This is a genomic window from Pseudomonas sp. 8 R 14 (assembly GCF_900005955.1).
Lineage (GTDB): Bacteria > Pseudomonadota > Gammaproteobacteria > Pseudomonadales > Pseudomonadaceae > Aquipseudomonas > Aquipseudomonas marginalis.
This window is the reverse complement of record NZ_CVTH01000077.1, coordinates 225,347-281,390: the sequence shown is the minus strand read 5'-3', so window position 1 is coordinate 281,390 and position 56,044 is coordinate 225,347. Positions and strand designations below refer to the sequence as shown.

Genomic DNA, 56,044 nt, shown 5'->3' with positions numbered 1-56,044 from the left:
GTCGAAGCGCGACAAATCCAGCTGCTGGGACTGACGGGCGATCGGCAGGAACGACTGGTCGTTGCCGCGAGTGACCACATACATCAGCGGCGTTTTCTCACGGCGCAGTTCATCCAGCTTGGCGAAATGCACGTGGCCTTCGCCGTCGGTGTGGCCGCTGCTCACGGGCAGACCGTTGCGGCCAATGATGTCGACCTGGGCGTCGGACACCGGCGAACCGTTGCCGATGGATTGCACATACACGTCATGGCTGCCATCGCTGGAGCGCTTGGCGATGATGCCGAGGTCGGTGACCACGATAAAGCGCAGGTCAGAGGTGGTGCTGCGCGAATAGTCGAACGTGCGCTCGGCCGGCTCATCCTGAGGGCTGAGCTTGAGCACGAAAATGCCGCGACGGCCTCCGTTGGCGGTGAGGTAGTGGCTCAGATCGACGTTGTCATAGACGGTTTTCGCCGGGTCCGAGGACGACAGCGCAATATCCAGGGACTGGCGTTCAACCATGCGGTCGAAGTACTCGTTGCCGAAATTGGGCCGGGCAAAGCTGCCGCTGCTCTGGTCCACCAGGTGCTGCAATTGGTTGGGCAGCAAGCGCGCGATTTCCACATGGGCGCCAGGTACACCACGGGCCATGAAACCCAGGCGTTTTTCGCCATTGAGGCTGAGCAACGCGCCGTCGGAGAGGAACTGCAAGGTGCGCGGATAAGCCGGCATGCTGATCAGCGAGGCCGTAGGGTTTTTCGCCAGGTAGCCACCGATGGCTTCCAGGTTGGCGGGCACGCGCACATACAGCGCACGGCCGGCCGGGGCCTTGAACTTGAAGGCATGCAGGGTATTCAGTGGTTCGACGCTGGGCACGTGGGTCAGCGTGACCTTGGTACTGCGGGCCAGCAGGGCGTCGTCGATGTCGTTGCTGTTATAGGGACGGGTGTCGTCCTGGGCCTTTTCCGGCAACAGCCAGGCCTGGACCTTACCGGCAATGGTCTCATCGGCCACGGCACTGGAGCTGCTGAACATCAACACCGGCTCAGGCTCGCCGCGTTCGTTATCCACAAAGCTCACTTCGGCGCCGGTAAAGGTCAGGCGATAGCGGCCGGGCACGGTGACTTCCGCCACCAGCGGCGCGGTGCTGGCGTTGCCGCCGTCGCGGGCCTTGATGCCTTCATCCAGCTTGGCGCTGACCGGCGTGCTTTCCAGCGGTGTGGCCAGGGCGGCGGAGCGCACGTAGGCGTTCAGCCTGGTCTCGTCGAAGCTGATGTCCGGGCGGTTGGGCAACTGGGCGTCGCGGTAGGCCAGGCCTTTGCCGAGGGTGACCGAAACGCGCTTGCGCAGGCTGTCTTCATCGACCGGGTGGGAAAAATGGAAGGTCGCCACCAGTTGTTTCATCGTCGGGTTCGACGGGTCTTGATACAACTCGTTGTGTGTCAGGGTGGCGCGGAACGGCTGGGTGGAGAACTGGCTGCTGTACTGACTGAGCAGTACGCCATCGGCCAGCAAACCTTTCCTGGCCAGATCAAGGGTGTAACCCGCTTCGATAGGCCAGTCTTTCTCCGGCACGAACAGCAGCGTGCGGTCATCGGACCAACGCCAGCTCCCGGCCACATTGGGTTTGAGGGTGATGCCTTCGGTGACCGGCTTGCCAATGGCGGCCAGCGGGGCCACCGATTCGGCAAAACGCACTTGCAAGTTATCCACAACCGGCGGTTGCTGGGTGTAGTCCGTCAGGTTGGGTTTGTGCAGCGAATAGCCCACGGTATGGGGCTGCGGCAGGTTGGAGTACCAGTGCCAGCCGTAGAAGCCAGCGGCCGCCAGCAGCACCAGGCCCAATACGCCGGCACCGGCCTGGCGCGGATAAGCGCGGGCTTTGTTACCCAGGTTCGCCAGGCCACGGCCGATGGCGCGCAGCCACAGCGGCGGATGCCATTGGCCGAAAACGGCCCCCACCACAGTCAGAAACACACCGACAACACGACGGCTGATGGCTTTGAGCGAATCGAACATGGTGAGCATCCCTGGCTAAGTGCGGCGTATCTTACACGCGTCTTTGATACAAAAGATGACACCGATACGCCGCACGGCGGGGATGTTTACCGAGTCAGCTGCGCACGAATGCCAACAGCAGCGCGTAATCATTGGCGTCGGCAGCGCGAAGCGCCTGGATGTAGCGTTGGCGAACTTCGTTCACGATCACCAGGTTACCGCGCCCCCAGGAGAAGGGAGCAAGACCACATTGCCTCAGCAGGCAATCGGTCATGAGGCGAGCATGTCTACCGTTGCCATTGGGGAAAGCGTGTAGCCACACAAGTCGATGATGAAAGCGCACGGCAATCTCTTCTGGCGGGAATATGTTGTGCTCCAGCCAGTAAGCCACGTTGTCGAGCAATTGACGCAAGTTGACGGCAATCTGTGTCCAGTCACAGCCAATGTTTTTATCTGATTTTCGGAAAGTACCGGCCCACTTCCAAGTGTCGTCGAACATTTTCACGTGGAGTTCGCGGCAGAAATGATCATTCAGCACATCCAGCTTTTTTTGCCGAGCTACCCAACGCGAGGCTTTGAGGATGTTTTGCGCCTCCCATTCATCCAATTCGCCTTGGGTGGCGATGTGTCTCGGTTTCAGCCCAGCGACTTCGTCCGGATCGAGCGGGGTTTGACCTGGTTTAAGTTCCAGTTCTATTGCCATAGGCGTGTCCATGGACCGTCGAGCAATTCTTTGCGACGTTCATCAATCTGACGTTCGATGAAGGCATCAGAAGGACGTTGATCTTCGAGGCTCATGGAATGTGCGACGCCTAGGATTTCTTGCTTGGCCATGAGTTCAGCTCGGTCTCGGATGACTTCATGCAGGGGCTTTTTGGGGACCAGGCCGTACACGAGTTCACAGTCCAGTGCTGCTGCTAGCTTTCTCAGCTGTGCAAGCGATATCCGATCTTCAGCTTCGGAACGCTCGGACTTGGTCAACGTCACTGAAGACACGCCCGCCATTTCGGCCTGGGCTCTTAATGAGCGACCCAACGATTCTCTGATAGACCGCAACCATCCGCCTGGCGGAACGGGTGCGCCTTTAACGGTGTTAAAGGGTTCAATAGCGCGTTCTACTTGAGAAAGGCGCAGCTTGTAGAGGTTGGAAGTACCCATGGTGAAAGACCTTTGTAAGCCTATAGGCTATCAATATTGAAATAAATATTAGCCTATAGGCATACAGTAAGCACAAAAAATAAGCCTATAAGCTAACAAAATACAGGATTCTGTTTGCCTATAGGCTTACAAAGCAATTCCATTTGTTAGCTTTCAGAAGTTCAGGTCCACCAGTAGCGCACGAGGTGGAAGAAAATCGGCGCCGCAAAACACACCGAATCCAGCCGATCCAGCATCCCGCCGTGGCCTTCGATCATATGCCCCCAATCCTTCACCCCCCGGTCGCGCTTGATCGCCGACATGACGATGCCGCCAGCGAAGCCGAGCAGGTTGATCAGCAAGGCGATCAGGAACGACTGCCACGGGTTGAACGGCGTGGTCCACCACAGCGCCGCACCGATCAGGGATGACAGCAAAATCCCGCCGACAAAGCCTTCCACTGTTTTGGATGGCGACAGGTTGGGCGCGATCTTGTGTTTGCCGAACAGCTTGCCGCACACGTACTGCAGCACGTCCGAGAGTTGCACCACGATCACCAGGTAGGCGATCAGCAGCAGGTTGCGGCCTTCGTAGCCGGGGATGTCGAGGGTCAGCAGGGCGGGCACGAACGACACGCAGAACACTGCGATCATCAGCCCCCATTGCACTTTGGAGGCGCGTTCGAGGAAGTGCGTGGTGTCGCCGCCCAGGGAGGCGAGGATCGGCAGCAGCAGGAACACGTACACCGGGATAAAGATCGAGAACAACCCGTACCAGTCCGAGTAGATCAGCAGGTATTGCAACGGCAATGCCAGGTAGAACGCGGCCACCAGGGCCGGGTAGTCGCTGCGCCGGGTCGGCGTGAGGGTGAGGAATTCGCGCAGGGCGTAGAACGACACCGCGTAGAACAGCAGGATCACCGCACCGGTACCGAGCCAGAAGGCGATACCGATGACCACCACCATCACCCACCAAGCGTTGATGCGGGCGTTGAGGTTGTCGATCACGGCATTGGGGGTGCCACGGGTGCGCAGTTTGAGGATCAGGCCGATCAGCGAGGCGAGCACCAGTATCGCGCCGATGCCGCCGAATAACATCAGGGTTTGGCTATCCATCTCAGGAATGCTCCGGGGCGAGGGCGAGCAGGGCGTCGCGGGTTCGGGCAAGGAACGCGGCTTTGTCTTCGCCTTCTTCCAATTGCAAGGGAGCGCCGAAGCTGGTGGTGCACAGCAAAGGCAACGGCAGCACGCGGCCCTTGGGCATGACCCGGTTGAGGTTGGCGATCCACACCGGGATCAATTCGGCCTGTGGGTAACTTTTGGCCAGATGGTAGATGCCGCTTTTGAACGGCAGCAAGCCGTCCTCCAGGTTGCGCGTGCCCTCGGGAAAGATGATCAGCGAGTCGCCGCCTTCCAGCGCCGCGAGCATGGGCTGCAGGGGGTTATCCACAGGGTCCTTGCGCTCGCGGTCGATCAGCACGCCATTGAACACGCGGTTGATGATGTAGCGTCGCAGGGCGCTTTTATTCCAGTAATCGCTGCCGGCCACCGGGCGCGTGAATTTGCGCAGGTTCTGCGGCAGCGAGGCCCACAGCAGTACGAAGTCGCCGTGGCTGCTGTGGTTGGCGAAATAGATACGTTGCACCGGCACTGGCGCGCAACCCAGCCACAGGCTGCGGGCGCCGGTGACGGTGCGGGCCATGGAGGTAATCAGCGTGGCGACCACGGGTTCGAACATGGGGATTCCTTATGCGGCGAAAGGCAGCCAGGGGCTGGCGAGGATCACGGCGAGGGTCAGCAGCGCTTGCGCGCCCAGCAGCCAGGCTTGTTTGCGCAGCAATTTGAGGGCGCCGCGACGGCGCTCGTCCCAGGGCCGGTCGGCCCGCTTGGGCGATTGCAGGCCAAGGGTTTGCAGGGCTTGATCGAGGTCCGCCGTGCGCTCTATGTCGCGGGCCAGCAGGGCGAACAGGTCGGCATCAAAGGCCACCCGCAGCGCCCAGTACTTTTGCAGCAGCCCCAGGATAATCATCCACAGGCTGAGCAGCAGGCAGATGCTTGAAACACTCGCCATCAGCAACTGGGCCAGGCCGAATAACACCCCGGCCACGGTCAGGCCTGTGGATAACTGATCCAGTGAACGGCCACGGCGCAGCAGGCTGGCGACCACCTGGAGTTCCATATCAGCGGGCATGGGGCAAACCCTCCAATGCTTGACGATGAGCAGGATGCAGGACCACATGGGCCCGCGCTGTACGAATAATAGCCAGCGCCTGGTCCACCGTGGCAGCGCGCCCACTGTGCAGCAGCCAGGCGGCGACGGCGGTGGCACTGCGCGAATAGCCGAGGGCGCAGCACACCAGCACCGGGCCGCTTGCACGCAGGCGCTCGATGGCCTCGGCGGCTTGCTGGCAGTCGGCGGGTGTCGGGGCGATCAGGTCCAGCACCGGGATGCTTTGATACGCGCGGCCCTGTGGATTAATCGGCAATTCGGCACAGAGGTCGACGATGGCGCTGAATGAATTCTGCTCTTTCGCACTGGGAATCCGACCAAGCCACACGTTATCCACAATCAGGTCCGGCTGTGGATGTTTGCGTGTCCACAGGCGCGAATTTATCCACGCACCGGCCAGGTAGGGGGCATACAGCCAGCGCGCCGCGGGTGTGAGCCGGCCATCGCTGCGTTTCTGAAAGCCCGACGCGCCGAGCACCAGGTAATTCGCCTTGATCAAGCCCAGGGACACCGCCGGCCAGAGCAGCCATAACCAGCCGCCGCCCAGGGAAAACGCCAGAATCGCCAGTGCCAAGGCTCCCAGGCCGTAGCGCAGGCCCACGCGCCAGCGCTTCGAATCCCGGGTCAGCCGTGCATTCAGCAAGGGGCTGGGGTGTTCCACCGGCCACAGCCACACGCATATCCAGCCGGCGAGGGCGCCTGTGGGTAAGTCGATAAAGTGATGTTGATAAGTGGTCAGCACCGAAATACCGATCAAGGCGAACCAGCCATGCACCAGCCAGCGCCATAACCCTTGGGTGTGGCGCTGATACATGACCCACAGGATCACCAGCAGCGCGATATGCAGCGAGGGCGCCTGGTTGAACGGTTTGTCGAAACCCGCCAGCACGGCAAACAGCCAGCCGAACACACCATCCAGCTCCGGCCGCTCGAAGGTGAAGCGCAGCGGCCAGATCAGGAAGCAACTCACGGCGATGACCTGCGCGCTCAGCAGGCGCAGCGCGTGTTGCTTCAGCTCATGGCGGCTGTTGGGCAGCAGCAGGGAGAAACCGTAAAGCAGGTCGATGGACCAATAGGGCACGATGGTCCAGGCCCAGAACGGCATATGGGTTTCCCAGCCGAACACCAGGGTGCCGACATCGCTGCGCTGGCTGGTGACCCAGGTGGCGAAGCCGTAGGTGCTGAAAAACAGCGGCGCCAACAGCAGCAGCCACAGCACCGCTGGTTTCAATAGACCGGGTTCGCGCATGGTCAGATCTTCTGGGCCAGGGACACGGTAAAGATGCCCCACTCATCCACACGTTGGGTGATCTTGCGAAAGCCCGCGGCTTCTACCAGTTGGTCCATTTCCGCCTGGCTGCGACGGCGCATCACCCAGGCCTGGCCCTGGCGATGGCTGGTCAGTGCGCGGGCGATCAGTTCCAGTTGCGGGTGCCATGGCTGGCCGGTGTAGACCAGGTAACCGCCGGGCTCCACGGCTTCGGCCAGGCCGGCCAACGAACCGCCGACCATGGCGTTATCGGCAAACAATTCATACAGCCCGGACACCACCGCCAGCGTCGGCTTGGGTTGCAGTGCCGCCAAATCCAAGCGGTCAAACGCATCGCCTTTGACGAACTGCGCGACGTCTCCCAGGCCCTTCTCACGAATCAGCGCGCCACCGTCGCGCACGTTGATGTCGCTGTAGTCGCGCAGCAGGATCGATTCCGGCAGCGGCGACACGCCCTGCAAGGCTTCAAGAATGTAGCGCCCGTGGCCGGCGGCGATGTCGACGATGCGCACTTCGCGCTGTTCATCCCTCAGCTTGGCCATGGCCAGGCGCAGCAGTTCCTCGACGTTCAGCTTGCGCTGGCGAATACCGCGCCAGCCGATGGAGTTGAGGTAGTTGGTGTCGATCATGCGGCCCAGCCTGCCTTTGCCGGTGGGCGTGTTGCGGTACACGTAGTCCAGGGTGCTGCCGGAGTCGAAGCCGGTGTCGAAGCCCAGCTTGACGCCGTCCGACAGGTTCTTGCCCAGGCCCATGCTGGCGCGGGTCAGGCGCCAGTACAGGTCGCGCAGGGAATTGCGCGGCAAGGGCGCAGCGAGGGATTCGGATTCGGCGCAGGTGGCGCCCAGTTTGTCGGCGTCCAGCAGGGACGCACGGTCCAGCGGGTGTGCGAAGTTCTGCAGGATAAAGCGCCTGGCGCTGCTCACGGCCACCGCGCGGTCACGCTCGCCGAGGGTGTCGTGGAAAAAACCGGGGAGGATATGCAGTTCTTTTTTCAGGCTGCCAAGGCGGTCGAAAAATTGCTGCTGGGGTTTGCGGTGCACCACAAAATCGGCGCCCGAGACCAGCAGTTGGGTCGGCACCTGGATCGCCTGGGCATCGGCGACAACCCGGTCGGCGGCTTCGTACAGGCCCAGCAGCACGTTCACCGAGATGGCCTTGGTGATCAACGGGTCGCTGTCGTAGGACGCCACGCGCTCCGGGTCATGGCTGAGGAACTTGGCCTTGACGTAGCTGTTGACGAAGAAGTTGCCGCGAAACCTGCGCATGAGCGCCAGGCCCGGCCGGGCAAAGGGCACGTACAGCTTGACCTTGAACGCCGGGGACGCCAGCACCAGGGCGCGGATTTTCGGCGCGTAGTCATGCACCCAGGTGGCTGCGATCACCGCGCCGACACTTTGGGCAATCACGGCACAGTCTTCTTCCTCGATGCCATAGGTGGCGCCGATATGGTCGCGGAAGGTCTGCACATCACGGGCGCTGGTGGCGAAGCTCGGGCTGTCGCCGCGTTCGCCGGGCGATTGGCCGTGACCGCGGGAGTCCCAGGTGAAGAAGTCGAACTGCGGCAAGTCCAGTTCATCCACCAGGTGCGCGATACGCCCCGAGTGCTCATGGCCGCGATGGAACAGCAGGATCGCCTTGCGCGGCTCGCCGTCCGCCGGCGCGCTGGCCGGCCAATGACGGTAGAAAAGCTCGACGCCGTCATGGGTACTGAAGGTGTGCTCTTGCTGTTCGCGCATTGCAAAATCCTTATGCAGAAGGGGAGATAGGTTGTTCTTCTTTCAAGCCCTGGCGCACCCGGTTGACCAGGGTGTAGGCGAGCAGGGCGGCGACCAGCCACATCACCGTGTCGATCCAACCGGCGCCGAGCCAGCCCAGCGCCACACCAGTGGCCAGCACGCCGAGGACAAACGCGCGGTCACTCTTGCCCATCGGCCCGTCATAGCGCCGTGACGCGCCGACCATCGGCCCCAGCACCCCGGCGTATTCGCTGAACACCGCCAGCAGCGCTACCAGCAGCACCGGCACCAGGCTCACGCCGGGGATCAGCGCGAAGGGCAGGATCAGCGCACTGTCGGCAATCACGTCGCACAATTCATTGAGGTAGGCACCCAGGCGCGACTGCTGGCCGAACTCCCGGGCGAGCATGCCGTCGATGGCGTTGAGGGCCATGCGCAGGATCATCCACAGCGGGATCAGCGCAAACAGCCACAGGTGTTGGGCGAAGCTGGCGATCAACAGGCCGACCAGCAGAGAAATAACCCCGGCCAGCACGGTGATCTGGTTGGCCGTGGTGCCATTGTCATAGAGGCGCTGCACGAGTGGGCGCAGCAGGTTCTGAAACCGCGGTTTGAGCTGATAGATCGAAATCATGGGGGTGACGCTTCCTTGTCCGAGAGCCCGCGAAAAACTGTCTGGAGTGTGCCGATTATTCATGGCCTATACCAGTGATGGCGCGTGTTTATGGGGGTTTAGTCACGATCTGGAAAGCACTGAGGGACAAATGTGGGAGGGGGCTTGCCCCGATGGCGGTCTACCTGTTGATGCATATGCCGGCTGACCCACAGCCATCGGGAACAAGCCCCCTTCCACAGGAGATTTTTGCCATGTTCAAAAACCCTGTTTAACGAACAAAAATTTCACGCCACGTGTTATATCGTAACGAATTGTGTACAAGCGGGCGTGAGTGGATGCAAGTGGATCTAGAGGCGGACGGCGCTTCGGTTGAAGGCCTGCCGCGTTTTCAGCAAGGGCTGTTCCATGCCCGCCGATTGCGGCAAGCCGGTATCAGCCTGACAGTACTGGCCGTAGTCGGTTGGGTGCTGGCGTTGTTTGTCGCGCTGTTTGCACCGTTGTCGATCTGGCCGGTGGTGTTGATCAACTGCGCATCGGCCCTGCTGGTGCTGGTGGCAGGGCTGCAGTCGGCGTGGTGGGTGGCCGATTGGCGGGCCCAGGGGCTGGAGGCGCCGGCGGCCGAATTACCTGTTGAAGAAACGGGCCGCTACGCACGCCTTGTGGAGCGCTTTGGCCGGCAGATCGGCGCCCCTGTCTTGTGGCTGGGCGGCTGGTCGCTGCTGGCGCTGGTCAGCATCATCGAATTCTGGAACCTGGGCCTGCCCTCGGCGCCTGTCGGCCAAGCGGCCAGCGTGGGGGCTGCGTTGGCCTTGGCCCTGGCGTTTGGCTTGTTGGTGTTCGAACGGCGCCTGGCTCAGGAAACCACGGCCCAGTGGCCGGAAGCCGCGCAACTGGCGCAGTTGAGTCGGGTGGCGATTATCTGCCTGGTGGTCAGTGCCATTTGCCTGCTGTTTGCCGGGGCCGAGTCGGTCTGGCCGTTGCGCCTGGCGGTGCTGGTGGGGCTGTTGCCGGCGCTGGTGGCGGTGGAGTTTCTATTAAGAGGCCTGCTGTCGCTGTTCAGCCCGCGCCAGCCGCGCCTTGAACCACGCCTGATGGCGCAGAGTTTCATCGCCGGGTTGCTGCGCTGGCCGCCACAACCGCTGCTGGCGTTGCAGCACGAATTACACAACCGTTTCGGCATCGACCTGCGCCAGATCTGGGCGTTTACCTACATGCGCCGCGCGTTTTTGCCGGTGTTGCTGGTGGTGCTGGCGGTCGGCTGGGCGCTGACCGGTGTGCATGAAGTGCCCCTGCAAGGCCGTGGGATTTATGAGCGCTTTGGCAAACCCGTCAAGGTGTTCGGCCCTGGCCTGCATGCCGGGTTGCCGTGGCCTTTGGGCCGTGTGTTAAGCATCGAGAACGGCGTGGTGCATGAGTTGGCCACCAGCGTCAGCGAGGCCGCCGCACCGGAGTTGGCGCCTGCCGAAGGCCCGGCACCGCTGGTTGCCAATCGGCTGTGGGATGCCAGCCATGTGAATGACAAATCCCAGGTGATCGCCAGCAGCAGCGGCGACAAGCAGAGCTTCCAGATCGTCAATATGGATGTGCGCTTCGTTTACCGCATCGGCCTCACCGACCAGGCCGCACTCGCCGCCACCTATAACAGCGCGGATGTGCCGACCCTGATCCGCAGCACCGCCAGCCGCATCCTGGTACACGATTTTGCCTCGCGTACCCTCGACGAATTGCTCGGCGAACAACGCACGCGCCTGGCCGACGAAATCGGCCGCGCCGTGCAGGCGGATTTGCAGACACTCGACAGCGGTGTGGAAATCCTCGCCACTGTCGTGGAAGCCATCCACCCACCGGCCGGCGCCGCCAATGCCTACCACGGCGTGCAAGCCGCGCAGATCGGCGCCCAGGCCCTGATCTCCCGCGAGCGCGGCGCCGCCAGCGAACACACCAACCAGGCCTTGCTGCAAGCCAGCACCGCCCGCGACCAGGCCTTGGCCACCGCCCGCGAAGTGAATGCCGGTGCCCAAGCGGCCGACCTGCGCTTTACCGCCGAACAAAAGGCCTACGCCGCGGCCGGTCGGGCCTTTGTGCTGGAACAGTACCTGGGCCAACTCAGCCTGGGTCTGGCCCACGCCAAGCTGCTTATTCTGGATCACCGCCTGGGCGCCGATGGCGCGCCGACGATTGATCTGCGTTCTTTTACTTTGCCGGCCGACCCTTCGCTGCCGCGTAAAGCCGTTCAATAAGGAGTCTGTCTGTTGAGCGCTCATTCTCACGATCATGGTCACCACCACGGCCACCATCACCATCATCACGGTGATGAACAGGCGGCGGGTCCTTTCCCTTGGCGGCGTATGGCCTGGGCGGTGTTGCTGGTGCTGTTCGCGGTGGCGGCGGCGAGCCTGGTGCAGGTGCGCTCCGGCGAGGCCACGGTGATTACCCGCTTCGGCAACCCGTCGCGGGTGTTGCTGGAACCGGGCCTGGGCTGGCGTTGGCCGGCGCCGTTCGAGGCGGCGATCCCGGTGGACTTGCGCCTGCGCACCACCTCCAGCGGCTTGCAGGATGTGGGTACGCGCGACGGCCTGCGGATTATCGTGCAGGCCTATGTGGCGTGGCAGGTGCAGGGCGATGCCGACAATGTGCAGCGCTTTATGCGCGCCGTGCAGAACCAGCCGGATGAGGCCGCGCGGCAGATCCGCACCTTCGTCGGCTCGGCGCTGGAAACCACGGCGGCCAGCTTTGATTTGTCCAGCTTGATCAACACTGAGGCCAGCCAGGTGCGCATTGCCGATTTCGAGGCGCAGCTGCGCCAGCAGATTGATCAACAATTGCTCACCACCTATGGCGTGCGCGTGGCGCAGGTGGGGATCGAGCGCCTGACGTTGCCGTCGGTCACACTCACCGCCACCGTCGACCGCATGCGTGCCGAGCGCGAAACCATCGCCACCGAACGCACGGCCGTGGGCAAGCGCGAGGCCGCGCAGATTCGCTCTGCGGCTGAGCGTGACGCGCGCATCGTGCAGGCCGATGCCACGGTGAAAGCCGCCGACATCGAAGCCCAGTCACGGGTCGAAGCCGCGCAGATTTATGGGCGTGCCTACGCCGGCAATCCGCAGCTGTATAACTTGCTGCGTTCCCTGGATACCTTGGGCACGGTCGTGACCCCCGGCACCAAAATCATCCTGCGCACCGACGCCGCGCCCTTTCGCGCGTTGGTGGACGGGCCCAAGGACGTTCAGCCATGACCGAGCGTGACAGCCCGGACAGCCCCTGGATCCAGGCCGGGCGCCTGACGTTCCTGGCGTTGTACGCGGTGACGGTGTTGGCCGCATTGGCATGGGCGTTTTCCAATGTGCGGCAGATCGACCCGCAGAACCGTGCGGTGGTGCTGCACTTCGGCGCCCTCGACCGCATCCAGAATGCCGGGCTGCTGCTGGCCTGGCCGCAGCCGTTCGAGCAGGTGGTGTTATTGCCGGCGGCCGACCGGGTGATCGAGCGTCGGGTGGAGAACCTGTTACGTTCCGATGCGGCGGTGCAGGCTGATCGTGTGGCCAGTTTCGCCACGCCCTTGAGCGATGCCCTGGCCGGCTCCGGCTACCTGCTGACCGGCGATGCCGGAGTGGTGCAGCTGGATGTGCGGGTGTTCTACAAGGTCACCGAACCCTACGCCTTTGTGTTGCAGGGCGCGCATGTGCTGCCCGCCCTGGATCGCCTGGTGACCCGAAGCGCCGTGGTCCTGGCGGCGGCGCGCGATCTGGACACGATCCTGGTGGCGCGCCCCGAATTGATCGGTACCGACAACGGCGCCGCCGAGCGTCGCGAGCGGCTGCGGGGTGACTTGGTGCAAGGCGTCAACAAGCGCCTGGCCGAGTTGGCCGCCACCGGTCTGGGGCTGGGCGTCGAGGTGACGCGGGTCGATGTGCAATCGAGCCTGCCGGGCCCGGCGGTGAACGCATTCAACGCCGTACTCACCGCCAGTCAACAAGCCGACAAAGCCGTGGCAAACGCCCGGACCGAAGCGGAAAAACTCACCCAGAGCGCCAACCAGCAGGCCGACCGCCTGGTGCAGGTCGCCCACGCCCAGGCCAGTGAACGCCTGGCCAATGCCCAGGCGCAAACGGCCACGGTCGCCAGCCTGGCCCAGGTCAAAGACCCGGGCTTGCTGTTGCGCCTGTACCGCGAGCGTATGCCGAAGATTCTCGGCCAGGCCGGTTCGGTGACCACGGTCGATCCTAAAGACGACTCCCGCTTGATCATCCAGGGAGCCGAACAATGAGCGCACCCATGCTGACCTCCGCCGAGCAGCGCAGCGCTGCCCGGCAATTGACCCTGGCCATGCTCGCCCTTGGCTTGCTGATGCTGGGGCTGGTATGGCGCTGGCTGGCGCCGGACCAGACGGGCGTCAGCCAGTTGCTGCTCGGTGTGGCCTCGTTGCTGGTGGCGGTGCCGGTGATGCGCTCGGCCTGGTACAGCCTGCGTTTTCCCAGCCTGCATGGCATTACCGACCAACTGATCGCCCTGGCGATGCTCGGCGCCTGGGCCACCGGCGATCTGCTGACCGCCGCGCTGCTGCCGATCATCATGATCTTCGGCCACGTCTTGGAAGAGCGCAGCGTGATCGGCTCCCAGGAGGCGATTCATGCCCTGGGTAAACTGACCCGCAGCCATGCGCGGCGGGTGCAGGTCGACGGCAGCATCATCGAAGTGGATAACGGCACGCTGAGCACCGGCGATATCGTCGAGGTGCGTGCCGGTGATCGGGTGCCCGCCGATGGCGTGGTGCTGTCGGGCCAGGCGAGCCTGGACACGGCGCCGATCACCGGCGAGTCGGTACCGTTGGAAGCCAGTGTGGGTGTGCAGGTGTTTGGCGGGGCGATCAACCTCGATGGCCTGTTGCGCCTGCAAGTGACGCGCACCGGCAACGAGTCGACCCTGGGCAAAGTCATCGCGCTGATGCAGAACGCCGAACGTTCCAAGCCGCCGATCACGCGGCTGCTGGAGCGTTACGCGGGCAGCTATATGGTGTTGGTGTTGCTGCTGGCGGCAGTGACCTGGTTTGTGACCAATGACGCCCAGGCGATGCTCGCGGTGCTGGTGGCGGCGTGCCCATGCGCCCTGGTGCTGTCGGCACCGGCGACGGCGATTGCCGGGATCGCCGTGGCGGCCCGGCATGGGATCCTGATTCGCAGCTCGGCGTTCCTCGAGGAGTTGGCGGACCTGACCTCGCTGGTGGTGGACAAGACCGGCACCCTGACTTTTGGCACCCTGCGTTTGCAGTCCATCGAGACCTCGTCGACCGACCGCCAGGCGCTGCTCAACCTTGCGGCCAGCCTCGGTTCGGCCAGTAGCCACCCGGTCAGCCGTGCGTTGGCGGGGTTGGCGACTCAGGCGCAAATGCTGGCGCTCACGGATATTCGCGAGCGCCAGGGCTTGGGCGTTGTGGCACAGACCGAGCAGGGCGAAGCGGCGTTGGGCCGTCCCGAGTTGTTCGAGCAATTGGGTATTGTCACGACGACGGTGCCGAACCATGACGGCCCGATTGCCGGGCTGGCTCTGAACGGGCAGTTCCTGGCCTGGCTGCTGCTGGCCGACAGCGTCAAGCCGGAGGCGCGCCAGGCCCTGCAAGAGTTGCGGGATTTGGGCCTGGGTCGTCAACTGCTGCTCACTGGCGACCGTCAAAGCGTGGCCGACAGCCTGGCGCTGGACGTGGGCATCAGCGATGTCGAAGCCCAGGCGTTGCCGGAAGACAAGCTCAACCGCGTGCTTGGGGAAATCGGCAGCGGCTTCCGGCCCATGGTGGTCGGTGATGGGATCAACGATTCCCTGGCGCTCAAGGCTGGCGTGGTTGGGGTGGCCATGGGCGCGGGTGGGGCGGACATTGCGCTGGCCTCGGCGGATGTGGTGTTGATCGGCAGCGACCTGCGGCGCCTGGGCACCTGTGTGCGCTTGAGTCGCCAGTGCCGGCGTACGTTGCAGGTCAATGTGGTCATCGGCCTGGGCTGGACGTTGGCCATCGTGGTGTTTGCCGCCTTTGGCTGGCTGGGCGCTGCGGGGGCGATGATTGCGGCGGTGCTGCATAACCTCAGCACCTTGCTGGTACTGGGCAATGCCGGGCGTTTACTGCGGTTTCAGGAGCCGCTGTCGAAGCTTGAGGATTAATTTCAGAAATATTTGCACACGACTGTAACGCCGATAAGGGGCCTCACTCTAGTGGTGTGTCGAGACTGAGCACTCCGTTCAGACCGACGCCACTACCGATCATGAGGAATACAAGAATGAACATTAAATCCGCTGCTGCTGGTGCTGCCCTGGCGATGGCCGCCGCCACCATGTTTGCTGGTGTTGCGACCCAGGTACAAGCCGCCGATGCGCAAGTGCATTGCTACGGCGTGACGTCCTGCAAAGGCATGAACGACTGCAAAACCGCTGAAAACGCCTGCAAGGGCCAGGCGGTGTGCAAGGGCCACGGCTTCAAGGCCATGACCAAGGCCGCCTGTGACGCAGCGGGCGGCAAAGTCGGCGAATAACCGGCAAACGAGTGCAACCGCAGTGGCAGTCCCCACCGCTGCGGACACTTTGCCCAGGAGCGAGTCATGTCCGCGTCCCTTCCAAGTCTGGGTTACGGCCTGGGTTTACGCAGTGAGTACTACCAGCAGATCCTTGAACAAGCGCCGGCCGTGGATTGGTTCGAAGTGATCTCCGAGAACTATCTGGTGCAGGGCGGTAAAGCCTTGTACTACCTGGATGCGATAGCCGAGCGTTACCCGTTGGTGATGCACGGTGTGTCCCTGTCCATCGGCGGCCCCCACCCCGTCGACATGGACTACCTGAAACACCTCAAGCAGCTCGCGGAGCGTATCCAGCCCGCGTGGATTTCCGATCATTTGTGCTGGAGCCGTGGCAGCGCGCACCAGTTGCATGACCTGCTGCCCCTGCCTTACACCGAAGAAAGCCTCTACTACGTAGCTGCTCGCGTTCGCCAAGTGCAGGATGTGTTGCAGCGCCCGCTGGTGCTGGAAAACGTATCCAGTTATGTGCGTGCCAAGGCGGATGAATTCACCGAATGGGAATTCCTCAATGCCCTGGCCCACCTGTCGGGCTGCCAGTTGCTGCTCGACGTTAACAATGTGTATGTCAGTGCGCGCAACCATGGCTTCGATGCCTGGACCTTTATCCGCAACCTGCCGCCCGACAGCATCCGCCAGCTGCATCTGGCCGGGCATATGGATTACGGCGACTACGTGGTCGATACCCACGACCATCCGGTGTGCGACCCGGTGTGGGCGTTGTATCAACAGACCCTGGAGCATTTGGGGCCGGTCTCGACGCTGTTGGAGCGCGATGACCATTTCCCGCCGTTCGAAGCGCTGCTCACCGAGCTGGAAAAGGCCCGGAAGCTGGGCGCCGCAGCCTTGGCCCGGAGGTCGTTATGCGCCTGACCGACTGGCAGTTGGCCTTTGAACAGCACTTGTCAGCGCAGACGCCTGATGCCAACAGTGGCTTTGCCGCCACGTTATTGGGCGGACCGACGCTGGATGTAGACACTGGCCTGGCGATCTATCACAACGCTTATCTGGCACGGCTGCAGGAGGTGTTGCGGCACGACTTCAGCGCCATCCGGTATTGGCTGGGGGATGATGAGTTTGCGCTGCTGACGCAAGCCTATGTGCGTCGTTATCCGTCGGCCCACTACAGCCTGCGCTGGTTGGGCGAGCGGTTTCCGGCGTTTATCCACGAGCACCTGGTGGCCGAGCAAAGTGCGCCGCTGGTTGAACTGGCCCAGTTGGAGTGGGCCTTCACCCTGGCGTTCGATGCGCCGCAGGGTGAGCCGCTGACCCAGGATGATATGGCGGTGCTGCCGCCCGAGGATTGGCCCGGTTTGCAGGTCTCCCTGACACCATCCGTACAGCAGCGGCTTTGCCACTTCAACACCGTGGCCATCTGGCGTGCCAGCAAGGATGGCGCGGATTTCCCCGACAGCCACACCTTGGACTTCGCACAGATCTGCCTGGTATGGCGCGATCAGAATGTGTGCCGTTATCGAAGCCTGGGACCGGCCGAGGCGTTTGCGCTGGCGGGGATGGTGACGACCGGTTGGCGCTTCGCAGAACTGTGTGCGCAACTGGCAGTCACTTATGGAGAGGGTGCACCACTGCAAGCGGTGACATGGCTGAAACAGTGGATCCAGGACGGTTTGCTCCAGCGCCGGGCCCCATAGAAGAACGCTATCAAATCGATAGCCTCCTACTTTTTCTCGGGATGGTCTACCCTCATTCCAGACGTCTGAAACAAGGGGGGACTACTCATGCTCGCGCAACTTCCACCGGCCTTACAGAATCTTCAGCTGCCGCTGCGTCTTCGACTCTGGGATGGCCATGAATTCAACTTGGGCCCCGAGCCCAGTGTGACCATCGTGGTGAAGGACCCCACGGTCGTGCCCCAACTGACCCATCCCACACTCGACTCGTTGGGTGAAGCCTTCGTCGAGGGCAAACTGGAGCTGGAAGGTTCCATCAGCGAAGTGATCCGGGTCTGTGATGAGTTGAGTCATGCCTTGGTCGAGGACGACGGCGCGAGTCTGCCGGTGCGCTCGATCCACGACAAGGCCACCGACGCCGCGGCTATTTCCTACCATTACGACCTGTCCAACGAGTTCTACCAGCTATGGCTGGACCAGGACATGGCGTACTCCTGCGGTTATTTCGAAACCGGCAGCGAATCCATCGACCAGGCCCAGCAAGACAAATTCCGCCACCTGTGTCGCAAGTTGCGCTTGCAGCCAGGCGAGTACCTGCTCGACGTAGGCTGTGGCTGGGGCGGCCTGGCACGTTTCGCAGCGCGTGAGTTCGGGGTGAAAGTGTTTGGTATCACCCTGAGCAAGGAACAGCTGGCATTGGCCAAGGAGCGGGTGAAAGCCGAGGGCCTGGAAGACCAGATCGACCTGCAACTGCTCGACTACCGCGATCTGCCCCAGGATGGTCGTTTCGATAAAGTGGTGAGCGTAGGCATGTTCGAACACGTCGGCCACGCCAACCTGGCGCAATACTGCAAGACCCTGTTTGGTGCCGTGCGCGAAGGCGGCCTGGTGATGAACCACGGCATTACCGCCAAGCACACCGACGGCCGGCCTGTTGGCCGTGGCGCCGGGGAGTTTATCGAGCGTTATGTGTTCCCCAACGGCGAACTACCCCATTTGGCGATGATGACCGCCGAGATCAGCGAAGTCGGGCTGGAAGTGGTCGACGTCGAAAGCCTGCGCCTGCATTACGCGCGCACCCTGGACCATTGGAGCGAGCGCCTGGAAGACAACCTGGAAGCGGCGGCGAAGCTGGTGCCGGAGCAGGCGTTACGCATCTGGCGGCTGTACCTGGCCGGGTGTGCCTATGCGTTTGCGCGGGGCTGGATCAACCTGCACCAGATCCTCGCGGTGAAGCCTCACGCGGATGGCAGCCATGAACTGCCGTGGACGCGGGAAGACATCTATCGCTGAGCTGATGTTCCAGAAAAGTGGAGATCCAACTGTGGGAGGGGGCTTGCTCCCTCCCACATTTTTTACCGCATTGGCCGTTAGAGAATCGGTGAGATCAAGCGCGCCACCCGCATGCCCAGTTGCTGCAGGCGGCGGGTCTCGCGGCTTTCTTCCTGGCTCACTTCATGGGCCTGGGCGAAGTCGTCCAGCAGCATCTGTTCCACCTGCTTGGCGAAGGCTTCGTCGACCGTCAGCAACATCACTTCGAAATTCAGCCGGAATGAACGGTTGTCCATGTTCGCACTGCCGATGGCGCTGATCTCGTTGTCCACCAGCACCACCTTCTGATGCAAAAAACCCGGCGTATAGCGGAACACCCTGACACCGGCGCGCACCGCTTCGATCGCATACAGGCTGGACGCGGCGTACACGATGCGGTGGTCGGGCCGCGATGGCAGCAACAGGCGCACGTCCACGCCCCGCAGGACCGCCAGGCGCAGGGCGGCGAACACCGCTTCGTCGGGGATGAAATATGGGCTGGTGATCCACACGCGCTCGGTGGCCGCATGGATGGCCTCGACGAAAAACAGCGAACAGGTTTCATACGGATCGGCCGGGCCGCTGGCGAGCAATTGGCAGAGCACGCCGTCTTCGGGGTAGGCGTCCGGCAGGATCAGCGGCGGCAGCTCGCGCGCGGCCCAGAACCAGTCCTCGGCAAACGACTCCTGCAAACACGCCACCACCGGGCCGGTGACTTGCACATGGGTATCGCGCCATGGTGCCAATGGCGGTTTTTTGCCCAGGTATTCATCGCCCACATTGTGCCCACCGACAAACCCGGTGACACCGTCCACCACCACGATCTTGCGGTGGTTGCGGAAGTTGACCTGGAAACGATTGAGCCAACCGCTGCGGGTGGCGAATGCCTTGACCTGCACCCCGGCGTCGCGCAGCGATTGCACGTACTGATGGGGCAGGGCGTGGCTGCCGATGCGGTCGTACAGCACGTAGATGCCCACGCCTTGGGCGGCCTTTTCCTTCAACAGCGCCTGTAACTGACGGCCGAGTTCATCGTCATGAATGATGAAGAACTGAAACAGCACGGCGGTTTTGGCACTGCGAATGGCGTCGAAGATTGCACTGAAAGTGGCCTCGCCGTTGATCAGCAAGCGCACTTCATTGTTTGCCAGGCACGGCATGCGCCCCAGCTTGGGCATGGCGCGTAACGAGGCGTAGGCGCTGGAGTTGCGCGCAGCGAGAGCCTCCTCGACCCAGGGGCGCCAGTTCAGCTCGGTGATCGCGGTGTGCATTTCCTGGTTGGCCTGGCGACGGGCCTGGATATACGCGTCGAAGGTGCTGCGGCCAAAGATCAGGTAGGGGATCAGGGTGAGATAGGGCATGAACATCAGTGACAGGGCCCAGGCGATCGAGCCTTGGGCGGTCCTGACGGTCAGCACCGCGTGGATCGCGGCGAGAGTCCCGAGAAAGTGCAGCGTGGCGATGAAGTAGGCGAGCAGGTGCGGGCCAAAGAAATCCATGGACGACGGTACTCCAGGCAATCCAATGCCTAACAGACCATGAACGGCTGCGAATGTCGCTATTTTATTTGGCGTGCAACACTGGCACTTTTGCGGCGTCTAACGCCCACAATTGCCCAGGAGTTACCCAATGAATGCTCGTCTGCTTGGTTTGGCCATGGTTGTTGGTTTGTCGTTGCCGCTGGCAGCGCAGGCGCAGATGCTGGCGCCGGGCTTGTGGGAATTGACCACCAGCAACATGAAAGTCGATAACCAGGACCTGCCGGACCTGTCGCTGATCCTCGGTCAGCTCAAGCAGCAGATGACCCCCGAACAGCGCGCCATGCTGGAAAAACAAGGCATCACCATGGCCGGCAAAGGCGTGCAGGTGTGCCTCACCCCGGCACAAGTCGCCTCTGATTCGATCCCCCTGACCGACCCCCAATCGGGCTGCAAGCAGGAAGTGACCGACAAGACCGGCAACCAGTGGAAATTCCGCTTCAGTTGTCCCAAAGCCCAGGGCACCGGCGTCGCTACCTTCCAGAGCCAGAAAGAATTCACCACCACCGTCAACGGCACCTTCAATGCCACCGGCGTTCAGCAGAAGGGCAGCCTGGATACCCACGCCCAATGGCTGGGCACCGATTGCGGCACGGTCAAGCCTCGCGCTTAACCTGTAGGAGCGAGCTTGCTCGCGAAAAACCGGAGAGCGCCACCGGGTGTCAGGTCCCCTGCGTTATCGTTAACGCTCTTCGCGAGCAAGCTCGCGCCTACCTTAGGAAATGCAGCGGTAAACCCTGGCAGCTGTCGACCACCTGGCCGTTGTGCCAGGCCAGGTGGCCGGAGACCAGGGTGGTACTCACGCTGTGGCGAAAGCTGCGTTCGGCGAACGGTGTCCAGCCGCAGCGGGCAAGAATCGGCTCATCCCTGACCGGCTTTCTCTCGGGCTCCGGTTTGATCAGCACCAGGTCGGCCCAATACCCTTCGCGCAGGTAACCCCGGTCGGGGATGGCAAACAGGTCGGCGACACGGTGGCTGGTCTTGGCCACCAGGGTGGCCAGGGGCAGCAGCCCATCGGCGACCAATTCCAACAACGCCGGCAGCGCGTGTTGCACCAGGGGTAGACCCGCGGGCGCTTCACGATACCCCAACTGTTTTTGCGCCCAGGTATGCGGCGCATGGTCAGTGCCAATCACATCCAGACGATCACTCAGCAAGGCCAGGCGCAGGGCGTCGCGGTCGGCGCGGGTCTTGATCGCCGGGTTACATTTGATCTGGTGGCCGAGGCGGTGATAGTCACGGTCATCGAACAGCAGGTGATGCACGCAGACCTCAGCAGTAATGCGTTTTTGTGCGAGGGGTTTGTCTTCGAACAATGCCAACTCGCGGGCGCTGGTCAGGTGCAGTACATGCAGGCGCGTGCCGTGACGCTTGGCCAGTTCCACCGCGAAGGAGGATGAGCGATAGCAGGCTTCGGCATCGCGGATCAGCGGGTGGGCGACGGCGGGGATCCTGTCACCAAAGCGCTCACGCATGCGCTGCTCGTTGGCTTGGATGCTCGGCGTGTGTTCGCAGTGGGCCAGCAGAATGGTCGGCACTTCGGCAAACAGCCGTTCCAGGATCCGTGGGTCGTCCACCAGCATATTGCCGGTGGAGGCGCCCATGAACACTTTGACCCCGGCCACTTCGCGCGGGTCAAGGGCGGCGACGGTGTCGAGGTTGTCGTTGCTGACCCCGAAGTGAAAGCCGTAGTTGGCCACCGAGTGCAGGGCCGCGCGGCGCTTTTTATCGGCCAGGGCTTCCAGGTTCAGCGTGGCCGGGTTGGTGTTGGGCATGTCCATGACGCTGGTGATGCCGCCGGCTACCGCTGCGCGGGACTCGCTGTAGAAGCTGCCCTTGTCCGGCGCGCCGGGGTCGCGAAAGTGCACCTGGTCGTCAATCATGCCCGGCAGCAGCCACTGCCCGTGGGCGTCGATGGACACGGGCGCGGCGTTCCCGCCGATGCTGCTGGCGATCTTTTCGATACGGCCATGGGCGACCAGCACGTCGGCGTCGAATTCCTGGCCCTCGTTCACCAGGCGGGCGTTGCGGATCAGCAGGCGGCTCATGGCTCAGAACTCGTTTTGCAGGGCTTTGTAACCGCGTACCAGGTCGACGTTGGTACGTGCCACGTCTTCGGAAAACTCCGAGGCACTGACACTCACCGGCGGGAATTGCGACAGGTCGGTATTCGGCCCGATGCGGGTGGTGGAGGGCACGTAGAAGGCGGCGGGCAAATCACGGCCGTCGACCACCGAGTTATGGCGCACCACGCAGCCATCGCCGACGGCGCAGTTGAACAGCACGCTGTTGAAACCGATAAACACCCGGTCGCCGACGGTGCAGGGGCCGTGGACGATGGAGCGGTGGGCGATGGATGTAAATTCGCCTATCGTCACCGCCGCGCCGGACTTGGAGTGGATGACCACGCCGTCCTGGATGTTGGAATTCGCGCCGATGGTGATCGGGTCCATGGCGCCGCCGGCGTCGACTTCGTCGGCGCGGATCACGGCGTAGGGGCCGACAAACACGTTCTCGCCGATGATGACCTTGCCGCAGATGATCGCGGTCTTGTCGACGTAGGCCGATTCGGCAATCACCGGCAGATCACCGGAAGGGTTCTTGCGGATCATGCAAATGGCTCCGTAATGATGTGAACGTAGGCGCCCTCGAGGGCGTTGTAGAAACAGGTGTGGCGGCCGGTGTGACAGGCCGGGCCTTGCTGGTCGACGATCAGCAGTACCGCGTCGCCGTCACAATCCAGGCGCGCTTCCACCAACTGTTGCCAGTGGCCGGAGCTTTCGCCTTTGCGCCACAGCTGTCGGCGCGAGCGCGACCAATAGCAGACCTGCCCGGTAGCCAGTGTTTCGTTGAGGGCCTGGCGATTCATCCAGGCCAGCATCAGCACTTCGCCGCTGCCATGTTGCTGGGCGATGGCGGCGATCAGGCCATCGCTGTTCCACGGCAGGGCGTCGAGCACGGCGGCGAGTGGAAAGCGGCTGCCGACGGCAGCCCCTTCCAGTTCGAGCATGCTCAGGGTCACGGCCTGCTCAACGCTGCGCACAGGGTGTTGAGGTTGTACTCGAACAGCCCGGTGAAGGTGCTCGCCGGGCCTTCGGCAGCCAGGGCGTCGGAGTACAGCGTGCCGCCAATCTGCGCGCCGCTTTCATCGGCGATCTGCTTGAGCAGGCGCGAGTCCTTGATGTTTTCCATGAACACCGCCTTGACCTTGTCCTTGCGGATCTGGGTGATCAGCGCGGCAACTTCGGCGGCCGAAGGTTCACGTTCGGTGGACAGGCCTTGTGGCGCCAGGAACTGGATGCCATAGGCCTGGCCCAGGTAACCGAAGGCGTCATGGGAGGTGACGATGCGACGGTTACCCGGTGGCAGCGCGCCGAACTTGGTCTTGGCTTCGGCCAGCAGGCGGTAGATTTCTTTCAGGTAGGCCTGGCTGTTGCGCAGGTAGTCGGCCTTGTTGGCCGGGTCGGCGGCCACCAGTGCCTTGGTGATGTTGTTCACATAGATTTCGGCGTTGGCCAGGTTGTGCCAGGCGTGCGGGTCGGGGATGGTTTCGCCGTCTTCCTCCATGGTGTGGGAGATCACACCTTTGCTGGCGGTGACCACCGTGGCCTTGGTTTCGGTGCTGGTGACCAGGCGGTCCAGCCACGGCTCGAAGCCCAGGCCGTTCTTGATGATCAGCTTGGCCTTGAGCAGCGCCTTGGCATCGTCCGGGGAGGGTTCGTAGGTATGGGCATCGGCGTCGGGGCCGACCATGTTGCTGATCTGGATGTGATCGCCACCGATCTGGTGGGTGATGTCATCGAGAATACTGAAGCTGGTAACCACCTGGAGTTTGTCGGCGGCCTGGGCCATCGACAACGGCAGCAGCAAACTGAACAGCACGAGTAGAGCGCGCATCGGGAAACACCTCATTGGGATGTAAGCAAAGGCGGGCGGCGCAGCAAGCCGTGCACCGGACCGAAGACCACGGACAGCAGGTACCCACCGCCAGCCACCAGCACAATCGCCGGGCCGCTGGGCAGCGAGAAGTAGAACGACAGCAACAAACCCAACCACACCGACAGGCATCCCAGCACCGCCGATACCGCGATCAACACCGGCAGGCGCCGACTCCAGAAGCGTGAAGCGATGGCCGGCAACATCATCAACCCCACCACCATCAAGGCGCCGATGGCCTGGAAGCCAATCACCAGGTTCAGGACCACCAGGGTCAGGAACAAGCCGTGGGCCAGGGGGCCAAGGCGGCTGACGGTTTGCAGGAACAGCGGGTCGAGGGTGTCCAGCAGCAGCGGTTTGTAGATCAGCGCCATGGCGATCAGGCTGAACCCGGAGACCCAGAGCATGCCGGTCAGGGTGGTTTCGTCGACGGCCAGGGCAGAGCCGAACAGCAGGTGCAGCAAATCCAGGCGCTTGCCGGCAAGGCCCAGGATCAACACGCCGGCGGCGAGGGAGATGGGGTAGATGGCCGCCAGGCTGGCGTCTTCGCGCAGGCCGGTGCGGCGGGTGATCCACGCCGACAGGCCGGCCATGCCCAGGCCAGCGCCCAGGCCGCCGATGGTCAACGCGGGCAGGCTCAAGCCCGCGAACCAGAAGCCCAGTGCGGCGCCGGGCAATATGCCGTGGGCGACGGCGTCACCGATCAGGCTCATACGGCGCAGGATCAGAAATACGCCGAGCGGGGCGGTGCTGCAGGCGAGCACCAGACCGCCGATCAGGGCGCGACGCATGAAGACGAAGTCGAGGAAGGGCATCCACAGGTGGGCGGTGAAGTGCATCAGGCCACCTGCATGTGCGGCTGCGGGCGGATCAACTCTTTGCTGGGGCCGAATACACAGCCACTGCTTTTGATTTGCACCACTTGTTGGGTGTGTTGGCGTACGGAGGCCAAGTCATGGCACACCACCACCAACGTTCGGCCTTCGGCGTGCCAGGCGTGGATATGGCTCCAGCACAGGGCCTGGCCTTCTTCGTCCAGAGCGGCATGGGGCTCGTCAAGCAGTAACACTGGCGACTCGGCAAGGCTCATGCGAGCGAGCAATGCGCGTTGTAGTTGGCCGCCTGACAACGCCATCAATGGGCGCTGTTCCAGGCCACTGAGGCACCATTCTTCCAGCACCTTCTGCAGGCGCTGGCTGCGTTGTTGCGGGGTGAGCCGCGTGCCCCAGAAACCGGCGGCGACCAGTTCTTGCAGGCTGATGGGGAACTGACGATCAAGGTGCTGTTGCTGGGGCAGGAACGACAGGCCACCTCGGCGTGGAACATCCACGGTCACTTTGCCCGCCAACGGTTTTTGCAGGCCGGCGATGACTTTGAGCAGGCTGCTTTTGCCGCAGCCGTTGGGGCCGATCACGCCGGTGAGGCTGCCTTTTTCCAGGGTGAAATCCACGGCGGGTGTCAGCGGTTGGCCAGGGGCGCCCCAGCGCAAAGCAGTGCAGGTGATCATGCAGGGTTTCTCGTCCAGCGGCTTTCAGCCACGGCATCGTGCGCGTGCAGGCTTTCGGCGTGGATCACTTTGAGGTGGAAGGCTTTGACCGCATCCGAGCGTTTCAAGGCGAGGTTAAGGCGGCGGGCGGCGTCTTCGCAGAACATCAGGTTCTGCCCGTTGGCCAAGGCAAAGGCTTGTTCGTCCGCGCGTTTTACGGCGGTTTGTACGGCGGTGCCGAGGGCGGCTTCGGCAGCGTTGATCAGCTCCGTCAGCGCCAGATGCTCGCCTTGCAGGTGCACGTGCAACTGCGCGCTGCTGCGCTGGCTGTGGGGCGTGGCGACGATACCGTTAGCACTGCCGAGCCAGGTCAGCACGTCTTCATGCTGCAACGGCGTGTTGCCGAAGTCTTGGAGAAATTGCTGCTGAATCAACTGCCTGGCGAGGGCGGCGGAACAGGGGCAGGTTGAAGAATAGGTAACGTCAATTTTTAGTTCCACGTGGAACATCTGGTTTTCCAGGCGCGCTTCGATGCTCACCGGGTAGCCCTTCCAGCCGGCCAATGGGCTGACCAGCGCCGGGCGTTTCAGCAGTAAATTCGTGTGCAGACGCAGGTAGGCGTTCTTAGATAAATCTTCATGACTGTCGAGAAACCGCTGCAGTACATTGCGCAGAAGTGCAGGCGTAACGGGCTGCTGTTCGAGCATCTCCAGTGCCAGGTACAGGCGTGACATATGAATGCCACGAGCGGTGCCATCGTCCAGGCTGACGCCGGCATCGGCGCTGGCGCTCAGGCGTTGGCCGTCAATGAGGATCGGCAGGGCGATGCCGCACATGCCCACCCAGTCGAGTGGCAAGGCTTGGCGTGAAGCCTGCGCGGCAATATCCGGCAGAGTCAGCGCATTCATAAGCAGGTCCATCGTTGGAAATAATTCGACATGTTATAGTATAACAATAGAGTCGACGATGAATTTTCTGCCCCGGCCTTTTTTCACTCATGTGGAGTACGGACACTCCTCCATTTGCGGTATTTGTCATGCACAGACGTCAGCTCCTCAACCTGCTCCTGGCCAGCCCTTTGTTTGCTTTGCCGTTCGCCGCCCACGCGACCCAGATCCGCAATGCACGCCTATGGCGTTCGGACGACAAGCTGCGCCTGGTGTTCGACCTTAGCGGCCCAGTGCAATACAAGACGTTCTCTCTGACTGCCCCGGAACGCCTGATCATCGACCTGAGCGGCGCAGGCCTCAGTGGTGACTTTTCTCAACTTGAGCTGAAGAACAGCGGGATCACCTCGATTCGCTCGGGGCATTTCGGCAAGGCGGATACGCGCATCGTGCTCGACCTGGCCGCGCCGATGCAGCTCAACAGCTTTGTATTGCCGCCTCAGGACGGGCAGGGCCATCGCCTGGTGCTGGACCTGACCAGCGCCACCCGTGCACCGCGTCAAATCGCGGCTGAGGCGGTGCCCTTGGTGGCCGCGGTGAACAAGGCGCACCCCAAGCGCGACATTATCGTGGTGGTCGACCCCGGCCACGGCGGCAAAGACCCCGGCGCTGTCGGGTCCAAGGGCCAGCGCGAAAAAGACGTGGTGTTGTCTATCGCCCAACTGCTGGCCAAGCGTTTGAAGCGCGAAAAGGGTTTTGACGTGAAACTGGTGCGTAACGACGACTTCTTTGTGCCGCTGCGCAAGCGCGTGGACATCGCCCGTCAGCACAAGGCCGATATGTTCATCTCGGTGCATGCCGATGCCGCGCCACGGCTCACTGCCTCGGGCGCCTCGGTGTATGCGCTGTCGGAGGGCGGCGCGACCTCGGCCACGGCGCGCTTTATGGCCCAGCGTGAAAACGGCGCGGATTTGCTGGGCGCCACCACGTTGCTCAATCTCAAGGATAAGGACCCGATGCTGGCCGGGGTGATTCTTGATATGTCGATGAACGCCACCATCGCCTCCAGCCTGCAACTGGGCAGCTCGGTGCTGGGGAGCCTGCAAAGCATCACCAGCCTGCATCAGAAGCGTGTGGAACAGGCGGGGTTCGCGGTGCTCAAGTCACCGGATGTGCCGTCGATCCTGGTGGAGACCGGGTTTATCTCCAATGCCCAGGACGCCCAGCGCCTGGTGACGGCGCGCCATCAACAGGCGGTTGCGGATGGCTTGTTCGAAGGCCTGAAAAATTACTTCCAGAAGAACCCGCCGATGAACAGCTACATGGCCTGGGTTCAGGAACAGAAGAATGCCCAGGCCTAACAGCCGGTAATTCGGCTGCACGTGAATTTGGCAGTGGCGCCCCCGGAGCTGGAAAACCGGTTGATCGTGGTCCAGCCCACGCGCCGCGTGTAGCCAACCCATGCTTCTCCATCCGACGCCAAACCGGTAAAGAACGTCAGTTGCCCGTAGCGGCTGTTGGTTTGTGCCCAATAACGTTTCCCGATCACCTCGAAACCACGCAAATACGTGGTGGTGCCCACCGTCGCCACGCTGTAGGCATTGCCCAGGGGGTCCACACAGGCCAACAGGTTGGCGCTGCGCGTGCACTTGGCCAGCAAGCTTGGCGCTTCGGCACAGGCAGGCCCCGCGACTGCCAGTAACAGGGCGCACACCAGGTATTTCATAGGGTGTCTCGGGACTGGGAAGTGTTCAAGCATTGCGCCCTTCGTCGTAACGAGCAAGGGGGATTGGCTTATTTGCATTGTTATACTATAACATAAAAGCACAGCCTGGCCCGTGAACCGATCCCCATGACCGAACAAGACCTGCTGGCCCAACCGCCCGCCGACTACATGAATGAAGCCCAGCAGGGCTTTTTCCGCGAACTGTTGCTGACTCAGCGCCATGAACTGCAAGCGCGCATCGAGGGCGAATTCCTGGTGCTGCGCGAGCAGGAGCCCAACAGCGACCCGGCCGATGTGGGCAGCGCCGAAGAACAGCGCCAGTGGCAACTGCGCCTGCTGGAGCGGGAAAAGAAGCTCCTCGACAAAATCGACGACGCCCTCGAACTGCTCGCCCGCGGCGAATACGGCTGGTGCCGCGAAACGGGCGAGCCCATCGGCCTGCAACGCCTGCTGCTGCGCCCCACCGCCACCCTGTGTATCGAAGCCAAAGAACGTGAAGAGCTGCGCGAACGCCATAAACGGGCGATTTGACCGGCCAACCCTGATGAGGATTACCTGATGCCCAATCGTCTCCCCGTTACCGTGTTGTCCGGCTTTCTCGGCGCCGGTAAAAGCACGCTGCTCAACTACGTCCTGCGCAACCGCGAAAACCTGCGCGTGGCGGTGATCGTCAACGACATGAGCGAAATCAACATCGACGGCAGCGAGGTGCAGCGTGACGTCACCCTCAACCGTTCCGAAGAAAAACTGGTGGAGATGAGCAACGGCTGTATCTGCTGCACCTTGCGTGAAGACTTGCTCGAAGAAGTCGGAAAACTCGCCAAGGAAGGTCGCTTCGATTACCTGCTGATCGAATCCACCGGGATCTCCGAGCCGTTGCCGGTGGCTGAAACCTTCACCTTCCGTGATGAAAACGAGCAAAGCCTGGCCGATATCGCGCGCCTGGACACCATGGTCACCGTGGTCGACGGCATGAACTTCCTGCTCGACTACCAGGCTGCCGAAAGCCTCGCCTCACGGGGCGAAACCCTGGGAGAGGAGGACGAACGCTCGATCACCGACCTGTTGATCGAGCAGATCGAATTCGCCGACGTGATCCTGATCAGCAAGATCGACCTGATCAGCAGCCATGAGCGCGAGGAACTGATGGCGATCCTTGAACGTCTCAACGCCCAGGCGGAAATCATCCCGATGGTCATGGGCGAAGTGCCGCTGCACAAGATCCTCAACACCGGCCGCTTCGACTTCGAACGCGCCGCGCAGGCGCCGGGCTGGTTGCAGGAGTTGCGGGGTGAACACGTGCCGGAAACCGAAGAGTACGGCATCGCTTCCACGGCCTATCGGGCACGTCGCCCCTTCCACCCGCAACGCTTCTTCGACTTTATCGACCGGCCTTGGGTCAACGGCAAATTGCTGCGTTCCAAGGGCTTTTTCTGGCTGGCCAGCAAGCATCAGGATGCGGGCAGTTGGTCCCAGGCCGGTGGCTTGATGCGCCATGGGTTTGCCGGACGCTGGTGGCGCTTTGTGCCGAAAAGCCAATGGCCCCAGGACGAAGAAAGCGTCGCCGCCATCATGGGCAACTGGCAGCTCAGTACTGGCGACTGCCGTCAGGAACTGGTGTTTATCGGACAAAACATCGACTTCGCGCGGATGCGTGCCGAGTTGGACGCGTGCTTGCTCACCGATGAAGAACTGGCCCTGGGTGTCGAAGGTTGGCGCCTGCTGGCTGATCCGTTTGGTCCCTGGTATGAAGAGGCCGCCTGATGCTGGCACCGCTTATCCCCTTGCGCCCGGTGGTTCGCCAGACCCGTGGTGAAACCCCGCTGGCGCTGTCCGATATTCTCGAAGACGGCGTGAACCTGGCGCTGTGGCAGCGCCAATTGCCGTTGCATATCGCCGAGTTCGGCGCCTTGCTGGTTGCGCTCAATGAGCCGTTGGCCGAGTCCTTGGTGATCGAACTCAACAACGAAGACGCCGAGCCGAACCTGTGCGGTCTGGCGTCCAGCTGCCGCGATCTTGAAGGCTACGAAGGTTTTATCGCCGATGTGTCGTGGCTGGTCAGCGCCTTTGCGTGCCTGCTCGGCGCCAAGCGCATCGGTGTGCGCCTGCGGCTGCTGGATAAAGCCATGTGCCCGCGTTTCCACGTTGACCATGTGCCGGTACGGCTGATCACCACCTATGCCGGCATCGGTAGCCAGTGGTTGCGCGAAGGGGTGATGGACCGACGCAAGCTCAGCCAACCGGACGCCGAACCGCGCCAGCGCATCGAACAGATCCAGTGCGGTGAAGTGGCCCTGCTCAAAGGCACCAAATGGCACGGCAACGAAAACCACGGCCTCATCCATCGCTCCCCGGCGTTGAAAGCGAATGAGCGCCGATTGATTCTGACGCTGGATTGGCTCGCGTAACCGCGTAGGATCAAACCCTCTACACGGTCCGAACGATGGCACCCATGCTGCAGAACATTCCCACCCACGTGATTGCCGGGCCCTTGGGCGCCGGCAAGACCAGCCTGATCAAGCACCTGCTTGCCCAACGTCCGGCCAACGAGCGCTGGGCGGTGTTGATCAACGAGTTCGGCCAGATCGGCCTGGACGCTGCATTGCTGACCCTGGATGACGATGGCATTGCCCTGGGTGAAGTCGCCGGTGGCTGCCTTTGTTGTGTGAATGGCGCACCGTTCCAAGTAGGCCTGGGCCGGTTGCTGCGTAAGGCCAAGCCGGATCGGTTGTTTATCGAACCCTCGGGCCTGGGGCATCCTGCGCAGTTGCTCAAGCAGTTGCGCGAAGCGCCGTGGCAGCAGGTGCTGGCGGTTCAGCCCTGTGTGTTGGTACTGGATGCCCAGGCGCTGGCAGCGGGCAAACCCTTGCCGCCAGCGCAGCAGGAAGCGTTGGCCAGTTCCGGGCTGTTGGTGTTGAACAAGGATGAGGGGTTGGATGCTGCGCAACGCGAGGCCGTCGAACGACAGCTACCCGATCGGAACATTTATTGGACGCAGCAGGCGTACGTGCCACTCGGCAAACTGCCAGGCTTGAATGCGCAGGCTGAAGCGGCTGTGGATAACTTCGTGGTGCCCAAGGGGCTGGCTCAATTGCCGGCTATCTGGAGTGATCCGAGCGTGCCGATTTGCCTGAGCCAGGCCCAGGAGGGCGGTTGGAGTATCGGTTGGCGCTGGCACCCGAGCCAGCAATTCGATTCCGAGCGTTTGCATCTGTGGCTGACATCCCTTGAGTGGCGCCGCGCCAAACTGGTTATCCACAGCCGTGATGGGTGGATCTCGGCCAACGCTGTGGATAACAGCCGGTTCGCCTGGCAACCCAGCGAATGGCGTCGCGACTCACGTATCGAACTGATCTTCAGCGCACCACAGGACGTGGCCGCGTTGCAGATCGCACTGGCCGCCTGCCGTTACTGACGGTTCTTGGTGGCGTGGTCCTGGCGCCATTGGCTCAGCTCGATCACATTGGCGCTGGGCAGTGCTTCCTTGACCTCGAACGGGTAGGGCGCCAGTTCGATCTGCGCACTGTGGGCGCCGAATTGCGTGATGGTCCCGCTGTGACGGGTCTCGCCCGTGACGGTGAACTCGAAATTGTAGATACGCGCCAGACGCCGCCGACCGTTGGCATCCTTCACAAAACCGATGCGCTTCAACGCCACGGCGCCGTCGAGCAATTCGATATCGAGCTTGGCGCAATGCTGCTTGACCCGCGCCAACGCCCGCTCTCGCAGGCCGTGGTTGTGCCATACCCAGGCGGCGCCGGTCGCCAGCAGCATCAACACGAAGATGTTTCCCAGGGTCAGCATGCGAAAAACTCCAACAAAGTGAGAGCAGCTTAACTGTGTCGTCGGTCTGTCGTACAGGCTGCGTTTAGTCGCATACTGCGCGGCCAGAATTTCAATGGCTTTACGGAAATCTCCTGCATGAAACGCACACCTCATCTGCTTGCGATCCAGTCTCATGTGGTCTTTGGCCACGCCGGAAACAGCGCCGCCGTGTTCCCCATGCAGAGGGTCGGGGTGAACGTCTGGCCGCTGAACACGGTGCAGTTCTCCAACCATACCCAGTATGGTCAGTGGGCGGGCGAAGTGCTGGCGCCGCAGCAGATTCCTGCGCTGGTGGAAGGCATTGCCGCCATCGGCGAGCTGGGCAACTGCGATGCGATTCTGTCTGGCTACCTGGGCAGTGCGGATCAGGGCCGCGCGATTCTTACCGGTGTGGCGCGCATCAAGGCCATCAACCCCAAGGCCCTGTACCTGTGCGACCCGGTGATGGGCCATCCGGAAAAGGGCTGCATCGTGCCGCAGGACGTCAGCGATTTCCTGCTGGATGAAGCGGCGGCCATGGCCGACTTCCTGTGCCCCAACCAACTGGAACTGGACAGCTTTGCCGGGCGCAAGCCGCAATCGCTGTTCGACTGCCTGGGCATGGCCAAGGCATTGCTGGCCCGTGGCCCGAAGGCGGTGCTGGTCAAGCACCTGGATTACCCGGGCAAGTTGCCGGATGGTTTCGAGATGCTGCTGGTAACTGCCGAGGGCAGCTGGCACCTGCGTCGGCCGCTGCTGGCGTTCCCGCGCCAGCCGGTGGGCGTGGGCGACCTGACGTCGGGGCTGTTCCTGGCGCGGGTGTTGCTGGGCGACAGCCTGTTGGCGGCTTTTGAGTTCACGGCCGCGGCGGTGCACGAAGTGCTGCTGGAAACCCAGGCCTGCGCCAGTTACGAGCTGGAACTGGTCCGCGCCCAGGACCGCATCGCCCATCCTCGCGTACGTTTCGAGGCGACGCCGATCAGCCTGTAAGTACACAGAACCCAATGTGAGAGGGGGGCAAACCTCCCACATTTTTTGGTTGGACTTACAGCGCGTCAGCCTTGATTTCCTGGTAGCGCTTCTCAAGCTCCTGGCGGATCTGCCGGCGCTGCTGGGCCTGCACGAACCGGCGCTTGTCTTCACTGTTATGGGGTTGCAGCGGTGGCACGACAGCGGGTTTACGCTGGTCGTCCACGGCCACCATGGTGAAGAAGCAGCTGTTGGTATGACGCACCGAGCGCTCGCGGATGTTCTCGGTCACCACCTTGATGCCCACTTCCATCGACGTATTGCCGGTGTAATTGACCGACGCAAGGAATGTCACCAGCTCGCCGACATGGATCGGTTCGCGAAAAATCACCTGATCCACCGACAGCGTCACCACATAGCGACCGGCATAACGGCTCGCGCAGGCGTAGGCCACTTCATCGAGGTACTTGAGCAAGGTGCCGCCGTGGACATTGCCTGAGAAGTTGGCCATGTCAGGGGTCATCAATACCGTCATCGACAGCTGGGCGTTTCCGGGTTCCATAGCACACTCACGGGTTGTAGGCATTGGTTGGGTGGCACCTCTGCGGGTGCTGGGATCTTTGCAGCGCCATCCCTTACGGGACGCCGGTGGGCGGCTTGCCGTCACGCGTTCACCGATCTGTTTCCATATATTGCACCGGCTTTCCGGCGGAAGTCGCGGTGTTAACCTTCAAAAGCCCATCTCAGGGCATTTCTTACGATAAAGGCAGACTTTTCCTTCCGCATTTTGCGATTTTTCAAAGGCGCGTGCGGAAGTGGGAAAAGCGCCAGTACCCTCAAGGAGCCCCTCGCCATGCACGCCATCAGCTTTATCCAGGACTTGGCTGTGATCATGCTGGTGGCAGGGGTGGTCACCGTCCTGTTTCACCGCCTCAAGCAACCCGTGGTGCTGGGGTACATCGTCGCCGGCTTCATCATTGGCCCGCACACCCCGCCGTTCGGACTGATCCACGACGAAGACACCATCAAGACCCTCGCCGAACTGGGGGTGATCTTCCTGATGTTCTGCCTGGGCCTGGAGTTCAGCCTGCGCAAGCTGTTCAAGGTGGGGGCCACGGCGTTTATCGCGGCCTTCCTGGAAATCATCCTGATGATCTGGATCGGCTACGAGATTGGCCGCTGGTTCGACTGGAACACCATGGACTCGCTGTTCCTCGGCGCGATCCTGGCGATTTCCTCCACCACCATCATCGTGAAGGCACTCAATGACCTGAAGATGAAAAACCAGCGCTTCGCCCAACTTATTTTTGGCGTGCTGATTGTGGAAGACATCCTTGGCATCGGCATCATCGCCTTGCTCTCGAGCATCGCCGTCAGCGGTACGGTGAGCTCCGGCGAGGTGTTCTCCACGGTCGGCAAGCTCTCGCTGTTCATGATTGTCGCGTTGGTCATCGGTATTTTGCTGGTGCCGCGCCTGTTGGCCTACGTGGCCAAATTCGAAAGCAACGAAATGCTGCTGATCACCGTACTGGGCCTGTGTTTCGGTTTCTGCCTGCTGGTGGTCAAGCTGGAGTACAGCATGGTGCTGGGGGCGTTTCTGATCGGCGCGATCATGGCCGAATCCCGGCAATTGGTTAAGATCGAGCGCCTGATCGAGCCGGTTCGCGACATGTTCAGCGCGATCTTCTTCGTGGCGATCGGCTTGATGATCGACCCGCAGATCCTCCTGCAATACGCCTGGCCGATCGCGGTGATCACCGTGGCCGTGGTGCTGGGCAAGATGCTGTCCTGCGGCCTGGGTGCCTTTATCGCCGGCAATGATGGTCGTACCTCACTGCGGGTAGGCATGGGGCTGTCACAAATTGGCGAGTTTTCCTTCATTATCGCCGCGCTGGGCATGACCTTGCAGGTGACCAGCGACTTCCTGTATCCGGTGGCGGTGGCCGTTTCGGCGATCACTACGCTGCTCACGCCGTACCTGATTCGCGGCGCCGACCCTTTGTCATTGAAGATCGCCGCCGTGATGCCCAAGCGTATGAGCCGGGTGTTTGGCATGTACGGCGAATGGTTACGCAGTATTCAGCCGCAAGGCGAGGGCGCCATGCTGGCGTCGATGATCCGCAAGATCATCCTGCAGGTGGGCGTGAACCTGGCGCTGGTGATCGCGATTTTCTTCGCCGGAAGCTTTTTCGCGGTGCGCATTGGTGGGTACCTGGAAGGTTGGATCAGTGATCCAAGCTGGCAGAAGGCGTTGATCTGGGGTGGGGCATTGCTGTTGTCGCTGCCGTTCCTGATTGCGGCGTACCGCAAGCTCAAGGCGCTGTCGATGTTGCTGGCGGAGATGAGCGTGAAGCCGGAAATGGCCGGGCGACATACCCAGCGTGTGCGACGGGTGATTGCGGAGCTGATCCCGATTTTGTCGCTGCTGGTGATCTTTGTGCTATTGGCAGCCTTGTCGGCCAGTATTCTGCCGACCAACAAGTTGCTGGTACTGATTGCCGTGGTCACGGCAGCGGTGGCGGCGGTGCTCTGGCGATGGTTCATCCGCGTGCATACGCGGATGCAGGTCGCCTTGCTGGAGACGCTGGATAACCATAAGGATACGCCGGAACACTAGTGGGGGCCGCTATGCGGCCCGGCGCGGGACAAGCCCGCTCACCACCGCAAGCCCGTTCGCCACGGGGGTCAGGTCTCAGCTTTCCAGCCAGACGTCCCGCGCCCAGTGCCACACCGATTCCCAGGTCTCTTCGGTGACGAGTTCTTCTTCGCCGGACCACAGCACCACGGTGCCGTCTTCTTCGACGCAGTAGTAATCGTCACCGTCCTGGCAGATCGGGATCATGCTGCGGTCAACACCGGCATCCCAGGCGTTGGCAGCCACGTCCGGCAGGTAGGTGTGGGATTGCGGGTCGGTGACGGTCACCGGCTCCAGGCTGCCGTACACCACATCGCTGACGGTCAGCAGGAACTCACGAAAGACAAACGGGATGTCGATGAACAGCTGTTCCTCGATTTCCACCAGTTGATCTTCGTCAGGCAACTCCAGAGGAACCGGAACCGGTTCATTGGCTTCACGCAATTGTTCGATGATTTCTTCCACGGCCGGGATCCTCTTGCTGATGGCGCGGTTTATAGGGGCGTTTTATACAGTAGCTCGCCATAAGTGCAACCGTGAAATAGAAAACCCCGGACAGGTCCGGGGTTTTGTTACGGCTTGCTCAAGCGCGTGGGTATCAGCCGTTCTGGCGGATACCGGCGACCAGCCATGGCTGGTTGTCGCCTTGGGCACGTTCCATGTTCCAGCTTTCGCTGAACACTTCACCCTGGTCGAAACGCGAAGTCTTCGACACGCCACTGAAGGTCAACGTTGCGATGGTCTTGTCGGCGCGATCATCCACACCTTCCAGTTGCACGTGCAGGTCGTCGATATAGGTCGACTGGAAGCCGTCGCCCAGGTCGGCGCGTTCGCGCTTGAGGAACTCCAGCAGTTGCGGGGTCACGAACTCGGAGATCTTGTCCATTTCGTTGGCGTCCCAGTGCTGCTGCAGGGACTGGAAGTGGCTGCGGGCCGCTTCGACGAAACGCTCTTCGTTGAACCACGCCGGTGCGTTGATCACCGGGCGGGCTGCGGCAGGCGCTGCCGAACCACCGAAGATCGAACCCATGGCTGGCTTCTGCTCGAACACTTCACGCTGCATCGGCGCGCCGGCCGGAGCCATTTGCTCCTGCTGCTTGCGGCGACGGGCGGCGATGAAACGGAAGACCAGGAAGGCGATGACCGCCATGATCAGGATGTCGAAGATCTGCATGCTCTGGAAGCCGCCGCCCATGAACATGGAAGCGAGCAGGCCACCGGCCGCGATACCGGCCAGAGGGCCCAACCAGCGCGAAGCACCGCCGGCCTTGGCAGCGGCGCCGGCAGCACCGGCTGCGCCTGCGGTAGCGGCAGCACCGCCGGCACCGGCGGATGGAGCCATTTGGCTGGTCTGGTGAGTCGGCGCCGCGCCCGAGCTTTTGCCGCCACCGAAGCGTTTGGCGTTGGCGTCGAGGCTCATCGTCAGGCCGATGCACAACGCCATGGCGATGCTAAGAAAACGTTTCATAAAGGGAATTCCCATTTGTGGATTGCACGCGCGCCATGTTGCACAGGTGTAGTGACAGTGGCTAGCGACATAATGTTTCGGGCTTTTGCGTAAGACCGAATCAGAATGGTCTGTAGGACGTATTACAGATATTGGCCCGCGCTCGTTAAAAACAAGGGCGGGCCAATAACCTTCATGTTGGCAAATGTTTCAGACCGCTTCGAGCTTCGCGTAGCCCATCATCAGCCATTTGCTGCCTTCGGCGAAGTTCACCTGCACCCGTGCCTGGGCTCCGGCGCCTTCGAAGTTGAGGATCACGCCTTCGCCGAAGATCGCATGCCTGACCTGCTGGCCCAGGCTGAATGGGGTTTCCGGAATCTCGGAACCGGCGAACATGTTGCTGGAGTTCTGCTGCTGGCCCCCGCCGAACGGGCGGCTGACGCTGTTGGACAGGCGCACTTCCTGGATCAGTCCCTTCGGCACTTCACGTACGAAGCGCGATACCTTGTTGTAGGTCTCGCTGCCGTACAGGCGTCGGGTCTCGGCGTAGGTCATCACCAGGTTCTGCATTGCGCGGGTGATGCCCACATAGGCCAGGCGGCGTTCCTCTTCAAGACGGCCGGGCTCTTCCAGGCTCATCTTGTGGGGGAACAGGCCTTCTTCCATGCCCACCAGGAACACATACGGAAACTCCAGGCCCTTGGCGCTGTGCAAGGTCATCAACTGGATGCTGTCTTCATGCTCATCGGCCTGAGTATCGCCGGCCTCCAGGGACGCATGGCCGAGGAAGGCGGCGAGCGGAGTCAGCTCTTCGTCTTCCTCGGTGTTTTCGAACGCGCGGGCGGCGCTGACCAGTTCCTCGAGGTTTTCTACCCGGGCCTGGCCTTTCTCGCCTTTTTCCGCTTCGTGATAGGCAATCAGCCCGGATTGCTCGATCACCGTCTGGGTCATCAGGTGCAGGGGCATTTCCGAACACTTGGCCGCGAGGTTCTCGATCAACTCGACAAACACCCCCAGCGCCCCGGCAGCACGCCCCGTCAGGCCTTTATTGGCAATGAGCAGGCGCATGGACTCCCACATCGACACATCGGCATGGCGCGCGTGGTCGCGAATCGCCTCGACGGTTTTCTCGCCGATGCCACGGGCCGGGATATTGATCACCCGCTCCAGTGCCGCGTCGTTGCCACGGCCTTCGAGCAAACGCAGGTATGCCATGGCGTTCTTGATTTCCGCACGCTCGAAGAAGCGCTGGCCGCCATAAATGCGGTACGGGATGCGCTCGCGCAGCAAGGCTTCTTCCAGCACCCGCGATTGGGCGTTGGAACGGTACAGAATCGCAATATCGCTACGGGCAAGGCCGGTTTTCAGCGCGCTTTCGATGGTTTCCACCACGTAGCGCGCTTCATCGTGCTCGTTGAACGCGGCATACAGGTTGATCGCCTCGCCTTCGCCGCCGTCGGTCCACAGCTCTTTGCCCAGGCGCCCGGTGTTGTTGGCGATCAAGGCGTTGGCGGCCTTGAGGATGCCGGCGGTGGAGCGGTAGTTCTGCTCCAGGCGGATGGTGACCGCGTCCGGGAAGTCCTCGGAATACTGGTAGATGTTCTCGATTTTCGCGCCACGCCAGCCGTAGATCGACTGGTCGTCGTCGCCCACCACCATCAGGCTGTCGCCGCCCTTGGCCAGCAGACGCAACCAGGCGTACTGCACGGCGTTGGTGTCCTGGAACTCGTCCACCAGAATGTGACGGAAGCGTTTCTGGTAATGGGCCAGCAAACCCGGATTGTCGCGCCACAGGTCGAGGGCGCGCAGCAGCAGCTCGGAGAAGTCGATAACGCCAGCGCGGGCGCAGGCCGCCTCGTAGGCTTCATAAATGCTGCGCATGGTGGCCAGGAACAAATCGCCGCTGGCCTGGATGTGCTGCGGGCGCAGGCCTTCGTCTTTCTGGCCGTTGATAAACCACTGGGCCTGGCGCGCCGGCCAGCGCTGCTCGTCGAGGCCCAGCTCACGGATCACGCGCTTGACCAGGCGTTGCTGGTCATCGCTGTCGAGGATCTGGAAGGTCTGGGCCAGGCCCGCTTCCTGCCAGTGTGCCCGCAACAGGCGGTGCGCCAGGCCGTGGAAGGTGCCCACCCACATACCGGCCGGGCTGATGCCCATCAACTGCTCGATGCGGTGGCGCATCTCGGCAGCGGCCTTGTTGGTGAAAGTCACCGACAGGATCGAATGCGGGGACGCGTTCTCGACCTGGATCAACCAGGCGATACGGTGCACCAGCACTCGGGTTTTACCGGAGCCAGCACCGGCCAGGACCAACTGACGGCCAACGGGGGCCGCTACGGCCTGGCGTTGGGCATCGTTGAGGGAGTTCAGCAAAAGAGAGAGATCATCGCGCATCGGCGCATTCTATGGGCCTAAGGGGGCTCGGGCAAATCCCAATGCCGGGTGGTCGACGCAAAACATCTCGCGTGGTCCCGGCCAGGCAAACATTCTGGCAGGGCTGATGACCGGTAAGTCATGGGCCACAGCCCGCGCCGGGCCTCGCTCAAGGGGTCTGGCACCAAGGTTTGCGGCTGTTCACAGGGTGACTTTTATGATCTGGAGCAGTTTGGCCCAAGCGCTTGCTTGTGTATGCTCCGTCGACGTTTCGGGCTCACCATTATAAGAACACTGCCTATGACTCTCAGCACCGACCTGCTCGGCCCCTCGGCGGCGCCCGCGCAGGTTATCCGCAAACATTACGCTACCGAGATGGCGGTCGAGCGCACACGCCTGCTCTATCAGGGCTCGTTGCTGCCCACCTTATTAATGCTGGTCAATGGCCTGGTCTGCGCCTGGCTGCTGTGGAACCCCAGGCAATACCTGCTGGACAGCGTCTGGCTGGTCTGGCTGCTGGCCCTGGTGGCGATGCGCGTGATCCAGGTGGCGGCCTTTGATTCGGCCATGCCCAGTCGTCAGGCCCAACCCATCTGGCGGCGCATGTTCATGCTGGGTTCGGCGGTCAGCGGACTGACCCTGGCCACCGCAGCCATCGCCCTGGTGCCGGTGGACAGCTTCATGCAGCAGGCCTGGGTGTTCGGCCTGATCGGTGCAGCGACGCTGTCGGCCAGCGTTGCCTACGCAGTGAGCTTTCCGGCGTTCCTGTCCTTTGCCTTGCCGTGCCTGGTGCCGGCGATTGTCTATCTGTTCTGGAATGGCGCCCCGCAGCAACAGGGCTGGGGTGTGCTCGGCCTGATCCTGCTGGCGTCCCTGAGCGTGGTGGCGTGGCAGGTCAACCGCCTGATCCAGCGCGGGCTGCTGCGGCGTTTCCAGAACCAGGCATTGATCGAGCATCTGCAGCAGGCGCAGCAGCGCAGCGAGCAGCTGAATCAGGATCTGGTGCGCGAAGTCGAGCAGCGGCGTCAGGTTGAGCAGGAACTACGTGAGGCGCAGATCGGCCTGCAGGACCGCGTGGCACAACGCAGCCAGGAACTGGACGCCGCCAGCCTGGCCCTGAATAAAAGCGAGGCGCGCCTGGCCATGGCCCTGCAAGCCAGTGAGCTGGGCCTGTGGGACTGGAACCTGCAAACCGATGAGGTTCATCACACCCAGCTCAAAGAGCTGTTCGGCCTCGAGCCCGAGTACGTCACGGCCATGCTCGGCCACCTCAAGCCGCGCCTGCACCCCGACGACCTGCCGCTGCTCAAGCGGGCGCTGGTGGAGCACCTTAAAGGGCGCACTGAGGATTACCAGGTGGAATACCGCGTGCGCCATGGCGATGGTCACTGGGTATGGATCGAAGACCGTGGTCGCGCCGTAGAGCGCGCGCCGAGCGGGCGAGTGATTCGAATGCTCGGCACACGCCGCGACGTCAGCGCCGGCAAAGCCCTGGAGGAGCAACAGCGACTGGCCTCGACCGTGTTCGAGGCGGCCAGCGAAGGCATTGTGATCCTTGATCCGGACTACAAATTAATCGCCGTCAATCAGGCTTTCAGCCGTGTCACTGGCTTTGAGATCGATGACATGCTCGGTCGCAACGTCGTCGAGCTGCCCAGCAGTCGTGATGCGCGGCGCCACTTCCCGGTGATCCGCCAAGCGCTGCTCACGCATGGGACCTGGCAGGGCGAATTGGTAGAAACGCGTAAGAATGGCGAACTGTACCCGCAATGGCTGCAACTGAACGTGGTGCGCGATGTTCGCGGAAAAGTCAGTCATATCGTGGGCTTCTTCGCCGATCTATCGGCGCGGCGCGAATCCGAGGAGCGCATGCGCTACCTCACCCACTACGATGAGTTGACCGGCCTGGCCAACCGCTCGCTGTTCCGCGAACGGCTGCGCGAGGCCCATCAGCGTGTACGCCAGGGCGGGCGCAGCCTGGCGTTGCTGCATATCAACCTCGACCGCTTCAAGTTGCTCAATGACAGCCTGGGCCATGAAGTGGCCGACCAGTTGCTGCAAAAAATGGCCCGTCGGTTGATCAATGCCTTGTCCGAGGCTGACACCATCGCGCGTTTGTCCGGCGATGAGTTCGCCGTGCTGTTCGACGCCTACGGCAACCTGTCGAGCCTGGCGCGGGTGGCCACACGGCTGCTGGCCAAACTGCGGGTGCCGGTGACGGTGGAAGGGCATGAGTTGGTGGTGAGTGCGTCGATGGGTATCAGCCTGTTGCCGGATAACGCGCGGGAAATTTCCGCGCTGGTCAGTCAATCGAACATGGCCATGCAGCACGCCAAGCACTTGGGCGGCAATAACTTCCAGTTCTACACCGACAGCCTGCAAGCCAGCACCCTGGAGCGTTTGCAGCTGGAAAACCATCTGCGCAAAGCCATCGATGAGCGCCAGCTCACGGTGTTCTACCAGCCGAAACTGTGCCTGGCCACCGGCAAGCTGAACGCTGCCGAAGCGTTGATCCGCTGGGAACATCCGCAATGGGGCATGGTGCCGCCAGGCGACTTTATCGGCCTGGCCGAAGAAACGGGCCTGATCGTACCGCTGGGCGAATTCGTGCTGCGCGAGGCCTGCTGGCAAGCCTGTGAGTGGCAGCGCCAGGGGCTGGCACCGATCCGCGTGTCGGTGAACCTCTCGGTGCACCAGTTGCGCCAGGGCAAGCTGGTCAGCCTGGTGCGCCAGGTACTGGAAGAAACCGGCCTGGACCCGCAATACCTCGAACTGGAACTGACCGAGAGCCAGTTGCTCGACAGTGTTGAACACATCATCGCGACCTTCCAGCAACTGCGCGACCTGGGCGTGAAGCTGGCCATCGACGACTTTGGCACCGGCTATTCATCCCTCAGTTACCTCAAGCGTATCCCTGTGGATTACGTAAAGATCGACCAGACCTTTATCCGCGGCCTCGGTCAGGGGCGGGAAGACGCCGCCATTACCCGAGCGATCATTGCGATGGCGCACGGACTGGCGCTCAAAGTGGTGGCCGAAGGCGTGGAAGATCAGCAGCAGCTGGATTTCCTGCGTACAGAACGATGCGATGAGGTGCAGGGCTACCTGATCAGTCGGCCGATGGAGGCCGAAGGGCTGGCAGATTTGTTACGCAACAATGCAGATTTTCCCTGAAGACAGTCCGCACGCCCCTATGGCTACAAGGCAGCTGCCCGCTGATTCAAAGGGCATCAGGGCGATTTAGTGATGCATCGGGCGGGCAAAACGGCAATTCTTGTAGTATAACTACAAGCTTGCTACATCCCTGGCCCTGCCAATAACAAGAGTCCTGCCCTTTGAACCTGTTGCAACATATCGCCCAGTCGCGCCACCTGTTACGCAAATCGGAACTCAAGGTTGCCGATCACGTGCTGCTTGACCCTGCGGCCGTGATGCACAGTTCCATGGCCGACCTTGCCCACAGCGTGGGCATCAGCGAGCCGACTATCGTGCGCTTCTGCCGCGCCATCGGTTGCTCCGGGTTCCAGGACTTGAAGCTCAAGCTGGCCCAGAGCCTGGCCGCCGGCGCGAGCTTCGGCCAGTTTGCGATTCACGAAGACGATTCCGTCGCCGACTACAGCCTGAAAATCTTCGACACCACCTTGCACACGCTCATGGAGGTGCGCGAGAAGCTTGACCCGGTAGAGCTGCAAAAGGCCGTGACCGCCATGTCCCAGGCCCAGCGTGTGGAGTTCTATGGTTTCGGCGCGTCCGGTGCGGTGGCGGCAGACGCCCAGCACAAATTTTTCCGCCTGCTGCTGACCGCAGCGGCCTACAGTGACCCGCACATGCAGGCGATGTCGGCGGTGACCTTGAAGCCGACCGACGTGGCGATCTGCATTTCCCAGTCGGGCCGCTCCAAAGACCTGCTGATCACCGCCAACCTGGTGCGTGAAAGCGGTGCGACATTGATTACCTTGTGCCCGAGCCAGACGCCGTTGGCGGAGCTGTCCACGGTCAACCTGGCGATCGATGTGCACGAAGACACCGAGATCTACACCCCGCTGACGTCGCGTATCGCTCACCTGGTGGTGATCGACGTGCTGGCGATGGGCGTTGCCATGGCGCGGGGCCCGAGCCTGGTCAACCACCTCAAGAGCGTCAAGCGCAGCTTGCGCAGCCTGCGGTTGTCGCCCAAGTCCGTCAAAGCCCTCGACGACTGATCCAGGGCCATACACGCTCAAAATGTGGGAGGGGGCTTGCTCCCGATAGCAGTGGGTCAGTCCAAGAGAAATCGGCTGATGTACCGTAATCGGGAGCAAGCCCCCTCCCACATTTGGATTGTTTATCTATTCGGAAGATTCATCGTCCTGTAACCCCCGCGCCGTTAAACCGTCATCGCTACAACCCATCCTGTACTCCCCGTACTCGCATTGGGAGACTCCAAATGGCCCGGCCCTACGAAGACAGCAACAGCTCCGTCAAGACCCGTCGTCAACAGGAAGACCAGCGCCGCATGGCGTTCCGTCGCGCAATCGAAGACCGCTGCGACCAGCGCCAGCTGCAGCAGAGCATCAGTGACTACCCGGAACTCCACTGGCAGGCACCCGCGGCTGCCCAGCGAAACGTTCAGCCAACGCGCTGATCTGCACCCGTTCGCTGCGGATAAAGCCCAGGAACGCATGGGCCACCGGTGACAGGCGCTTGGCCTTGGCCTGCACCAGGCACCAGCTGCGGTACAGCGGCAGTTCTTCCACCGGCAGCTCCTTGAGCCCGCCGGTGGCCAGTTCCATATTGACCGCATGGCGCGTCAGCAAGGCCACGCCCAGGCCGGCGCATACGCATTCACGTTGCGCCTCGGCCGAGGCCACTTCCACCGTCTGGGTGAAGTGCACGCGTTTCTCCTTGAAATACTCCTCGCAGGCCAGTCGCGTGCCCGAGCCCGGTTCGCGCAGCAACAGCGTGTAGGGTTCCAGGTCCTGCAAACGCAACGGCCCTTGCAGGCTCAAGGGGTGATCAGGTGGCGCCACGGCCACGATCGGATTGTTGAGGAACGGCAGGAATTCCAGGCCCATGTCCTGGGGCACCATGGACATGATCACCAGGTCGTCGCGGTTGTCGGAGAGGCGGCGGATCACCTGGGCGCGGTTGACCACGGTCAGGTGCAGTTGCACCTCGGGATGCTGGCGTTTGAACGCGGCAAACAGGTGCGGCACGAAGTACTTGGCGCTGGATTCAATCGCGAGCTTTAGCTGGCCCTGCAACGAACCCTGCATGTCCGACAGCTGCATATCGAGGTTTTCCAGGCGCCCGAAAATATCCCGGCTGGCCCGTTGCAGGGCTTCGGCAGCCTCGGTCATGTAGAGCTTCTTGCCGACATAATCGAACAGCGGCTGGCCGACCAGCTCTTCGAGCTGGCGAATTTGCAGGCTCACGGCCGGTTGGGTGAGAGACATTTCCTCGGCCGCGCGGCTGTAAGAGCGCAAGTCGCACACTTCATTGAAGATCTGCAATTGACGCAATGTCATACGCATCAGCGACTTACGCATTATTTAAATCCTCTCGTCCCAGGTCGACCGGCCAACTATAAGTCTTTACTTATGAGCGACCCAATAATTATTGATTTTTGTTAATCCCTCCACGGGCTTAGTGTGTGGCTGCGACAGGCTTGAAACATTTAGTCACGCGCCGACCCGGCTCCAGCGGGTCGAAGAACGCAGCAATCGGCTCAAGGGAATTTCCAAGTGATAAAAAAGATCCTGATCGCCAACCGTGGTGAAATTGCCGTACGAATCGTGCGTGCCTGCGCCGAGATGGGCATTCGCTCGGTCGCGGTTTACTCGGACGCCGACCGCCATGCGTTGCACGTCAAGCGTGCCGACGAAGCCCACAGCATTGGTGCCGAGCCGCTGGCCGGCTACCTGAACCCGCGCAAGCTGGTGAACCTGGCGGTGGAAACCGGTTGCGATGCGCTGCACCCCGGCTACGGCTTCCTGTCGGAAAACGCCGAGTTGGCAGACATCTGCGCCGAACGGGGAATCAAATTCATCGGCCCTTCGGCTGAAGTGATTCGCCGCATGGGCGACAAGACCGAAGCCCGCCGCAGCATGATCAAGGCCGGTGTGCCGGTCACGCCCGGCACCGAAGGCAACGTCGCCGACATCACCGAGGCCCTCACCGAAGGCGACCGCATTGGTTACCCGGTGATGCTCAAGGCCACCTCCGGTGGTGGCGGTCGCGGTATCCGCCGTTGCAACAGCCGTGAAGAACTCGAACAAGCCTTCCCCCGCGTGATCTCCGAAGCTACCAAGGCGTTCGGTTCGGCGGAAGTGTTCCTGGAAAAATGCATCGTCAATCCCAAGCACATCGAGGCGCAGATCCTCGGTGACAGCTTCGGCAACGTGGTGCATCTGTTCGAGCGCGACTGTTCGATCCAGCGCCGTAACCAGAAGCTCATCGAAATCGCCCCGAGCCCGCAGCTCACCCCGGAACAGCGCGCCTACATCGGCGACCTGTCGGTGCGCGCGGCCAAGGCCGTGGGCTACGAGAACGCCGGCACCGTGGAGTTCCTGCTCGCCGAGGGCGAGGTGTACTTCATGGAGATGAACACCCGGGTGCAGGTGGAGCACACCATCACCGAAGAAATCACCGGGATCGACATTGTCCGCGAGCAGATCCGAATCGCCTCGGGCCTGCCGTTGTCGGTCAAACAGGAAGACATCCAGCACCGTGGCTTTGCGTTGCAGTTCCGCATCAACGCCGAAGACCCGAAGAACAACTTCCTCCCAAGCTTCGGCAAGATCACCCGTTACTACGCGCCCGGCGGCCCCGGCGTGCGTACCGACACGGCGATCTACACCGGCTACACCATCCCGCCGTTCTACGACTCCATGTGCCTGAAGCTGGTGGTCTGGGCGTTGACCTGGGAAGAAGCCATGGACCGCGGCCTGCGTGCCCTGGACGACATGCGCCTGCAAGGCGTGAAGACCACGGCCGCCTACTACCAGGAAATCCTGCGTAACCCGGAATTCCGCAGCGGCCAGTTCAACACCAGTTTTGTGGAAAGCCACCCTGAGCTGACCAACTACTCGATCAAGCGCAAACCCGAAGAGCTGGCCCTGGCCATCGCCGCCGCCATCGCCGCCCACGCAGGCCTGTGAGGAACATTCCAATGACTAAAAAAATCTTCGTAACCGACACCATCCTGCGCGACGCCCACCAATCGTTGCTGGCGACCCGCATGCGCACCGACGACATGCTGCCGATCTGCGACAAGCTCGATAAAGTCGGCTACTGGTCCCTGGAAGTCTGGGGCGGCGCGACCTTCGACGCCTGCGTACGCTTCCTCAAGGAAGACCCGTGGGAGCGCCTGCGCAAACTGCGTGCCGCGTTGCCTAACACGCGCCTGCAAATGCTCCTGCGCGGCCAGAACCTGCTGGGCTATCGCCATTACAGCGACGACGTGGTCAAGGCCTTCGTGGCCAAGGCTGCCGTCAACGGTATCGACGTATTCCGCATCTTCGACGCCATGAACGACGTGCGTAACCTGCGTGTGGCCATCGAAGCGGTCAAAGCCGCCGGCAAGCATGCCCAGGGCACCATCGCCTACACCACCAGCCCGGTGCACACCGTCGAGGCCTTCGTGGCCCAGGCCAAGCAGCTGGAATCCATGGGGTGCGACTCGATCGCGATCAAGGACATGGCCGGCCTGCTGACGCCGTACGCCACCGGTGAACTGGTCAAGGCGCTGAAAGCCGAGCAGAGCCTGCCGATCTTTATCCACTCCCACGACACCGCCGGTTTGGCTGCGATGTGCCAACTCAAGGCGATCGAAAACGGTGCCGATCATATCGACACCGCGATCTCCAGCTTCGCCTGGGGCACCAGCCACCCGGGCACCGAGTCTATGGTCGCCGCCCTTAAAGGCAGCGAATTCGATACCGGTCTCGACCTGGAGCTGCTGCAAGAGATCGGCCTGTACTTCTATGCCGTGCGCAAGAAGTACCACCAGTTCGAAAGCGAATTCACCGCCGTCGACACCCGTGTGCAAGTCAACCAGGTGCCGGGCGGGATGATTTCCAACCTGGCCAACCAGTTGAAAGAGCAGGGCGCTCTGAACCGCATGAGCGAAGTGCTGGCTGAAATTCCACGCGTGCGTGAAGACCTCGGCTTCCCGCCGCTGGTGACCCCGACTTCGCAGATCGTCGGCACCCAGGCGTTCTTCAACGTGCTGGCCGGTGAGCGCTACAAGACCATCACCAACGAAGTGAAGCTGTACCTGCAAGGCGGCTACGGCAAGGCGCCGGGCACGGTGAACGAGAAGTTGCGTCGCCAGGCCATCGGCAGCGAAGAAGTGATCGACGTGCGCCCGGCCGACCTGCTCAAGCCGGAGATGACCAAGCTGCGCGGCGAAATCGGCGCACTGGCCAAGTCCGAAGAAGACGTGCTGACCTACGCCATGTTCCCGGACATCGGGCGCAAGTTCCTCGAGGAACGCGACGCCGGCACCCTGACGCCTGAGGTGCTGCTGCCTATCCCTGAAGCCGGCGGCGTGGCCCGTGCCGGTGGTGAAGGCGTGCCGACCGAGTTCGTCATCGACGTGCACGGCGAAAGCTACCGTGTGGACATCACCGGTGTCGGTGTGAAAGCCGAAGGCAAGCGCCATTTCTACCTGTCCATCGATGGCATGCCGGAAGAAGTGGTGTTCGAACCGCTCAACGAATTCGTCGGCGGTGGCGGCAGCAAGCGCAAGCAGGCCAGCGAGCCGGGGCATGTCAGCACGGCGATGCCAGGCAATATCGTCGATGTGCTGGTCAAGGAAGGCGATGTGGTCAAGGCCGGCCAGGCCGTGCTGATCACCGAAGCGATGAAGATGGAAACCGAAGTGCAGGCTGCGATTGCCGGCAAGGTGTCCGCCGTTCACGTGGCCAAGGGCGACCGGGTGAACCCTGGCGAAATCCTGATTGAAATCGAAGGCTGATCCAGCCTTCGACACTACCGTTTAATCCTCGGGGGGGCAGGTGCCCCCCTTTTTTTTGCCAATTTTTTAATGGTCAGCGGAGGGTGCGGCGCTCTGCTTGCGCTTGAAGCCGACAAAAATACCCTCAGGTTTGTAGAGCAGTTCAGGTTCCAGGGTGGTCAGGTTGCTGGTAACGGCGCTGAATGTTCCCTTGATGGATGCCGCATCCGCGATACGTAGCTGGCGCGTGAGCAGTGCTTCACTTTCCGGCTGTACATCAAGTTTCAGGGTGGCGTTATCCAGCGTTAACGTATTGCCGACTTTCAGCGTGGAGTGGGCTTGGTCTGCGCCCACTTTGAACGCCATGGTCGATCCTGGTTTGAGGTGCAGATCCTTCCAGATCCGGGTCCGTGGTGTATTTTCAGGATCGAGCAGCAGAGTACCCGCGACATTAAGGGAGTCGACGGTGCCGCCGGAGTAGCTGCCGCCCGCATCAATATCCAGGGTCCCCTTGATAACGCTGCGGTTGGTCAAGGCAGCATCGCCGTACACCTTGCCGTGCCGATTGTCGTGCAGTGCACCGGTCAGTTCCCAGGCGCCCTTGCCGACCCACAGGTGTTGCATTCGGGTCGCACCTTCGAACGTGCCGCCTTTGGTGTCATCGAGAACCACCTGGTTGGTACCGCTGCCGCCATCGACTTCGCCTTTGAAGCGGCTGCCATTTTTGACAACCAACAGGTCGTCACCGCCGCCCATGTCCAGAGCGACTCCATTGCCACCTGCAATCAGGCCATGGTTGATCACCTCATCGGCCTTTTCTCCCTTCAGGGCCATACCCGTGCCGGATTGGGCCGTGATGCTTCCTCGATTCTCCAGCCAGACAGAGGTGAGCCCGGAGCTGCTCAGGCCATGACCCGGTGAGTTGATGTGCACGCCCGGGCTGTTGACGATGTCGACGGCTTTGATGATGTGTGACTTATCAAGGTTGGACGGGGTTTGGGTGAGGCGCGCGATCTCGTCGATATTCATCCCGTCGCGGCGCGGGGAGTTAGGCGTGGTGATGACTTTGACAATATTGGTGCCGAGCTGGCCATTTGAGGCCTGGCGGGCGGGGTGCCCGAACGAGCGCGGAGTGGTTGGAGGCGCGGTGTGTGGCTCGGGTGCTGCGGCGGGCGGCGTGGCAGCCTCGGCCAAGGCGTTGGCGCTTTGTGCGAAGAGTGCACCAAGGGGAGGGAAAAACGAGAGTGTCGATATCATGATTTCCGGCCTCGTTTGTATAGGAGACCGGAGTGTAGCGAGCAAAAAGTGGTGCTTAATGTCAGCCTTCAAGACCTGTGTGAGTGTGAAGGTTCTTCAGTTTCTGTCTTAAAACGCGCTTTGCCATTGGCCCATTAGTCCATGGTTGCGGCTGTTGTCGCCCACTTCGGCGGTGTACGCGATGCTCAGGGTCTGGTGCTCCGAAAGACGCATGTCCAGCCCCGTGCGCAAGGCCAGATTATCTCGATCCAGCGAGGTACCGCCGATGCTGAACGCGCTGTTGAAGTCCTCGCGGGTTTCCCTGGCAAAGGATTGGCGTACGCGGCTGTTGGTGTCGCCATACAAGTGTTTCCAATGGGCGCTCAGGTGCGGCTTGAGGGTGATCCGGTCGGCCACTGCGATGTCGCGGCTCAAGCGCAGGCCGAAGGTACTGCTGAGGTTTTGCTGGGTTTGGGTGCCCACGTTCAACGCGCTATGGCCACCTTTCTCGGAGAAGCGGTCACGGTGATACCGCTGGAAGCCGATTCCGGCAAACGGTTCGGCATGCAAGCCGTCGGTGACGAACCGATGGCCCAGTTCGGCGAATGCGTTCTGGCTCTGGGCCTTGTACTTGCCCGTGAGGCGTTCGCGGTAATCGATGAAGTCGAAGTCCACACTGCGCGTGTTCTGCCCGGAATGGCTGCTGTACAGCGCGCCCAGGCGTAAAGCCCATGGACCGTCCTGGCGCACCGCATAGGCGCCCAGGTGCCAGCTGTCCACTTCACCGTTGAAATGCCGGGCGCTCAGGTCGCTGCCAGACTTGCCGCCCACCACACCGACCCGCCAGGCGTCATCGATTGCTCCATCTGCACCCAGCAACAGGCCCTGGCTGCTTTGTTTCAAGCCGGCGCTGCCGTGTTGGGCATCGAGGGCACCGCTGCTGGCCAGGCCTTGGAGCCAGACACGGCCGTCCTCACCGGTGTGGTTATCCAATTGGCGTATGGCTGTCAGCAGGCTGGCGTGCAAGCGTTTCATGCTGTTTTGAGTGGCCGTGCCCAGGTTGGCGTTCTGGCTGCCGGCCAATTGCTCCAGCAGCGTACCCAAGCGACCTGGCTCCAGGCTGCTCAAGTACAGCCCGTAGTTTTCAAGCTGGTACTTTTCCCAGTCACTCAACTCCTCCGATGCCAGCGCGGCATCCACTGCGGAGTCCAGCACGCGGGCAACGCTCAGGCCGTTACGACTGTTGGCTCGGTCGATGAAATAGAAATCTTCGGGGGTGGGAGTGGCCGGGTCGAAATGAGTTTTCTGGTGATGTTTCGCAATCTGTTCGAACCACTCGCTGTCGGGTTCCATGTCGTCACGGGCCTGTGCGTACTGAGCACAGGTGGCCCCCAGCGCGAGCGTGATGGCGAGTACGAGTTGTTTCTGAATGAGTGGCATGTAAACCCACCTCCTGATGTATGAGGCGGGGAATTTAGCGGGGCACCCGGGGGATAACTGTCAGGCCAAGCACCGCGTGTTTGCGGGAGATGTCTCTAGTCCGATGCGATAAAAGTTCAGCTCGATTGGTGCAGTAAGCCTGAGGGCGATAGTGACTTCAATGACCTCACTCTCGCCTCGCATATCCCTTGCCATAGTGCCGCTCCATGCGTGCCTGGATCAGTTCCAGGCCGAGGGACATCACCCAGTAAATGATCGCAGCGGTGGTGAGCATCTCGATATAACGGTAGCTGGAGCGCCCGTAGGATTGCGCCAGGAACATCACTTCCCACACGCCCATCACCGAGATCAGCGACGAGTCCTTGAGCATGGAGATGAACTGGTTGGTCGCCGGCGGGACGATGGTGCGCATGGCCTGGGGCAGGGTGACGTGCCAGAAGATCGCACTGTCGCGCATGCCCAGGGCCAATGCGGCTTCCCGTTGCCCCTGAGGGACGCCCAGGATGCCGGCGCGGAAGATCTCGCTCAGGTACGCGCCGTAGTTCAGCGACAGCGCGATGATCCCCGCGACGATGGCGCCCGGCACCAGGCCCAGCTGCGGCAGGCCCAGATAGATCAGCAGGATCTGGATCAGCAACGGCGTGCCACGGAAAAACGACGCGTAGAAGCTGGCGATACCAAAGGCCACGGCACTTTTGGACAAGCGCCCGAGCGCGGTGACGAAGCCTAGCACCGACGAGGCGGCAATCGAACACAGGCACAGGAACAGCGTCAGCGCTGCGCCTTGCAGGAAGCCATTGGGTGCCAGGTGCAGGCCGACCAGGTTGGGCAGCTTGTCGAGAATGATCGAGAACTTCAGGTCAAAGCTCAGGAAGAAACTGGCAAACAGGGCGAACAGCGCCGCCCAGGTCAGGTAAAGCCGCGTGCGAAAGCCCAGCAGGGCGCGCGCAGGTTTTGGGGGAACACTCATTGGCTGATATCGGCACCGATCCATTTTTGCGACAGTTTGCTCAGGGTGCCGTCCTGTTTCAACTGGGCAAACACCTCACGCACCTTGGCGTCCCACTGGGCGTCGCCTTTTTCGATGGCCACCGAGTTGGGTTCGGCATACAGCGCTGCGCCGGCGAGTTTGAAGCGTTTGTCCTGGTCCAGGCGCGGTTGGGCCGTGACCAGGTTGGTCAGGATCGCATCCAGGCGCACTCCTGCGCCCAGGCCGAGGTCCTGGAAGGCGACGTTATCGGTGTCGTACGGGGCGATCTGCACGTTCTCGAACGGGTACTGCAACTGGGTGTCCTCGGCGCCTTCGATCACCAGGTTCTTGTTCAGGTAGCTCTCGTAGCTGGAGGCGCTGGTGAGGCCGACTTTCTTGCCGCTCAGGTCCTTGGCGCCGTGGATGCTGTCATCCTTGGCATTGACCACGATCACGGCAGGGGAGGCGTAATACTCCACCGGGAAGTCGAAGACTTCGGCGCGGGCCTTGCTCGGGGTCATCGAGCAGATGCAGATGTCATAGCGCCCGCTCCAGCGGCCGGCGGCGATCACGTCCCACGACGGCGTTTCCAGGCGTAGTTTCACACCGAGCTTTTGCGCGACAGCCTTGGCCACATCGACATCGAAGCCGTCGAGCTGGTTTTGCTCGTTGAGGAACGAGAACGGCGGGTAGCTTTCCATCAGCACGCCCACCAGTTCTTTTTTCTTCTCAACCCGGTCCAGGGTCGCGCCGCCAAAGGCTTGGGTGGAGGCAGCAAGCATCGTCAGGCCCAAGGCCAATAGCGGTTTAAGTTTCAAGGAGGCACCTGAATAAAAAAGAGGTTGTTATGAACCGAACGGAACGTATTAAATAGTTATAAGAACGACTCTCATAGTGAGTTATTTTCATAAGCTTATGAGTAAAAAGCATATGGGCGCAGTAAGCACAGTAATTCTGGACGGCGGCATGGGCCGTGAACTGCAACGCCGCGGTGCGCCCTTCAGGCAGCCGGAGTGGTCGGCGCTGGCATTGAGCGAAGCACCGCAGGCGGTGGAGGCGGTGCATGCGGCCTATATCGACAGTGGGGCCAACGTGATTACCAGCAACAGCTATGCGGTGGTGCCGTTCCATATCGGCGAGGCGCGCTTTGCTGCCGAAGGCCAGGCCCTGGCGGCGCTGGCGGGTGAATTGGCCAGACGGGCGGTGCAGGCTTCGGGCAAGGCCGTGCGCGTGGCCGGCTCGTTGCCGCCGCTGTTTGGTTCGTATCGGCCTGATCTGTTCGAGCCGCAGCGCGTATCTGAGCTGTTGACGCCACTGGTGCAGGGCCTGGCACCCCATGTCGATCTGTGGCTGGCGGAGACCCAGAGCTCAATCGTCGAAGCGCGGGCGATTCATGCGGGCCTGCCGAAGGATGGCAAGCCGTTCTGGCTGTCGTTTACCTTGAAAGACGAAGACACCGACGAAGTACCGCGCCTGCGTTCCGGCGAACCGGTGGCGGACGCGGCCGAAGCGGCGGCGCAGTTGGGTGTGCAAGTGTTACTGTTCAATTGCAGCCAGCCGGAAGTAATCGGCGCGGCGATCGATGCCGCACGCCAAACCTTCGAACGGTTGGGCGTGGCGATTCAGATCGGTGCCTACGCCAACGCCTTCCCGCCACAGCCCAAGGAAGCCACGGCCAACGACGGCCTGGACCCCTTGCGCGAGGATCTCGACCCACCGGGCTACCTGCAGTGGGCGGCGGACTGGAAAAAGCGCGGTGCCAGCCACTTGGGCGGGTGCTGCGGGATCGGGCCGGAGCACATTGCGGTGCTGGCCCAGAAGCTGGGGTAAGCCTTAAAGCGCCTGGCGGCGACACTCCGCCAGGCCCTTCAACTGCCCGGAACCTGCCTGGTTCGCCTCCGACAACCACGCCTCAAACCCCGCACCCACCGTCGGCCATTCCGAATCCAGGATCGAATACCACGCCGTATCGCGGTTCTGCCCCTTCACCACCATATGCTGGCGGAACACCCCTTCAAAACTGAACCCCAACCGCTCAGCCGCATACTTGGAGCGGGCATTGCCGTTGTTGCACTTCCACTCCAGGCGGCGGTAGCCCTGTTCGAACGCGTATTTGGCCAAGAGATACACCGCCTCGGTGCTTTTGGGTGAGCGCTGCATCGGCGCGCCGAAGGTGACATGGCCGATTTCGATACGGCCCTGGGCCGGGACGATGGACATCAGGCTGAGGATGCCCTGCACCTGGCCGGACGCACGGTCGACCACGCTGAAGAAATACGGGTCGCTGTTCGCCGCATGGTTGTTCAACCACGCATCAAACGCGGCGCGCTCGGCAAACGGGCCGTAAGGCAGGTAATCCCACAACTTGGGGTCGGCACCGGGGCCTTCGAGGGCTTGCCACAATTGAGCGGCGTGGCGGGCCGGGTCGAGTTTTTCCAGGCGGATAAAGCGCCCTTCAAGCAGTTGCGCGGTGGGCGCCGGGGCGCCCTTCCAGTCGGCGAGAGAAGTGGACATGCTGCGCTCCTTAAAGACCTTTGCGAAATTGAATGAAGCCAGGGCGTTCGGCGATGCGCTCGTAGAGCTGGATCGCGGTGGTATTGGTCTCGTGGGTCAGCCAGTGCACCTTGCAACAGCCGTCGGCCTTGGCAGTGGCGTAGACGAACTCGATCAGTTTACGGCCGACACCGGTGCCGCGCTGGACCGGGTCCACCAGCAGGTCCTGCAGGTAGCAGGAGTTCTCGATGCTCCAGTTGGAACGATGGTAGATGAAGTTGACCATGCCCACCGCCTTGCCATCCTGCCAGGCCAGCGCGGAGTGGGTCGGCTCATGGGCATCGATCAGACGCTGCCAGGTGCTTTGGCTGACGGCGTCCGGCAGTTCGGTGTTGTAGAACGTCAAGTACGCCTGCCACAGCGGCAGCCAGGCGGCGTGGTCGGTTGCGGTGACCGGGCGGATCTCGATCTGGCTCATTCTGAAACTCCTTGGGGAATAAAGCGCGCGAGGGTCTGGTCGCGTATATCGGCGCTGGCGGCCAGGCCGTCGCGCACGCCGGCGATGTCCGCCGCGCTGCGGTTCTGGCTGAGTTTGCGTTTGCCGATCAGGCGTTCGATCGGCAGGCTGAAGCCGACGATGGCCTTGAGCATGCCGTCAATGTAATCAGCCGGGGCGTCGCTGACTTTCCAGGGCTGGGCGCGATTGCCCTCGTGGCGGTCAGTGAGGGCGCTGACCACGCCTAGCAGGCGCTCGGCATCGGTAAACACCTCGGCCTTGCCATAGGCATGCACCGCGATGTAATTCCAGGTGGGCACCACTTTGCCGTGCTCAGCCTTGGCCGGGTAAAACCCCGGGCTGACATAGGCCTCGGCGCCGGCAAAGATCACCAAAGCCTCGCTGCCGTCTTGCAGGTCTTGCCACTGCCGATTGGCCTTGGCCAGGTGCCCGTACAGCGTGCCGTTGGGGCCTTCGTCGGGATTGAGCAGCAGCGGCAAGTGGCTGGCCTGCAGGCCTTGCTTGCCAAAGGTGACCAACTGCGCCAGGCGTGTGTGCTGGATCAGTTGCTGTATTTCGGGCAAGTCGTCGAGGGCAAAAGCGCGTGGTGTGTACATAATATTTTCCTTGGCGAATGCCTGCATCCTAGGCAGGCTAATGGTTCGTTGTAAGAGCCATCTTCGGCCAATTTCATAGGTCCAATATGATCTCGCCCATTTCGCCGCCGCTGTCCTTCAACCCTGCCGGTATCGAGCTGGATCGGCGCCAAGGCCTGACGCGCCAGCTTTATGAAGCCCTGCGTCAGCGCGTGCTGGATGGGCGCCTGGCCAGCGGTACGCGCCTGCCCGCCAGCCGTGACCTGGCCGCTGCGCTGTTGATTTCCCGCAACAGCGTCGTGCGCGCCTACGATCAGTTGTACGCCGAGGGGTTTGTCGAAGGCCGTGTGGGTGATGGCACCTATGTCGCCCAATTGCCCACGGCAAAAAAACTATCCACAAAAGTATCCACAGGCTTATCAACAAGGTTATCCCCAGCCTTATCCACAAAGTGGATGGATTTGCCGCAAGATCTCGACGGCGAAGTTATCCACAGGCCGGCCTTGGGGCGCGTGCAAAGTAACCATTTGCCACAGCCGCCGTCGGGGCCGCCCAAGGCATTTCGCGTGGGCGTGCCAGCCTTCGATCTGTTCCCTTTCGAGGTCTG

Annotated in this window: 54 protein-coding genes (2 of these 54 cut by a window edge); 23 read left to right on the top strand and 31 right to left on the bottom strand. The window is 61.9% G+C overall.

The window, feature by feature from the left end; genetic code table 11:
• From BFQ01_RS21435 to BFQ01_RS21395, 9 genes are all read right to left on the bottom strand, one after another.
• Positions 1–1,998: the 5' end (the start) of an alpha-2-macroglobulin gene (locus BFQ01_RS21435; protein WP_065926797.1), read on the bottom strand. The gene continues 3,807 nt to the left of window position 1, outside the view; only the first 1,998 of its 5,805 coding nucleotides appear in the window; the start codon lies at positions 1,996–1,998; the stop codon falls past the left edge of the window.
• 94 nt (positions 1,999–2,092) lie between these two features.
• Positions 2,093–2,680 (bottom strand): mobile mystery protein B, encoded by a 588-nt coding sequence (locus BFQ01_RS21430; RefSeq protein ID WP_065926796.1) that lies wholly within the window; start codon positions 2,678–2,680, stop codon positions 2,093–2,095.
• The gene (locus BFQ01_RS21425) at positions 2,671–3,135 is read right to left on the bottom strand and encodes a helix-turn-helix domain-containing protein (RefSeq protein ID WP_065926795.1); all 465 of its coding nucleotides are present in this window, start codon (positions 3,133–3,135) and stop codon (positions 2,671–2,673) included. Before BFQ01_RS21425 ends, BFQ01_RS21430 begins: the two co-directional genes overlap by 10 nt.
• A gap of 161 nt (positions 3,136–3,296) precedes the next feature.
• Positions 3,297–4,229: a phosphatidate cytidylyltransferase gene (locus BFQ01_RS21420; RefSeq protein WP_032885177.1), complete on the bottom strand. Its 933-nt coding sequence runs from the start codon at positions 4,227–4,229 to the stop codon at positions 3,297–3,299.
• A gap of 1 nt (position 4,230) precedes the next feature.
• Entirely contained in the window at positions 4,231–4,851 is a 621-nt protein-coding gene (locus tag BFQ01_RS21415) for a lysophospholipid acyltransferase family protein (protein WP_027608186.1), read from the bottom strand.
• 9 nt (positions 4,852–4,860) lie between these two features.
• The gene (locus BFQ01_RS21410) at positions 4,861–5,304 is read right to left on the bottom strand and encodes a hypothetical protein (RefSeq protein ID WP_065926794.1); all 444 of its coding nucleotides are present in this window, start codon (positions 5,302–5,304) and stop codon (positions 4,861–4,863) included.
• A complete protein-coding gene (locus BFQ01_RS21405) occupies positions 5,294–6,592 on the bottom strand; it encodes a phosphatase PAP2/dual specificity phosphatase family protein (protein ID WP_065926793.1) in 1,299 nt (432 codons plus the stop codon). Before BFQ01_RS21405 ends, BFQ01_RS21410 begins: the two co-directional genes overlap by 11 nt.
• A 2-nt stretch (positions 6,593–6,594) precedes the next feature.
• Complete coding sequence (locus tag BFQ01_RS21400; RefSeq protein ID WP_065926792.1) at positions 6,595–8,349, bottom strand: bifunctional alpha/beta hydrolase/class I SAM-dependent methyltransferase; 1,755 nt, start codon at positions 8,347–8,349, stop codon at positions 6,595–6,597.
• A gap of 10 nt (positions 8,350–8,359) precedes the next feature.
• A complete protein-coding gene (locus BFQ01_RS21395) occupies positions 8,360–8,983 on the bottom strand; it encodes a CDP-alcohol phosphatidyltransferase family protein (protein ID WP_065926791.1) in 624 nt (207 codons plus the stop codon).
• A 317-nt stretch (positions 8,984–9,300) separates the two neighbouring features.
• Here BFQ01_RS21395 and hflK (BFQ01_RS21390) point away from each other — a divergent pair, with 317 nt between their 5' ends.
• The 8 genes from hflK (BFQ01_RS21390) to cfaB all read left to right on the top strand — a co-directional run bounded on the left by hflK (BFQ01_RS21390) (position 9,301) and on the right by cfaB (position 18,449).
• Entirely contained in the window at positions 9,301–11,205 is a 1,905-nt protein-coding gene (gene hflK, locus BFQ01_RS21390; RefSeq protein WP_065926790.1) for a protease modulator HflK, read from the top strand.
• 9 nt (positions 11,206–11,214) lie between these two features.
• Positions 11,215–12,204, top strand: a complete 990-nt coding sequence (hflC, locus tag BFQ01_RS21385; protein WP_161985718.1) for a protease modulator HflC — start codon at positions 11,215–11,217, stop codon at positions 12,202–12,204.
• A complete protein-coding gene (hflK, locus tag BFQ01_RS21380) occupies positions 12,201–13,235 on the top strand; it encodes a protease modulator HflK (RefSeq protein ID WP_065926788.1) in 1,035 nt (344 codons plus the stop codon). Before hflC ends, hflK (BFQ01_RS21380) begins: the two co-directional genes overlap by 4 nt.
• A complete protein-coding gene (locus tag BFQ01_RS21375) occupies positions 13,232–15,118 on the top strand; it encodes a cation-translocating P-type ATPase (protein WP_065926787.1) in 1,887 nt (628 codons plus the stop codon). The genes hflK (BFQ01_RS21380) and BFQ01_RS21375 overlap by 4 nt, the downstream gene beginning before the upstream one ends.
• A gap of 116 nt (positions 15,119–15,234) precedes the next feature.
• Positions 15,235–15,486 carry a BufA2 family periplasmic bufferin-type metallophore gene (locus tag BFQ01_RS21370; RefSeq protein WP_053127493.1) on the top strand — a complete coding sequence of 84 codons (252 nt, stop codon included), beginning with the start codon at positions 15,235–15,237 and terminating at the stop codon, positions 15,484–15,486.
• A gap of 66 nt (positions 15,487–15,552) precedes the next feature.
• Entirely contained in the window at positions 15,553–16,398 is an 846-nt protein-coding gene (locus tag BFQ01_RS21365; RefSeq protein ID WP_065926786.1) for an MNIO family bufferin maturase, read from the top strand.
• Entirely contained in the window at positions 16,389–17,177 is a 789-nt protein-coding gene (locus tag BFQ01_RS21360) for an HvfC/BufC N-terminal domain-containing protein (protein ID WP_065926785.1), read from the top strand. The genes BFQ01_RS21365 and BFQ01_RS21360 overlap by 10 nt, the downstream gene beginning before the upstream one ends.
• An 87-nt stretch (positions 17,178–17,264) precedes the next feature.
• Positions 17,265–18,449: a C17 cyclopropane fatty acid synthase CfaB gene (gene cfaB / locus BFQ01_RS21355; RefSeq protein WP_065926784.1), complete on the top strand. Its 1,185-nt coding sequence runs from the start codon at positions 17,265–17,267 to the stop codon at positions 18,447–18,449.
• Positions 18,450–18,526: 77 nt separating this feature from the next.
• Here the strand turns inward: cfaB and cls are convergent, their stop codons facing one another.
• Positions 18,527–19,966 carry a cardiolipin synthase gene (gene cls / locus BFQ01_RS21350; protein WP_065926783.1) on the bottom strand — a complete coding sequence of 480 codons (1,440 nt, stop codon included), beginning with the start codon at positions 19,964–19,966 and terminating at the stop codon, positions 18,527–18,529.
• Positions 19,967–20,096: 130 nt separating this feature from the next.
• On the opposite strand from cls, the gene BFQ01_RS21345 reads away from it, so the two are divergent.
• The gene (locus BFQ01_RS21345) at positions 20,097–20,618 is read left to right on the top strand and encodes a DUF3617 domain-containing protein (protein WP_027608200.1); all 522 of its coding nucleotides are present in this window, start codon (positions 20,097–20,099) and stop codon (positions 20,616–20,618) included.
• 97 nt (positions 20,619–20,715) lie between these two features.
• On the opposite strand, the gene BFQ01_RS21340 is transcribed toward BFQ01_RS21345, so the two are convergent.
• From BFQ01_RS21340 to folE2, 7 genes are read right to left on the bottom strand one after another with little or no spacing between them, the layout of a single operon-like run.
• Positions 20,716–22,053, bottom strand: a complete 1,338-nt coding sequence (locus BFQ01_RS21340; protein WP_065926782.1) for a dihydroorotase — start codon at positions 22,051–22,053, stop codon at positions 20,716–20,718.
• A gap of 3 nt (positions 22,054–22,056) precedes the next feature.
• Positions 22,057–22,617: a gamma carbonic anhydrase family protein gene (locus BFQ01_RS21335; RefSeq protein ID WP_027608202.1), complete on the bottom strand. Its 561-nt coding sequence runs from the start codon at positions 22,615–22,617 to the stop codon at positions 22,057–22,059.
• Positions 22,614–23,027, bottom strand: a complete 414-nt coding sequence (gene hisI, locus BFQ01_RS21330) for a phosphoribosyl-AMP cyclohydrolase (RefSeq protein WP_083244917.1) — start codon at positions 23,025–23,027, stop codon at positions 22,614–22,616. The genes BFQ01_RS21335 and hisI overlap by 4 nt, the downstream gene beginning before the upstream one ends.
• Entirely contained in the window at positions 23,024–23,902 is an 879-nt protein-coding gene (locus BFQ01_RS21325; RefSeq protein ID WP_065926781.1) for a metal ABC transporter substrate-binding protein, read from the bottom strand. Before BFQ01_RS21325 ends, hisI begins: the two co-directional genes overlap by 4 nt.
• 11 nt (positions 23,903–23,913) lie before the next feature.
• Positions 23,914–24,780, bottom strand: a complete 867-nt coding sequence (locus BFQ01_RS21320) for a metal ABC transporter permease (protein ID WP_065926780.1) — start codon at positions 24,778–24,780, stop codon at positions 23,914–23,916.
• Complete coding sequence (locus tag BFQ01_RS21315) at positions 24,780–25,448, bottom strand: metal ABC transporter ATP-binding protein (protein WP_065926779.1); 669 nt, start codon at positions 25,446–25,448, stop codon at positions 24,780–24,782. The genes BFQ01_RS21320 and BFQ01_RS21315 overlap by 1 nt, the downstream gene beginning before the upstream one ends.
• Complete coding sequence (gene folE2, locus BFQ01_RS21310; protein ID WP_065926778.1) at positions 25,445–26,335, bottom strand: GTP cyclohydrolase FolE2; 891 nt, start codon at positions 26,333–26,335, stop codon at positions 25,445–25,447. Before folE2 ends, BFQ01_RS21315 begins: the two co-directional genes overlap by 4 nt.
• 128 nt (positions 26,336–26,463) lie before the next feature.
• On the opposite strand from folE2, the gene BFQ01_RS21305 reads away from it, so the two are divergent.
• Complete coding sequence (locus BFQ01_RS21305) at positions 26,464–27,675, top strand: N-acetylmuramoyl-L-alanine amidase (RefSeq protein ID WP_027608208.1); 1,212 nt, start codon at positions 26,464–26,466, stop codon at positions 27,673–27,675.
• Here the strand turns inward: BFQ01_RS21305 and BFQ01_RS21300 are convergent.
• Entirely contained in the window at positions 27,672–28,040 is a 369-nt protein-coding gene (locus BFQ01_RS21300) for a glutamine synthetase (RefSeq protein ID WP_065926777.1), read from the bottom strand. The two genes, BFQ01_RS21305 and BFQ01_RS21300, sit on opposite strands and share 4 nt — an antisense overlap.
• Positions 28,041–28,166: 126 nt before the next feature.
• Here BFQ01_RS21300 and dksA point away from each other — a divergent pair, with 126 nt between their 5' ends.
• Genes dksA through BFQ01_RS21280 form a run of 4 tightly spaced genes read left to right on the top strand, consistent with a single transcriptional unit; the run spans position 28,167 to position 31,455 of the window.
• Positions 28,167–28,571: an RNA polymerase-binding protein DksA gene (gene dksA / locus BFQ01_RS21295; protein WP_065926776.1), complete on the top strand. Its 405-nt coding sequence runs from the start codon at positions 28,167–28,169 to the stop codon at positions 28,569–28,571.
• Positions 28,572–28,598: 27 nt separating this feature from the next.
• Complete coding sequence (gene zigA / locus BFQ01_RS21290; protein WP_065926775.1) at positions 28,599–29,804, top strand: zinc metallochaperone GTPase ZigA; 1,206 nt, start codon at positions 28,599–28,601, stop codon at positions 29,802–29,804.
• Positions 29,804–30,448, top strand: a complete 645-nt coding sequence (locus BFQ01_RS21285; protein ID WP_065926774.1) for a DUF1826 domain-containing protein — start codon at positions 29,804–29,806, stop codon at positions 30,446–30,448. The genes zigA and BFQ01_RS21285 overlap by 1 nt, the downstream gene beginning before the upstream one ends.
• A 44-nt stretch (positions 30,449–30,492) precedes the next feature.
• A complete protein-coding gene (locus BFQ01_RS21280) occupies positions 30,493–31,455 on the top strand; it encodes a CobW family GTP-binding protein (protein WP_065926773.1) in 963 nt (320 codons plus the stop codon).
• Here BFQ01_RS21280 and BFQ01_RS21275 read toward each other — a convergent pair.
• Positions 31,449–31,844, bottom strand: a complete 396-nt coding sequence (locus BFQ01_RS21275) for a DUF3301 domain-containing protein (RefSeq protein ID WP_065926772.1) — start codon at positions 31,842–31,844, stop codon at positions 31,449–31,451. The two genes, BFQ01_RS21280 and BFQ01_RS21275, sit on opposite strands and share 7 nt — an antisense overlap.
• Before the next feature lie 117 nt (positions 31,845–31,961).
• On the opposite strand from BFQ01_RS21275, the gene pdxY reads away from it, so the two are divergent.
• Positions 31,962–32,834: a pyridoxal kinase PdxY gene (gene pdxY, locus BFQ01_RS21270; protein ID WP_065926771.1), complete on the top strand. Its 873-nt coding sequence runs from the start codon at positions 31,962–31,964 to the stop codon at positions 32,832–32,834.
• Positions 32,835–32,889: 55 nt separating this feature from the next.
• Here the strand turns inward: pdxY and BFQ01_RS21265 are convergent, their stop codons facing one another.
• Positions 32,890–33,375 (bottom strand): acyl-CoA thioesterase, encoded by a 486-nt coding sequence (locus tag BFQ01_RS21265; RefSeq protein ID WP_065926770.1) that lies wholly within the window; start codon positions 33,373–33,375, stop codon positions 32,890–32,892.
• Positions 33,376–33,666: 291 nt separating this feature from the next.
• Here BFQ01_RS21265 and BFQ01_RS21260 point away from each other — a divergent pair, with 291 nt between their 5' ends.
• The gene (locus BFQ01_RS21260) at positions 33,667–35,430 is read left to right on the top strand and encodes a cation:proton antiporter (RefSeq protein ID WP_053127534.1); all 1,764 of its coding nucleotides are present in this window, start codon (positions 33,667–33,669) and stop codon (positions 35,428–35,430) included.
• A gap of 75 nt (positions 35,431–35,505) precedes the next feature.
• Here BFQ01_RS21260 and BFQ01_RS21255 read toward each other — a convergent pair whose 3' ends face one another.
• The 3 genes from BFQ01_RS21255 to uvrD form a co-directional block, all read right to left on the bottom strand.
• Entirely contained in the window at positions 35,506–35,913 is a 408-nt protein-coding gene (locus tag BFQ01_RS21255) for an SMI1/KNR4 family protein (RefSeq protein ID WP_017739032.1), read from the bottom strand.
• A 133-nt stretch (positions 35,914–36,046) separates the two neighbouring features.
• Positions 36,047–36,916 (bottom strand): Tim44 domain-containing protein, encoded by an 870-nt coding sequence (locus BFQ01_RS21250; protein ID WP_065926769.1) that lies wholly within the window; start codon positions 36,914–36,916, stop codon positions 36,047–36,049.
• A 189-nt stretch (positions 36,917–37,105) separates the two neighbouring features.
• Entirely contained in the window at positions 37,106–39,289 is a 2,184-nt protein-coding gene (gene uvrD / locus BFQ01_RS21245; RefSeq protein WP_065926768.1) for a DNA helicase II, read from the bottom strand.
• A 279-nt stretch (positions 39,290–39,568) separates the two neighbouring features.
• On the opposite strand from uvrD, the gene BFQ01_RS21240 reads away from it, so the two are divergent.
• From BFQ01_RS21240 to BFQ01_RS33015, 3 genes are all read left to right on the top strand, one after another.
• Positions 39,569–42,442, top strand: coding sequence for an EAL domain-containing protein (locus BFQ01_RS21240; RefSeq protein ID WP_065926767.1), 2,874 nt, complete (start codon positions 39,569–39,571; stop codon positions 42,440–42,442).
• A 161-nt stretch (positions 42,443–42,603) separates the two neighbouring features.
• Positions 42,604–43,470, top strand: coding sequence for a transcriptional regulator HexR (gene hexR / locus BFQ01_RS21235; RefSeq protein ID WP_010168370.1), 867 nt, complete (start codon positions 42,604–42,606; stop codon positions 43,468–43,470).
• A gap of 224 nt (positions 43,471–43,694) precedes the next feature.
• Positions 43,695–43,892: a PA3496 family putative envelope integrity protein gene (locus BFQ01_RS33015; protein ID WP_074848013.1), complete on the top strand. Its 198-nt coding sequence runs from the start codon at positions 43,695–43,697 to the stop codon at positions 43,890–43,892.
• Here BFQ01_RS33015 and BFQ01_RS21230 read toward each other — a convergent pair.
• On the bottom strand, positions 43,822–44,796 hold the full coding sequence (locus BFQ01_RS21230) for a LysR family transcriptional regulator (protein WP_027608220.1): 975 nt from the start codon (positions 44,794–44,796) through the stop codon (positions 43,822–43,824). The two genes, BFQ01_RS33015 and BFQ01_RS21230, sit on opposite strands and share 71 nt — an antisense overlap.
• Before the next feature lie 195 nt (positions 44,797–44,991).
• On the opposite strand from BFQ01_RS21230, the gene BFQ01_RS21225 reads away from it, so the two are divergent.
• Together BFQ01_RS21225 and oadA are read left to right on the top strand one after the other, a co-directional pair.
• Positions 44,992–46,407, top strand: a complete 1,416-nt coding sequence (locus BFQ01_RS21225) for an acetyl-CoA carboxylase biotin carboxylase subunit (RefSeq protein WP_027608221.1) — start codon at positions 44,992–44,994, stop codon at positions 46,405–46,407.
• Between the two features lie 11 nt (positions 46,408–46,418).
• A complete protein-coding gene (oadA, locus tag BFQ01_RS21220; RefSeq protein WP_065926766.1) occupies positions 46,419–48,227 on the top strand; it encodes a sodium-extruding oxaloacetate decarboxylase subunit alpha in 1,809 nt (602 codons plus the stop codon).
• Positions 48,228–48,293: 66 nt separating this feature from the next.
• Here the strand turns inward: oadA and BFQ01_RS21215 are convergent, their stop codons facing one another.
• From BFQ01_RS21215 to BFQ01_RS21200, 4 genes are all read right to left on the bottom strand, one after another.
• Positions 48,294–49,463, bottom strand: coding sequence for a hypothetical protein (locus BFQ01_RS21215; protein WP_065946481.1), 1,170 nt, complete (start codon positions 49,461–49,463; stop codon positions 48,294–48,296).
• 108 nt (positions 49,464–49,571) lie between these two features.
• Positions 49,572–50,882 carry an autotransporter outer membrane beta-barrel domain-containing protein gene (locus BFQ01_RS21210; RefSeq protein WP_065926764.1) on the bottom strand — a complete coding sequence of 437 codons (1,311 nt, stop codon included), beginning with the start codon at positions 50,880–50,882 and terminating at the stop codon, positions 49,572–49,574.
• Between the two features lie 166 nt (positions 50,883–51,048).
• Positions 51,049–51,819: an amino acid ABC transporter permease gene (locus BFQ01_RS21205; RefSeq protein ID WP_074848264.1), complete on the bottom strand. Its 771-nt coding sequence runs from the start codon at positions 51,817–51,819 to the stop codon at positions 51,049–51,051.
• 29 nt (positions 51,820–51,848) lie between these two features.
• Complete coding sequence (locus tag BFQ01_RS21200; protein ID WP_065926762.1) at positions 51,849–52,670, bottom strand: ABC transporter substrate-binding protein; 822 nt, start codon at positions 52,668–52,670, stop codon at positions 51,849–51,851.
• Positions 52,671–52,782: 112 nt separating this feature from the next.
• Here BFQ01_RS21200 and BFQ01_RS21195 point away from each other — a divergent pair, with 112 nt between their 5' ends.
• Positions 52,783–53,682, top strand: a complete 900-nt coding sequence (locus BFQ01_RS21195; protein ID WP_027608227.1) for a homocysteine S-methyltransferase family protein — start codon at positions 52,783–52,785, stop codon at positions 53,680–53,682.
• A gap of 3 nt (positions 53,683–53,685) precedes the next feature.
• Here the strand turns inward: BFQ01_RS21195 and BFQ01_RS21190 are convergent, their stop codons facing one another.
• Genes BFQ01_RS21190 through BFQ01_RS21180 form a run of 3 tightly spaced genes read right to left on the bottom strand, consistent with a single transcriptional unit; the run spans position 53,686 to position 55,458 of the window.
• Positions 53,686–54,366, bottom strand: coding sequence for a GNAT family N-acetyltransferase (locus tag BFQ01_RS21190; protein ID WP_065926761.1), 681 nt, complete (start codon positions 54,364–54,366; stop codon positions 53,686–53,688).
• Between the two features lie 10 nt (positions 54,367–54,376).
• On the bottom strand, positions 54,377–54,823 hold the full coding sequence (locus tag BFQ01_RS21185) for a GNAT family N-acetyltransferase (RefSeq protein ID WP_065926760.1): 447 nt from the start codon (positions 54,821–54,823) through the stop codon (positions 54,377–54,379).
• Positions 54,820–55,458, bottom strand: coding sequence for an FMN-binding negative transcriptional regulator (locus BFQ01_RS21180; RefSeq protein WP_065926759.1), 639 nt, complete (start codon positions 55,456–55,458; stop codon positions 54,820–54,822). Before BFQ01_RS21180 ends, BFQ01_RS21185 begins: the two co-directional genes overlap by 4 nt.
• Positions 55,459–55,547: 89 nt before the next feature.
• Between BFQ01_RS21180 and BFQ01_RS21175 the strand changes: the two genes are divergently transcribed.
• Positions 55,548–56,044, top strand: partial view of a MocR-like pyridoxine biosynthesis transcription factor PdxR gene (locus tag BFQ01_RS21175; RefSeq protein ID WP_065926885.1) — the start only. The gene runs 1,045 nt beyond the window's last position; the window shows 497 of its 1,542 coding nt (coding positions 1–497); the start codon lies at positions 55,548–55,550; its stop codon lies off the right edge, out of view.

Excerpts from the sequence above, each read along its gene's own strand:
- BFQ01_RS33015 (WP_074848013.1), top strand. The coding sequence starts at position 43,695 with ATGGCCCGGCCCTACGAAGACAGCAACAGCTCCGTCAAGACCCGTCGT.
- BFQ01_RS21420 (WP_032885177.1), bottom strand. The coding sequence starts at position 4,229 with ATGGATAGCCAAACCCTGATGTTATTCGGCGGCATCGGCGCGATACTG.
- BFQ01_RS21405 (WP_065926793.1), bottom strand. The coding sequence starts at position 6,592 with ATGCGCGAACCCGGTCTATTGAAACCAGCGGTGCTGTGGCTGCTGCTG.
- BFQ01_RS21260 (WP_053127534.1), top strand. The coding sequence starts at position 33,667 with ATGCACGCCATCAGCTTTATCCAGGACTTGGCTGTGATCATGCTGGTG.
- BFQ01_RS21425 (WP_065926795.1), bottom strand. The coding sequence starts at position 3,135 with ATGGGTACTTCCAACCTCTACAAGCTGCGCCTTTCTCAAGTAGAACGC.
- BFQ01_RS21410 (WP_065926794.1), bottom strand. The coding sequence starts at position 5,304 with ATGCCCGCTGATATGGAACTCCAGGTGGTCGCCAGCCTGCTGCGCCGT.
- BFQ01_RS21400 (WP_065926792.1), bottom strand. The coding sequence starts at position 8,349 with ATGCGCGAACAGCAAGAGCACACCTTCAGTACCCATGACGGCGTCGAG.
- uvrD (WP_065926768.1), bottom strand. The coding sequence starts at position 39,289 with ATGCGCGATGATCTCTCTCTTTTGCTGAACTCCCTCAACGATGCCCAA.
- BFQ01_RS21430 (WP_065926796.1), bottom strand. The coding sequence starts at position 2,680 with ATGGCAATAGAACTGGAACTTAAACCAGGTCAAACCCCGCTCGATCCG.
- BFQ01_RS21230 (WP_027608220.1), bottom strand. The coding sequence starts at position 44,796 with ATGCGTAAGTCGCTGATGCGTATGACATTGCGTCAATTGCAGATCTTC.
- folE2 (WP_065926778.1), bottom strand. The coding sequence starts at position 26,335 with ATGAATGCGCTGACTCTGCCGGATATTGCCGCGCAGGCTTCACGCCAA.
- BFQ01_RS21190 (WP_065926761.1), bottom strand. The coding sequence starts at position 54,366 with ATGTCCACTTCTCTCGCCGACTGGAAGGGCGCCCCGGCGCCCACCGCG.
- BFQ01_RS21335 (WP_027608202.1), bottom strand. The coding sequence starts at position 22,617 with ATGATCCGCAAGAACCCTTCCGGTGATCTGCCGGTGATTGCCGAATCG.
- BFQ01_RS21185 (WP_065926760.1), bottom strand. The coding sequence starts at position 54,823 with ATGAGCCAGATCGAGATCCGCCCGGTCACCGCAACCGACCACGCCGCC.
- cls (WP_065926783.1), bottom strand. The coding sequence starts at position 19,966 with ATGGATTTCTTTGGCCCGCACCTGCTCGCCTACTTCATCGCCACGCTG.
- BFQ01_RS21345 (WP_027608200.1), top strand. The coding sequence starts at position 20,097 with ATGAATGCTCGTCTGCTTGGTTTGGCCATGGTTGTTGGTTTGTCGTTG.
- BFQ01_RS21305 (WP_027608208.1), top strand. The coding sequence starts at position 26,464 with ATGCACAGACGTCAGCTCCTCAACCTGCTCCTGGCCAGCCCTTTGTTT.
- cfaB (WP_065926784.1), top strand. The coding sequence starts at position 17,265 with ATGCTCGCGCAACTTCCACCGGCCTTACAGAATCTTCAGCTGCCGCTG.
- BFQ01_RS21415 (WP_027608186.1), bottom strand. The coding sequence starts at position 4,851 with ATGTTCGAACCCGTGGTCGCCACGCTGATTACCTCCATGGCCCGCACC.
- BFQ01_RS21265 (WP_065926770.1), bottom strand. The coding sequence starts at position 33,375 with ATGGAACCCGGAAACGCCCAGCTGTCGATGACGGTATTGATGACCCCT.
- BFQ01_RS21370 (WP_053127493.1), top strand. The coding sequence starts at position 15,235 with ATGAACATTAAATCCGCTGCTGCTGGTGCTGCCCTGGCGATGGCCGCC.
- pdxY (WP_065926771.1), top strand. The coding sequence starts at position 31,962 with ATGAAACGCACACCTCATCTGCTTGCGATCCAGTCTCATGTGGTCTTT.
- BFQ01_RS21375 (WP_065926787.1), top strand. The coding sequence starts at position 13,232 with ATGAGCGCACCCATGCTGACCTCCGCCGAGCAGCGCAGCGCTGCCCGG.
- zigA (WP_065926775.1), top strand. The coding sequence starts at position 28,599 with ATGCCCAATCGTCTCCCCGTTACCGTGTTGTCCGGCTTTCTCGGCGCC.
- oadA (WP_065926766.1), top strand. The coding sequence starts at position 46,419 with ATGACTAAAAAAATCTTCGTAACCGACACCATCCTGCGCGACGCCCAC.
- BFQ01_RS21360 (WP_065926785.1), top strand. The coding sequence starts at position 16,389 with ATGCGCCTGACCGACTGGCAGTTGGCCTTTGAACAGCACTTGTCAGCG.
- BFQ01_RS21320 (WP_065926780.1), bottom strand. The coding sequence starts at position 24,780 with ATGCACTTCACCGCCCACCTGTGGATGCCCTTCCTCGACTTCGTCTTC.
- BFQ01_RS21285 (WP_065926774.1), top strand. The coding sequence starts at position 29,804 with ATGCTGGCACCGCTTATCCCCTTGCGCCCGGTGGTTCGCCAGACCCGT.
- BFQ01_RS21275 (WP_065926772.1), bottom strand. The coding sequence starts at position 31,844 with ATGCTGACCCTGGGAAACATCTTCGTGTTGATGCTGCTGGCGACCGGC.
- BFQ01_RS21195 (WP_027608227.1), top strand. The coding sequence starts at position 52,783 with ATGGGCGCAGTAAGCACAGTAATTCTGGACGGCGGCATGGGCCGTGAA.
- BFQ01_RS21300 (WP_065926777.1), bottom strand. The coding sequence starts at position 28,040 with ATGAAATACCTGGTGTGCGCCCTGTTACTGGCAGTCGCGGGGCCTGCC.
- dksA (WP_065926776.1), top strand. The coding sequence starts at position 28,167 with ATGACCGAACAAGACCTGCTGGCCCAACCGCCCGCCGACTACATGAAT.
- BFQ01_RS21250 (WP_065926769.1), bottom strand. The coding sequence starts at position 36,916 with ATGAAACGTTTTCTTAGCATCGCCATGGCGTTGTGCATCGGCCTGACG.
- BFQ01_RS21215 (WP_065946481.1), bottom strand. The coding sequence starts at position 49,463 with ATGATATCGACACTCTCGTTTTTCCCTCCCCTTGGTGCACTCTTCGCA.
- hflK (WP_065926790.1), top strand. The coding sequence starts at position 9,301 with ATGCAAGTGGATCTAGAGGCGGACGGCGCTTCGGTTGAAGGCCTGCCG.
- BFQ01_RS21180 (WP_065926759.1), bottom strand. The coding sequence starts at position 55,458 with ATGTACACACCACGCGCTTTTGCCCTCGACGACTTGCCCGAAATACAG.
- BFQ01_RS21340 (WP_065926782.1), bottom strand. The coding sequence starts at position 22,053 with ATGAGCCGCCTGCTGATCCGCAACGCCCGCCTGGTGAACGAGGGCCAG.
- BFQ01_RS21240 (WP_065926767.1), top strand. The coding sequence starts at position 39,569 with ATGACTCTCAGCACCGACCTGCTCGGCCCCTCGGCGGCGCCCGCGCAG.
- BFQ01_RS21210 (WP_065926764.1), bottom strand. The coding sequence starts at position 50,882 with ATGCCACTCATTCAGAAACAACTCGTACTCGCCATCACGCTCGCGCTG.
- BFQ01_RS21315 (WP_065926779.1), bottom strand. The coding sequence starts at position 25,448 with ATGATCACCTGCACTGCTTTGCGCTGGGGCGCCCCTGGCCAACCGCTG.
- BFQ01_RS21395 (WP_065926791.1), bottom strand. The coding sequence starts at position 8,983 with ATGATTTCGATCTATCAGCTCAAACCGCGGTTTCAGAACCTGCTGCGC.
- BFQ01_RS21280 (WP_065926773.1), top strand. The coding sequence starts at position 30,493 with ATGCTGCAGAACATTCCCACCCACGTGATTGCCGGGCCCTTGGGCGCC.
- BFQ01_RS21325 (WP_065926781.1), bottom strand. The coding sequence starts at position 23,902 with ATGCGCGCTCTACTCGTGCTGTTCAGTTTGCTGCTGCCGTTGTCGATG.
- hflK (WP_065926788.1), top strand. The coding sequence starts at position 12,201 with ATGACCGAGCGTGACAGCCCGGACAGCCCCTGGATCCAGGCCGGGCGC.
- BFQ01_RS21365 (WP_065926786.1), top strand. The coding sequence starts at position 15,553 with ATGTCCGCGTCCCTTCCAAGTCTGGGTTACGGCCTGGGTTTACGCAGT.